Annotated in this window: 53 protein-coding genes (2 of these 53 only partly in view); 32 read left to right on the top strand and 21 right to left on the bottom strand. The window is 67.3% G+C overall.

What is annotated here, in order from left to right:
• On the top strand, positions 1-884 hold the 3' portion of the coding sequence (locus ACX40Y_RS05805) for a helicase HerA-like domain-containing protein (protein WP_459118601.1). The gene continues 769 nt to the left of window position 1, outside the view; only the last 884 of its 1,653 coding nucleotides appear in the window; its start codon lies beyond the left edge, outside the window; its stop codon occupies positions 882-884.
• A 30-nt stretch (positions 885-914) separates the two neighbouring features.
• Here the strand turns inward: ACX40Y_RS05805 and ACX40Y_RS05800 are convergent, their stop codons facing one another.
• From ACX40Y_RS05800 to ACX40Y_RS05785, 4 genes are all read right to left on the bottom strand, one after another.
• Positions 915-2,132: an argininosuccinate synthase gene (locus ACX40Y_RS05800; protein WP_459118600.1), complete on the bottom strand. Its 1,218-nt coding sequence runs from the start codon at positions 2,130-2,132 to the stop codon at positions 915-917.
• Between the two features lie 98 nt (positions 2,133-2,230).
• The gene (locus tag ACX40Y_RS05795; RefSeq protein ID WP_459118599.1) at positions 2,231-3,487 is read right to left on the bottom strand and encodes a class I SAM-dependent methyltransferase; all 1,257 of its coding nucleotides are present in this window, start codon (positions 3,485-3,487) and stop codon (positions 2,231-2,233) included.
• A 145-nt stretch (positions 3,488-3,632) separates the two neighbouring features.
• Positions 3,633-4,364: a molybdopterin-dependent oxidoreductase gene (locus tag ACX40Y_RS05790; protein ID WP_459118598.1), complete on the bottom strand. Its 732-nt coding sequence runs from the start codon at positions 4,362-4,364 to the stop codon at positions 3,633-3,635.
• Complete coding sequence (locus ACX40Y_RS05785) at positions 4,361-5,053, bottom strand: cytochrome b/b6 domain-containing protein (RefSeq protein ID WP_459118597.1); 693 nt, start codon at positions 5,051-5,053, stop codon at positions 4,361-4,363. The genes ACX40Y_RS05790 and ACX40Y_RS05785 overlap by 4 nt, the downstream gene beginning before the upstream one ends.
• 128 nt (positions 5,054-5,181) lie before the next feature.
• Here ACX40Y_RS05785 and ACX40Y_RS05780 point away from each other — a divergent pair, with 128 nt between their 5' ends.
• On the top strand, positions 5,182-5,805 hold the full coding sequence (locus ACX40Y_RS05780; RefSeq protein ID WP_459118596.1) for a flavin reductase family protein: 624 nt from the start codon (positions 5,182-5,184) through the stop codon (positions 5,803-5,805).
• 21 nt (positions 5,806-5,826) lie between these two features.
• Here the strand turns inward: ACX40Y_RS05780 and ACX40Y_RS05775 are convergent, their stop codons facing one another.
• Positions 5,827-6,279 (bottom strand): hypothetical protein, encoded by a 453-nt coding sequence (locus ACX40Y_RS05775; RefSeq protein WP_459118595.1) that lies wholly within the window; start codon positions 6,277-6,279, stop codon positions 5,827-5,829.
• A 76-nt stretch (positions 6,280-6,355) separates the two neighbouring features.
• Between ACX40Y_RS05775 and ACX40Y_RS05770 the strand changes: the two genes are divergently transcribed.
• The 3 genes from ACX40Y_RS05770 to ACX40Y_RS05760 all read left to right on the top strand — a co-directional run bounded on the left by ACX40Y_RS05770 (position 6,356) and on the right by ACX40Y_RS05760 (position 11,715).
• Entirely contained in the window at positions 6,356-8,521 is a 2,166-nt protein-coding gene (locus tag ACX40Y_RS05770) for a primosomal protein N' (protein ID WP_459118594.1), read from the top strand.
• A gap of 61 nt (positions 8,522-8,582) precedes the next feature.
• On the top strand, positions 8,583-10,115 hold the full coding sequence (locus tag ACX40Y_RS05765) for a hypothetical protein (RefSeq protein WP_459118593.1): 1,533 nt from the start codon (positions 8,583-8,585) through the stop codon (positions 10,113-10,115).
• Between the two features lie 79 nt (positions 10,116-10,194).
• Positions 10,195-11,715: a S1C family serine protease gene (locus ACX40Y_RS05760; RefSeq protein WP_459118592.1), complete on the top strand. Its 1,521-nt coding sequence runs from the start codon at positions 10,195-10,197 to the stop codon at positions 11,713-11,715.
• 6 nt (positions 11,716-11,721) lie between these two features.
• On the opposite strand, the gene ada is transcribed toward ACX40Y_RS05760, so the two are convergent.
• Together ada and ACX40Y_RS05750 are read right to left on the bottom strand one after the other, a co-directional pair.
• Positions 11,722-12,765, bottom strand: coding sequence for a bifunctional DNA-binding transcriptional regulator/O6-methylguanine-DNA methyltransferase Ada (ada, locus tag ACX40Y_RS05755; RefSeq protein WP_459118591.1), 1,044 nt, complete (start codon positions 12,763-12,765; stop codon positions 11,722-11,724).
• A gap of 59 nt (positions 12,766-12,824) precedes the next feature.
• The gene (locus ACX40Y_RS05750; protein ID WP_459118590.1) at positions 12,825-13,202 is read right to left on the bottom strand and encodes a PilZ domain-containing protein; all 378 of its coding nucleotides are present in this window, start codon (positions 13,200-13,202) and stop codon (positions 12,825-12,827) included.
• 531 nt (positions 13,203-13,733) lie between these two features.
• Here ACX40Y_RS05750 and ACX40Y_RS05745 point away from each other — a divergent pair.
• From ACX40Y_RS05745 to ACX40Y_RS05705, 9 genes are all read left to right on the top strand, one after another.
• The gene (locus ACX40Y_RS05745; RefSeq protein ID WP_459118589.1) at positions 13,734-15,188 is read left to right on the top strand and encodes a DEAD/DEAH box helicase; all 1,455 of its coding nucleotides are present in this window, start codon (positions 13,734-13,736) and stop codon (positions 15,186-15,188) included.
• 148 nt (positions 15,189-15,336) lie between these two features.
• Positions 15,337-16,050 carry a PEPxxWA-CTERM sorting domain-containing protein gene (locus ACX40Y_RS05740; protein WP_459118588.1) on the top strand — a complete coding sequence of 238 codons (714 nt, stop codon included), beginning with the start codon at positions 15,337-15,339 and terminating at the stop codon, positions 16,048-16,050.
• A gap of 283 nt (positions 16,051-16,333) precedes the next feature.
• Complete coding sequence (locus ACX40Y_RS05735; protein WP_459118587.1) at positions 16,334-16,888, top strand: F0F1 ATP synthase subunit delta; 555 nt, start codon at positions 16,334-16,336, stop codon at positions 16,886-16,888.
• A 12-nt stretch (positions 16,889-16,900) separates the two neighbouring features.
• The gene (gene atpA / locus ACX40Y_RS05730) at positions 16,901-18,430 is read left to right on the top strand and encodes a F0F1 ATP synthase subunit alpha (RefSeq protein ID WP_459118586.1); all 1,530 of its coding nucleotides are present in this window, start codon (positions 16,901-16,903) and stop codon (positions 18,428-18,430) included.
• A 14-nt stretch (positions 18,431-18,444) separates the two neighbouring features.
• Complete coding sequence (locus ACX40Y_RS05725) at positions 18,445-19,320, top strand: F0F1 ATP synthase subunit gamma (RefSeq protein WP_459118585.1); 876 nt, start codon at positions 18,445-18,447, stop codon at positions 19,318-19,320.
• Positions 19,321-19,347: 27 nt separating this feature from the next.
• A complete protein-coding gene (gene atpD / locus ACX40Y_RS05720) occupies positions 19,348-20,820 on the top strand; it encodes a F0F1 ATP synthase subunit beta (protein ID WP_459118584.1) in 1,473 nt (490 codons plus the stop codon).
• A 154-nt stretch (positions 20,821-20,974) separates the two neighbouring features.
• Positions 20,975-21,226 (top strand): ATP synthase F1 subunit epsilon, encoded by a 252-nt coding sequence (locus tag ACX40Y_RS05715; RefSeq protein WP_459118583.1) that lies wholly within the window; start codon positions 20,975-20,977, stop codon positions 21,224-21,226.
• Between the two features lie 196 nt (positions 21,227-21,422).
• Positions 21,423-22,961, top strand: coding sequence for a CpaF family protein (locus ACX40Y_RS05710; protein ID WP_459118582.1), 1,539 nt, complete (start codon positions 21,423-21,425; stop codon positions 22,959-22,961).
• A 185-nt stretch (positions 22,962-23,146) separates the two neighbouring features.
• Entirely contained in the window at positions 23,147-24,286 is a 1,140-nt protein-coding gene (locus ACX40Y_RS05705; protein WP_459118581.1) for an aspartyl protease family protein, read from the top strand.
• Between the two features lie 6 nt (positions 24,287-24,292).
• On the opposite strand, the gene ACX40Y_RS05700 is transcribed toward ACX40Y_RS05705, so the two are convergent.
• Positions 24,293-24,481 carry a hypothetical protein gene (locus ACX40Y_RS05700; RefSeq protein ID WP_459118872.1) on the bottom strand — a complete coding sequence of 63 codons (189 nt, stop codon included), beginning with the start codon at positions 24,479-24,481 and terminating at the stop codon, positions 24,293-24,295.
• Positions 24,482-24,529: 48 nt separating this feature from the next.
• Here ACX40Y_RS05700 and ACX40Y_RS05695 point away from each other — a divergent pair, with 48 nt between their 5' ends.
• Positions 24,530-25,345: a class I SAM-dependent methyltransferase gene (locus tag ACX40Y_RS05695; RefSeq protein WP_459118580.1), complete on the top strand. Its 816-nt coding sequence runs from the start codon at positions 24,530-24,532 to the stop codon at positions 25,343-25,345.
• Positions 25,346-25,409: 64 nt separating this feature from the next.
• On the opposite strand, the gene phaR is transcribed toward ACX40Y_RS05695, so the two are convergent.
• Positions 25,410-25,985, bottom strand: coding sequence for a polyhydroxyalkanoate synthesis repressor PhaR (gene phaR / locus ACX40Y_RS05690; protein WP_459118579.1), 576 nt, complete (start codon positions 25,983-25,985; stop codon positions 25,410-25,412).
• 71 nt (positions 25,986-26,056) lie between these two features.
• On the opposite strand from phaR, the gene ACX40Y_RS05685 reads away from it, so the two are divergent.
• From ACX40Y_RS05685 to ACX40Y_RS05675, 3 genes are read left to right on the top strand one after another with little or no spacing between them, the layout of a single operon-like run.
• Positions 26,057-27,067, top strand: coding sequence for an alpha/beta hydrolase (locus ACX40Y_RS05685; RefSeq protein WP_459118578.1), 1,011 nt, complete (start codon positions 26,057-26,059; stop codon positions 27,065-27,067).
• 27 nt (positions 27,068-27,094) lie between these two features.
• Positions 27,095-28,270, top strand: coding sequence for an acetyl-CoA C-acetyltransferase (locus tag ACX40Y_RS05680; RefSeq protein WP_459118577.1), 1,176 nt, complete (start codon positions 27,095-27,097; stop codon positions 28,268-28,270).
• Positions 28,271-28,296: 26 nt separating this feature from the next.
• Positions 28,297-28,512: a hypothetical protein gene (locus ACX40Y_RS05675; RefSeq protein ID WP_459118576.1), complete on the top strand. Its 216-nt coding sequence runs from the start codon at positions 28,297-28,299 to the stop codon at positions 28,510-28,512.
• Here the strand turns inward: ACX40Y_RS05675 and ACX40Y_RS05670 are convergent.
• The gene (locus ACX40Y_RS05670) at positions 28,509-30,095 is read right to left on the bottom strand and encodes an MFS transporter (protein WP_459118575.1); all 1,587 of its coding nucleotides are present in this window, start codon (positions 30,093-30,095) and stop codon (positions 28,509-28,511) included. The genes ACX40Y_RS05675 and ACX40Y_RS05670 overlap by 4 nt on opposite strands.
• 114 nt (positions 30,096-30,209) lie before the next feature.
• Complete coding sequence (locus tag ACX40Y_RS05665; RefSeq protein ID WP_459118574.1) at positions 30,210-30,563, bottom strand: winged helix-turn-helix transcriptional regulator; 354 nt, start codon at positions 30,561-30,563, stop codon at positions 30,210-30,212.
• A 111-nt stretch (positions 30,564-30,674) separates the two neighbouring features.
• Here ACX40Y_RS05665 and ACX40Y_RS05660 point away from each other — a divergent pair, with 111 nt between their 5' ends.
• Positions 30,675-31,691 carry a zinc-binding alcohol dehydrogenase family protein gene (locus ACX40Y_RS05660; protein WP_459118573.1) on the top strand — a complete coding sequence of 339 codons (1,017 nt, stop codon included), beginning with the start codon at positions 30,675-30,677 and terminating at the stop codon, positions 31,689-31,691.
• A 76-nt stretch (positions 31,692-31,767) separates the two neighbouring features.
• Here the strand turns inward: ACX40Y_RS05660 and ACX40Y_RS05655 are convergent, their stop codons facing one another.
• Entirely contained in the window at positions 31,768-33,261 is a 1,494-nt protein-coding gene (locus tag ACX40Y_RS05655) for an OprO/OprP family phosphate-selective porin (protein WP_459118572.1), read from the bottom strand.
• Positions 33,262-33,588: 327 nt separating this feature from the next.
• A complete protein-coding gene (locus ACX40Y_RS05650) occupies positions 33,589-35,460 on the bottom strand; it encodes an ABC-F family ATP-binding cassette domain-containing protein (RefSeq protein ID WP_459118571.1) in 1,872 nt (623 codons plus the stop codon).
• 132 nt (positions 35,461-35,592) lie between these two features.
• Between ACX40Y_RS05650 and ACX40Y_RS05645 the strand changes: the two genes are divergently transcribed.
• Positions 35,593-36,036, top strand: a complete 444-nt coding sequence (locus tag ACX40Y_RS05645; protein WP_459118570.1) for a hypothetical protein — start codon at positions 35,593-35,595, stop codon at positions 36,034-36,036.
• Positions 36,033-36,332 carry a winged helix-turn-helix domain-containing protein gene (locus tag ACX40Y_RS05640; RefSeq protein WP_459118569.1) on the top strand — a complete coding sequence of 100 codons (300 nt, stop codon included), beginning with the start codon at positions 36,033-36,035 and terminating at the stop codon, positions 36,330-36,332. The genes ACX40Y_RS05645 and ACX40Y_RS05640 overlap by 4 nt, the downstream gene beginning before the upstream one ends.
• A 4-nt stretch (positions 36,333-36,336) precedes the next feature.
• Here ACX40Y_RS05640 and ACX40Y_RS05635 read toward each other — a convergent pair whose 3' ends face one another.
• Positions 36,337-37,005, bottom strand: coding sequence for a YoaK family protein (locus tag ACX40Y_RS05635; RefSeq protein WP_459118568.1), 669 nt, complete (start codon positions 37,003-37,005; stop codon positions 36,337-36,339).
• 79 nt (positions 37,006-37,084) lie between these two features.
• Here ACX40Y_RS05635 and ACX40Y_RS05630 point away from each other — a divergent pair, with 79 nt between their 5' ends.
• Together ACX40Y_RS05630 and ACX40Y_RS05625 are read left to right on the top strand one after the other, a co-directional pair.
• Complete coding sequence (locus ACX40Y_RS05630) at positions 37,085-37,714, top strand: trimeric intracellular cation channel family protein (RefSeq protein WP_459118567.1); 630 nt, start codon at positions 37,085-37,087, stop codon at positions 37,712-37,714.
• A gap of 158 nt (positions 37,715-37,872) precedes the next feature.
• Positions 37,873-38,274 carry an endonuclease domain-containing protein gene (locus ACX40Y_RS05625; protein WP_459118566.1) on the top strand — a complete coding sequence of 134 codons (402 nt, stop codon included), beginning with the start codon at positions 37,873-37,875 and terminating at the stop codon, positions 38,272-38,274.
• A 57-nt stretch (positions 38,275-38,331) separates the two neighbouring features.
• On the opposite strand, the gene ACX40Y_RS05620 is transcribed toward ACX40Y_RS05625, so the two are convergent.
• Positions 38,332-38,895, bottom strand: a complete 564-nt coding sequence (locus ACX40Y_RS05620) for a GNAT family N-acetyltransferase (RefSeq protein WP_459118565.1) — start codon at positions 38,893-38,895, stop codon at positions 38,332-38,334.
• Positions 38,892-40,781: a signal peptide peptidase SppA gene (sppA, locus tag ACX40Y_RS05615; protein WP_459118564.1), complete on the bottom strand. Its 1,890-nt coding sequence runs from the start codon at positions 40,779-40,781 to the stop codon at positions 38,892-38,894. The genes ACX40Y_RS05620 and sppA overlap by 4 nt, the downstream gene beginning before the upstream one ends.
• A 207-nt stretch (positions 40,782-40,988) precedes the next feature.
• Between sppA and groES the strand changes: the two genes are divergently transcribed.
• The 3 genes from groES to pepF all read left to right on the top strand — a co-directional run bounded on the left by groES (position 40,989) and on the right by pepF (position 45,043).
• The gene (gene groES, locus ACX40Y_RS05610; protein WP_315589311.1) at positions 40,989-41,276 is read left to right on the top strand and encodes a co-chaperone GroES; all 288 of its coding nucleotides are present in this window, start codon (positions 40,989-40,991) and stop codon (positions 41,274-41,276) included.
• 73 nt (positions 41,277-41,349) lie between these two features.
• Positions 41,350-42,999 (top strand): chaperonin GroEL, encoded by a 1,650-nt coding sequence (gene groL / locus ACX40Y_RS05605; protein WP_459118563.1) that lies wholly within the window; start codon positions 41,350-41,352, stop codon positions 42,997-42,999.
• 181 nt (positions 43,000-43,180) lie between these two features.
• Complete coding sequence (pepF, locus tag ACX40Y_RS05600) at positions 43,181-45,043, top strand: oligoendopeptidase F (RefSeq protein WP_459118562.1); 1,863 nt, start codon at positions 43,181-43,183, stop codon at positions 45,041-45,043.
• A gap of 45 nt (positions 45,044-45,088) precedes the next feature.
• On the opposite strand, the gene ACX40Y_RS05595 is transcribed toward pepF, so the two are convergent.
• Positions 45,089-46,147 (bottom strand): mannose-1-phosphate guanylyltransferase/mannose-6-phosphate isomerase, encoded by a 1,059-nt coding sequence (locus ACX40Y_RS05595; RefSeq protein ID WP_459118561.1) that lies wholly within the window; start codon positions 46,145-46,147, stop codon positions 45,089-45,091.
• 207 nt (positions 46,148-46,354) lie between these two features.
• Between ACX40Y_RS05595 and prsK the strand changes: the two genes are divergently transcribed.
• Genes prsK through ACX40Y_RS05580 form a run of 3 tightly spaced genes read left to right on the top strand, consistent with a single transcriptional unit; the run spans position 46,355 to position 50,712 of the window.
• Complete coding sequence (prsK, locus tag ACX40Y_RS05590; protein ID WP_459118560.1) at positions 46,355-48,466, top strand: XrtA/PEP-CTERM system histidine kinase PrsK; 2,112 nt, start codon at positions 46,355-46,357, stop codon at positions 48,464-48,466.
• The gene (gene prsR, locus ACX40Y_RS05585) at positions 48,463-49,851 is read left to right on the top strand and encodes a PEP-CTERM-box response regulator transcription factor (protein ID WP_459118559.1); all 1,389 of its coding nucleotides are present in this window, start codon (positions 48,463-48,465) and stop codon (positions 49,849-49,851) included. Before prsK ends, prsR begins: the two co-directional genes overlap by 4 nt.
• Positions 49,852-49,902: 51 nt before the next feature.
• Positions 49,903-50,712, top strand: coding sequence for a DUF815 domain-containing protein (locus ACX40Y_RS05580; RefSeq protein ID WP_459118558.1), 810 nt, complete (start codon positions 49,903-49,905; stop codon positions 50,710-50,712).
• On the opposite strand, the gene ACX40Y_RS05575 is transcribed toward ACX40Y_RS05580, so the two are convergent.
• From ACX40Y_RS05575 to ACX40Y_RS05560, 4 genes are all read right to left on the bottom strand, one after another.
• Positions 50,709-50,972: a hypothetical protein gene (locus ACX40Y_RS05575; RefSeq protein ID WP_459118557.1), complete on the bottom strand. Its 264-nt coding sequence runs from the start codon at positions 50,970-50,972 to the stop codon at positions 50,709-50,711. The genes ACX40Y_RS05580 and ACX40Y_RS05575 overlap by 4 nt on opposite strands.
• Before the next feature lies 1 nt (position 50,973).
• Complete coding sequence (locus ACX40Y_RS05570; RefSeq protein WP_459118556.1) at positions 50,974-51,285, bottom strand: hypothetical protein; 312 nt, start codon at positions 51,283-51,285, stop codon at positions 50,974-50,976.
• Positions 51,286-51,375: 90 nt separating this feature from the next.
• Positions 51,376-51,966, bottom strand: a complete 591-nt coding sequence (locus tag ACX40Y_RS05565; RefSeq protein ID WP_459118555.1) for a hypothetical protein — start codon at positions 51,964-51,966, stop codon at positions 51,376-51,378.
• A 49-nt stretch (positions 51,967-52,015) separates the two neighbouring features.
• Positions 52,016-53,800 (bottom strand): ABC-F family ATP-binding cassette domain-containing protein, encoded by a 1,785-nt coding sequence (locus ACX40Y_RS05560; RefSeq protein WP_459118554.1) that lies wholly within the window; start codon positions 53,798-53,800, stop codon positions 52,016-52,018.
• Between the two features lie 104 nt (positions 53,801-53,904).
• Between ACX40Y_RS05560 and ACX40Y_RS05555 the strand changes: the two genes are divergently transcribed.
• The 3 genes from ACX40Y_RS05555 to ACX40Y_RS05545 form a co-directional block, all read left to right on the top strand.
• Complete coding sequence (locus ACX40Y_RS05555) at positions 53,905-54,219, top strand: PepSY domain-containing protein (protein ID WP_459118553.1); 315 nt, start codon at positions 53,905-53,907, stop codon at positions 54,217-54,219.
• 33 nt (positions 54,220-54,252) lie between these two features.
• On the top strand, positions 54,253-54,918 hold the full coding sequence (locus tag ACX40Y_RS05550; RefSeq protein WP_459118552.1) for a response regulator transcription factor: 666 nt from the start codon (positions 54,253-54,255) through the stop codon (positions 54,916-54,918).
• A 121-nt stretch (positions 54,919-55,039) separates the two neighbouring features.
• Positions 55,040-56,167 carry the 5' portion of a sensor histidine kinase gene (locus ACX40Y_RS05545; protein WP_459118871.1) on the top strand. The gene runs 252 nt beyond the window's last position, so the window shows 1,128 of its 1,380 coding nt (coding positions 1-1,128); it begins with the start codon at positions 55,040-55,042; its stop codon lies beyond the right edge, outside the window.

Here is a 56,167-nt window from a genome sequence, read left to right as displayed (position 1 = left end):
CAGAAATCGGCGATCCTGACCAGCCCAGCCTCGTCTTCTTCTTCGACGAGGCGCATCTGCTGTTCGACGATGCACCCAAGGCGCTGCTCGAAAAGATCGAACAGGTCGTTCGCCTGATCCGCTCGAAGGGCGTCGGCGTCTATTTCGTCACGCAGAACCCGATCGACATTCCCGAGGATGTCGCCGCCCAGCTCGGCAACCGCATCCAGCATGCGCTGCGCGCCTTCACGCCGCGCGACGAAAAGGCGATCCGCGCCGCCGCCGACACGTTCCGCGCCAATCCCGGGCTCGATGTCGCCACCGCGATCACCGAACTGCGCGTTGGCGAGGCGCTGGTCTCGCTGCTTCAGGCCGATGGCGCGCCCGCTCCGGTCGAGCGCACGCTGATCAGGCCGCCCGCCTCGCGCGTCGGCCCGCTCGCGCCCGACGAGCGCAGCATCCTGATCGAAACCGATGCGATCGGCAGCCGCTACGATGTGGTGGTCGATCGCGAATCGGCGGAGGAGCTGCTCGCCGCCAAGCGCGACGAGGCCGAAGCCGCCGCTGCCGAGGCAAAGGCTGCCGACGGAGCGGCAAAGGCCGCCGCCGCGCAGGCCAAGGAAGAAGCCCGCGCCGCCAAGGAGGCCGAGCGCGCCCGCATCGCCGCCGAGCGCGAGGCCGATCGCCAGGCCCGCCGCCAGGCACAGGCTGAGCGCGAAGCCGAACGCGAGGCCGCGAAAAACCCGTGGAACCGCGCGATCAACGCCGCGACCCGCTCGGCCTCATCGGCAGCGGGCCGCGCCGTCGCCAACGAAGTCAGCAAGGCGGTGTTCGGCGGCAAGCGCAGCGGCGGCGCGCTCGGCAGCATCGTGCGAGGCGTGCTCGGCGGCCTGTTCCGCGGCTGACGCTGGCCAGCCGCGGATCGCCGCCCGTCGTTACTGGTCGCGCCGGCCCAGCAGGCGCAGGCGCAGCGCCTGAAGCTTGATGAAGCCGGCAGCGTCGCGCTGGTCATACGCGCCCTGATCGTCCTCGAACGTCACCACCTTTTCGCTGTAGAGCGAATAAGGCGACTTGCGGCCGGTGACGATGACATTGCCCTTGTAGAGCTTGAGACGCACCGTGCCGGTCACCTTCAACTGGCTGTGGTCGACCGCCGCCTGCAGCATCTCGCGCTCGGGCGAGAACCAGAAGCCGTTGTACAGCAGCTCGGCATAGCGCGGCGCCAGCTCGTCCTTCAGATGCGCCGCGCCGCGATCGAGCGTGATCTGCTCGATGCCGCGATGCGCAAGGTGATAGATGGTGCCGCCCGGCGTCTCATACATGCCGCGCGACTTCATGCCGACGAAGCGGTTCTCGACCAGATCGAGCCGGCCGATGCCGTGCTTGCGGCCGAGTTCGTTGAGCGCCGCGAGCAGCGTCGCCGGCGACATCGCCTCGCCGTTCAGCGCCACACCGTCGCCGCGCTCGAAATCGATCGTGATCGTCTCAGGGACGTCGGGCGCGTCCTCGGGGTTCACCGTGCGCGAATAGACGTAATCGGGCACTTCCTCCCACGGATCCTCGAGCACCTTGCCCTCGGACGAGGTGTGGAGAAGGTTCGCGTCGGTCGAAAACGGCGATTCGCCGCGCTTGTCCTTGGCGACGGGGATCTGGTGTGCCTCGGCGAACTCGATCAGCCGGGTGCGGCTGGTCAAATCCCATTCGCGCCACGGCGCGATCACCTTGATGTCCGGGTTCAGCGCATAATAGCCGAGCTCGAAACGGACCTGGTCGTTGCCCTTGCCGGTGGCGCCGTGGCTCACCGCGTCGGCACCCACCATTTTGGCGATCTCGATCTGGCGCTTGGCGATCAGCGGCCGCGCGATCGAGGTGCCGAGCAGGTACAGCCCCTCATAAAGCGCGTTGGCGCGCATCATCGGGAAGACGAAATCGCGGACGAACTCCTCGCGCAGATCGTCGATGAAGATGTGCTCGGGCTTCACGCCGGCCATCTCGGCCTTCTTGCGCGCCGGCTCCAGCTCCTCGCCCTGGCCCAGATCGGCGGTGAACGTCACCACCTCGCACTGATAGGTCTGCTGCAGCCATTTCAGGATCACGCTCGTGTCGAGGCCGCCCGAATAGGCAAGGACGACGCGATTGATCTTTTCCGACATGGGGCAGCGACTCCGGCTTGGATGGATAGGGGAACCGCGGCGCCTCTAGGGTTCCCTGATCCTTCGTGCAACATCCGGCGTGTCGCCGCCGCTGCCGCTCACACCGAATGCAGCCTCGTCGGGGGCGTCGCGTCGGCCCGCAGCGCCGCTTCCGCCTCGTTCATATAGTCGCGCGTGATCGGCAACGCCTCGCGCGAGCGGGCGAACTGGAGCTGATAATTGACCAGCCCGCCGTTCATGAAGCTGACGCACGATCCGGCGAGATAATAGGTCCACATGCGGAAGAAGCGTTCGTCATACAGCTCGACGATCGCGTCATGCGCGGCGACCGTGCGGTCATACCAGGCCTTCAGCGTATGGCCGTAATGCAGCCGCAGCACCTCGACATCGGTGAGGAAGTAACGCAGCCCCTCATAGCCCTTGGCGATCTCGGACAGCGCCGGGATGTAACCACCCGGGAAGATATATTTGAGCGTGAAGGCATCGGTGAAGCCCGGCCCGCCTGCGCGCCCGATCGTGTGGATCAGCATCACGCCGTCGGGCGTGGTCAGTTCGCGGCACTTGGCGAAGAAGGTGCGATATTGCGGCGTGCCGACATGCTCGAACATGCCGACCGAAACGATCCGGTCGAACTGCCCGGTCAGCGCGCGATAATCGATCAGCTGGAACCGCACCTTGTCCGCCACGCCTGCCGCCTCGGCCCGCGCCTGCGCGATCTTGAGCTGTTCTTCGGACAGGGTAACGCCCAGCACCTCGGCGCCGGTATGCTGATGGATATAGAGCGCCATGCCGCCCCAACCACAACCGATGTCGAGCACTTTCATCCCCGGCTCGATCGCCAGCTTGGCAACGATGTGCGCCTTCTTGTCGCTCTGCGCCTGTTCGAGCGAATTGTCGGGATCGGTGTAATAGGCGCAGCTATATTGCCGGTCGGCATCGAGGAACAGGTCGTACAGGCGCGCCGACAGGTCGTAATGGTGCGCGACATTCTGCTTCGACTTGCGCGCCATGTTGTAACGGCCGATCAGGTGGGCGACTTTGCCGGTGGCCTTGCTCAGCGCCGACGGCGTCAGCACCCGGTCGCTCTGTTCCCAGCGGTTATTCGCGGTGACCAGCATCAGCAGGTCGAGGATGTCGCCCTCGTCGAAATCCAGGCTGCCGTCCATATAGGTCTCGGCCGCGCCCAGCGCGGGATCGCGCACGATCCGGCCTGCCGCGCCCTTGGCCAGCCGGATGCTCACCGGCTTCAGATCGGGATCAGGCGTGCCAAACCGCCGGGTCGATCCGTCGGCATGGGTTACCGTGAGTTGTCCTTGCTTGATCGCGCGTTCGAAAAATCGGTCGATTACTGCCATTGACGTCGCGTACCTTGATTGTGTTTCCGATATTCGCGTTCCGCGTTTCGGCCTATCGCGGGTGCCGCATCCACAGCGTTACGGCATCAAAACGACCGTCGGTGCAGCGGGTTCATGGCCGGGCCGTTTTTTTTCGCACCTGCCATTAGATGCCCGCATACCATTGATAACCGTTGGAATCCTCCCAATAGCCGCCCTTGCCGCCGCCGACGCCGGCCAGCGAGGCCACGGCCTCGATCCGCATCAGATATTTGGCGTGCTTGTAGCCCAGCTGCCGCTCGACGCGCAGCCGCAGCGGCGCACCGTGGCCGACGCTCAGATACTGGTCGTTCATTGCCCAGGCGAGGATCGTCTGCGGGTGCAGCGCATCGATCATGTCGATCGACTCGTAATAATGCCCCGCGCCGTAGCGATCGGCGCAGTGGAACACGATGTAGCGCGCCTGCGAGCTGATCCCGGCGGCGTTCAGCACCGTCGCCAGCTGCGGCCCCTGCCACTTGCCGATCGCGCTCCAGCCTTCGACGCAGTCGTGTCGGGTGATCTGCGCGCGCTGCGGCATCGCCTGCAGCTGGGCGAGGCTGAGCGTCATCGGCTGGCGCACCATGCCATCCACCCGCAGCCGCCAGTCGGCAAAGCGGTTCGCGGCCATCGCACCATATTCGGGGGTGTTCGGATTATGTGTGCCGTTGACGCGAAAGCGCGGGCTGCGCTGCTCCGGCCGGAACTCGCGGGCCAGCGCGGCGCGGCCGATCGATCGCTGGAGGAACTGGTGCGCCTCCTCCGCGCTCAGCAACACCGGGCTGTTGGTCCAGCGGTCGCAGCCGGCTAGCAGGCCGGCGCCCCCGGCGACGATCAGGTTGCGGCGGGTCAGGATCATCGCTCGTCCTCCTGGGGCACGCGCCACCAGCCGGTGATCATCGAACGGATCTCGCCGATCGGCCCGGCCAGCATCACCAGCGTCAGATGGACGAGCAGGAACAGGACGATCGCCGCCATCGCGATGAAATGCACCGAACGCGCCGATTGCCGCCCACCGAACATGCCGGTCAGCCAGGGCCAGCTGGCATCCATGCCCGGCGACAGCGCCAGCCCGGACAGGATCACCAGCGGGATCAGCACGAAGATCACGCCGACATAGGCCAGCTTCTGAAAGATGTTGTACGCGCGCGGATTGGCCGGATCGTGAAAGCGCAGCGCAAGATGCGCCTTGGCGTCGTCCCACAGATGCGCAGGGTGCAGTTCGGCGGCACGGATGCGCAGGTCATGCACGATGTGCCGGTTGATCAGGCTGACGATCAGATAGGCGAGCAGGCCGAAGCCCAGCACCAGCGCGAAGAACAGGTGCCAGTGCCGCGCGCCCGACAGGCTGTAATAGGAAGGCAGTGTCGCCCAGCCGGGAAAGCGCGGCAGTTCGAGCCAGGCATGATCGAAATTGGCGCCATATTCGCCCCAATAGAGGCGCGGATGCGCGTTGAAGATCATCAGCCCGCTGCCGATCATAACCAGCACCGTCACCGCGTTCAGCCAGTGCCACAACCGGGTGCTCAGCCGGTGTCGGAATATCATGCCGCCGGGCGCCCGTCGTCGATCGTTCGCCATCGCCCCTTCCCTTCGTCGCTCGCCCGATAGTAGGGCATTCGCAGTCGCGGCGAAAATGGTTTCACCGCCGTCGCGCTTTTTCCGCCGGAGCCGCCATGACTGCCGATTTTCATTTCTATGCGCCGGCCGAAGGGCATGGCCTGCCGCACGATCCGCTCAACGCGATCGTCGCACCCCGCCCGATCGGCTGGATCAGCACGCGCTCGGCAAGCGGCGTCCGCAATCTCGCGCCCTACAGCTTCTTCAACTTGTTCAACTATCGCCCACCGATCATCGGCTTCGCGTCGATCGGCTGGAAGGACAGCGTCGCCAACATCGCCGAAACGGGCGAATTCGTGTGGAACCTTGCGACGCGCGCCCAGGCCGAGGCGATGAACGCGACGGCGGCGATGGTGGGTGCTGAAATCGACGAATTCACGCTCGCCGGGCTCGAAACGCTGCCGTCGCGTACCGTCGCGCCCGATCGCGTCGCCGGCAGCCCGGCGCAGTTCGAATGCCGGCTGACGCAGCTGATCCGCCTGGAGAATCGCGGGGGCGAGGCGATCGACACCTGGCTGGTGCTCGGCGAGGCGACCGGCATCCATATCGATCGCGCGATGCTCGATGCCGACGGCGTCTACCAGACCGCGCGTGCCCGCCCGATCCTGCGCGGCGGCGGCCCGGCCGACTATTTCGAAATCGGCGACGACGCGCTGTTCCGCCTGCACCGCCCGGGCTGACCCGGCGGCGGCGCCCGCCTCTCAGGCCACCGCGATCAGCATCAGCTTGGCCTTGGCCTGTGCGAGGCGGGTCACGAAGACGCGGTAGCGTCCCGGCTCGAGCCTGAAGCGAACGACCTTGCGGATCGTCGAGCAATCGGGGCCGTGGCCATGCGCCACCGACGATAGCGGCTCGCCGCGCGCCGTCCCCGGCAGCACGTCGATCCAGCCGCGCTGGTCGAGCGCGATGCCATAGGTGCCGGCGCGTTCGATCTCGAATTCGATCGTCGCCGCGCGCCCGGGCTTGGCGCCGGCCGGAATGCCCTTCAGGCTTGCGCCGTCGACCGTGTCGAGCGCGACGGCCCTGCCGATCGTCAGCGCGTCGCCGGGCGAGGACCAGCCGGCCATCGCCGCCGGCAGGCTCGCATCGGTCGCCTTGCAGGCCGTGGTCTGGGCGGGATCGGTCTGGGCGAGCAACAGAGCAAGGATCAGCATCGTCGGATCTCCTCGGGGTAGCGCCGTCGATACGGGATTCCAGTTTGCCGCGAAATGCCCATATGAGGGGCCGACAATGGCCCGCGCCCGCATTCTCGTCCTCCATCCGGTCCTGGGACCGCTCGACTATCGCGTGCCGCCTGGCATGACGGTGGCACCGGGCTCGATCGTCGTCGTACCGATCGGCCCGCGCCAGTTCGCCGGCGTGGTGTGGGAGCCGGAACAGCTGCCGACCGAGGAGATCGGCGACAACCGCCTCCGCTCGATCCTCGCCGTCGCCGATGTGCCGCCGATCCCTGCGCCGGTGCGCCGGCTGGTCGAATGGACCGCCGACTATTATCTGGCACCACCCTCGGCCGTGCTGGCGATGAGCCTGCGCACCTCGGCCGCGTTCGGCGCCGCGCCCACCGTCACCGAATATCGCGCGACCGGCACCGCCCCCGATCGCCTGACCCCGCAGCGCGCCCAGGCGCTCGAGCGGATCGGCAGCCGGCAGGGCATGGTGCGCGAACTCGCCGCGATCGGCGAGGTATCCGACTCGGTGATCCGCGGCCTGGTCAAGGCCGGCGCGTTCGAGCCCGTCATCGTCGATACCGATGCGCCCTATCCGCCGCCCGATCCCGACTTCGCCCCACCGCGGCTCAGCGACAGGCAAGCCGACGTCGCCGCCGAACTGCGCGGCGCGGTGGAGGCGGCGGCGTTCAAGCCGTTCCTGCTCGACGGCGTGACCGGATCGGGCAAGACAGAGGTCTATTTCGAGGCGGTCGCCGCCGCGCTGCGTGCCGGCCGGCAGACGCTGGTGCTGCTCCCCGAAATCGCGCTGACCGAACCCTTTCTCACCCGCTTCACCCGCCGCTTCGGCTGCGAGCCGGTCGCCTGGCATTCGGGCCTGCGCAGTTCGGAGCGCCGCCGCGCCTGGCGGGCGATCGCGAATGGCGAGGCGATGGTGACGGTCGGCGCCCGCTCCTCGCTGTTCCTCCCCTATCCCGATCTCGGCCTGATCGTCGTCGACGAGGCGCACGAAACCAGCTTCAAGCAGGAAGACGGCGTGCATTATCACGCCCGCGACGTCGCGGTGATGCGCGGCATGTTCGAGCGTTGCCCGGTGGTGCTCGCCTCCGCCACGCCGGCGATCGAGACGCGCCACCAAGTCGAACTCGGCCGCTATGCCGAACTCAAGCTGCCGGGCCGCTACGGCGCCGCCCAGCTGCCGCGGATCGAGGCGATCGACCTCACCCGCGAGCCGCCCGAGCGCGGGCGGTGGCTGTCGCCCCGGCTGGTCAAAGCGATCGAGGAGACGCTGGCGCGCGGCGAACAGTCGCTCCTGTTCCTCAACCGACGCGGCTATGCGCCGCTCACCCTGTGCCGGCACTGCGGCCACCGCTTCCAATGCCCCAACTGCACCGCCTGGATGGTCGAGCACCGGCTGCTCCACCGGCTGTCGTGCCACCATTGCGGCCATACCATGCAAACGCCCAGCATGTGCCCCGAATGCAAGTCGGACGACACGCTGGTCGCCTGCGGCCCCGGCGTGGAGCGCATCGCCGACGAGGTCGCCGCGCTGTGGCCCGAGGCAAGGACGGCCATCGTTACCTCGGACACGCTCTGGTCGCCCGCCAAAGCCGCCGAGTTCGTCTCGCGGATGGAACATGGCGCGATCGACGTGGTGGTCGGCACGCAGCTCGTCACCAAAGGCTATCATTTTCCCAACCTCACGCTGGTCGGGGTGGTCGATGCCGATCTCGGCCTCGACGGCGGCGATCTCCGCGCGTCGGAGCGGACCTTCCAGCAGATCATGCAGGTCGCCGGCCGCGCCGGGCGCGGCGAAAAGCCCGGCACCGTCTATATCCAGACGCACGCGCCCGAGGCGCGGGTGATGCAGGCGCTCGTCACCGGCGATGCCGACGCCTTCTACGCCGCCGAAACCGCCGCGCGCCGCGACGCGGAGGCGCCGCCCTTCGGCCGCTATGCCGCGATCATCATCTCGTCGGAGGACAAGGCGGCGGCCGAGGAAGCCGGCCGGATCATCGCCCGCGCCGCCCCCGAACTGGCGGAGATGCACGTCTATGGCCCCGCCCCCGCGCCCCTGGCAATGCTGCGCGGCCGCCACCGCTTCCGCCTGCTCGTCCACGCCCGGCGCAGCTTCGACGTCCAGCACGTGATCCGCGACTGGCTCGGCGCCCTCAACTGGAGCCCCCGCGTCCGCGTCGCCGTCGACGTCGACCCTTACAGCTTCGTGTGAGCCGCCGATTGCAAAGCGACCAAAGCCTCCGTTAAGCTCCTCCGATCACAGGGGGAAACAAATGATCCGGAGCCTGATTGCCGCGCTTGCCGTACTTGCGCCTGCCGTCGCACACGCAGACTGGTACGAAGCCTCGTCGAAGCACTTTGTCGTCTATGCCGATCAGGATCCGGACAAGCTCAAGGCGTACACCGCAGAGCTGGAGCGTTTCGACCAGTCACTGCGCTTCCTTACCGGCACACCGGACAAGCCGCTGAGCCCGATGATGCGGGTGCATGTCTATGTGGCGGCGAACGTCGGCGATGTTCAGGAACTGGCATACAACTCGCGAGTAGCCGGATTTTTCATCCCAAGGGCCAGCGGCCCTAACGCCTTCGTGCCCGATGGCGACGGCGGCGGCGCGCTCGACGCTCGCACCGTCTTGCAGCACGAATATTGCCACGCCTTCATGTTTTCCACCTGGCCCAGCGTGGTGTTCCCCAAATGGTTCGTCGAAGGTTTCGCCGAGTTCTTCGGCACAGCCTTCTACCGTCAAGGCGAACTGATCATCGGCAAGTCGCCGGATTATCGTGCCTATGGTATCGATCGAACCGCCAATGTTCCCGCCCGGCGGCTTCTGTCGCTTGATCCGCGCGACAAGGATCTGGACACTCAGACGCTATATGGGCGCGGGTGGCTGCTCACCCATTATGCCTTTCTCGGTGGTCATGCCGATGAACTGGGGAACTACATCGCCGCGATCAACGCGGGCAAGCCGATCGAAGAAGCCAACCAGGCGTTCGGACCGATCAACCAGTTGGACGGCAAGCTCAACGGCTGGGCCAAGCGAGGGTCACTCCCGACGATCCGACTTGAAAAGGACAAGGTGCCCGTCGGCGAGGTGACGGTGCGCAAGCTAAGTCCCGGCGAAGCCGCAACGATGAGACCGCGTATGTATTCGCAGGCGGGCGTCGATGCGAAGCGCGCTGTCAAGGTGCTGGCGATGGCGCGCGCAGCCGCTGCGTCCTATCCGAACGATGCTGCTGCGCAGAACGAGCTTGCGGAGGCGGAGTTCGACGCACGCAACTTCGCGGAGTCGGAGGCCGCAGCCGATCGCGCCCTGGCCGCGGACCCGACATCCATTCACGCCATGCTCTACAAGGGCATGGCGATGAGCGAGCGCGCAAAAGCAGCAAAAATCGATGATCCGGCAAAATGGGCGGAGATAAGGAGCTGGTTCGTCAAGGCAAACCGCGCTGATACGGAATATCCCCAACCCCTTATCCTTTACTACGACAGTTTCATCGATGCGGGGCAGAAACCGAGCAAGACGGCCGAGGATGGGCTGCTCAAAGCTTATATGCTCGCGCCGTTCGACAATACGCTGCGGGGCCGCGCCGGGATGGTGTTGCTGCGCCGTAACATGATTGGACCGGCTAAGATCGCATTCGAGAAAATCGCCTATGGTCCACATGTCGGCGATGACAACCCCGCCCGGGCCATTCTGGAAGCGCTCGACAAGGGCGGGGCCGAAGCCGCGATCAAGGTCTATGAGGATGCCGAGGCCAAGGCCAAGCAGCGCGAAGCCGAGGAGGCCAAGAAGCGCGGCGCCTGATCCCTGCGCCCGCACCGGCTTGAACCGCCGCCGCTTTTGCCCGAAAGCGGCGGCGATGCTTGCAAGCGGGGTGGAATGAATGCGGCGGTTGCTGATGCTGGTGGCGCTGATGGTCGCCTGGAGTGCGCCGGCGCGTGCCGACGACATTTCGGCGGCGGGGCGCGGCGTGGTGCGGATCGTCACGATCGCGGTCGCCGATGACGAAGTCGTCGGCTTCGGCCATGGCAGCGGCTTTGCGGTGGCGCCGAACCGGATCGTCACCAACGCCCATGTCGTCGAACTCGCCTCGCGCTATCCCGACAATGTCGTGATCGGCGTCGTCCCGTCCGAAGGCAGCAAGTCTTTCCAGGGCAAGCTGATCGCGATCGACACGCGGCGCGACCTCGCGCTGATCGAATTCAGCGGCGCCAGCCTGCCACCGCTCGCGCTGTTTTCGGGCGACGTCACGGACGGGACGACGCTGATCGCGCTCGGCTATCCCGGCAATGTCGATGTCGCCACCGCGCGCTCCGCCGCCGACTTCATCCGTCCGCAATCGCCGGTGCGGTCGCAGGGCACGTTCGGTGGCATCCGTGATCTGGAGGGGGCATCGGTGCTGCTCCACACTGCCAGCATCGCGCGCGGCAATTCGGGCGGGCCGCTGCTCGATGCGTGCGGGCGCGTGCTCGGCGTCAATTCGGCGATCACCCGCGCCGACGAAGGCGACGCGACCTTCGCCTTCGCGATCGCCGACAGCGAACTCGTGGCATTCCTCCAGGCGGCGAACCAGCCCTATCAGTCGGTCGCCGCGCCCTGCATCAGCGTCGAGCAGCGCATGGCGCTCGACAAGAGCGCCGAGGAAAAGGCACGCCTCGACGCCGAGGCACAGGCGCAGATGGCGGCGAGCGCGGCCGAAGCCGCCCGGCGCACCGCGATCGAAAAGGCTCGTGCGGCGAACGAATCGACGCGCGAAACCTTCATGGCCGGCGCGGCGGTGCTGCTCGTCTTCGGCGCGCTCGCGCTCGGCGCCGGCGGCATGCTGATCCTGCGCGATCGCCAGCGCGCGGGCGTCTGGACGGCGGTGGGTGGCGGTGCGCTGCTGCTCGGCGCGGTGGCGCTGTTCGTGCTCCGTCCGAGCTTCGACGAGACCAAGCTGGTGCTGGACGAGACGGCCGGCAATGCCAGCGCGGCAGCCGAGCTTCCGCCCGAGCAGGCGGCGGGCAAACTGATGTGCACGTTCGAGCCCGATCGCAGCCGCGTCATCGTTTCGTCCACCGAGCCGGTCGAACTCGATGTCGGCGACGATGGCTGCATCAACGGCCGCACCCAATATGCCGAATCGGGCAAGCGCTGGCAGCGCGTGCTAGTGCCCGAGAACGAACAGACGGTGTCGGTGCTCGATTTCGATCCGGCGACCGCCACCTATGCCGCCACCCGCTACCTGCTTTCGGCCGACGAGATGGCGCGCATCCGCGAGATTCGCGCGTCCGTGCCGATCAAGGCCTGCACCGGCGATCAGGCCGCGCGCGCAAGCCTCGCCAGTCTGCAACAGTCGATCCGCGCCAGCCTGCCACAGGTCTATAACGAAAAGCTCGTCTATCACTGCGCGCCGGCGAACTGAGCCGGATCACTTCCGCTCGATGATCCCCTCGCGGCGGCGCAGCACGCGCTTGCGGTCGATGCCATAGGCATAGCCGCCCATGCTGCCGTCGCCGCGCTGGGCACGGTGGCACGGGATGACGATCGAAACCGGATTGGCGCCGCACGCCGTGCCCGCCGCGCGGGTCGCCCCCGGATTTCCCGCCGCCGCAGCGAGCTGGGCATAGCTGCGTGTCTCGCCATGCGGAATGGCGCGCAGTGCGGCCCACACTGCCTCCTGAAACGCGGTGCCGCGCACGTCGAGCGGCAGATCGGTATCGCGGCCCGGCTGCTCCACCTCGCCGACCACCGTCGCGGCTAGTTCGGCGAACGTCGTGCCGCCTTCGACGAGTTCGGCGGCCGGAAAGCGCCGCTGCAGCATCGCCGCATCCTCATCGAATGCCACGCGACACAGCCCGATTTCGGTCGCCGCGATCAGCAGCGGGCCCAGGCTGGTTGCCGCAACCGTCCAGTGGATCGTCACGCCCGCCCCGCCGGCCCGCCACGCGCTGGGCGTCATCCCCAGCCGGTCGTTGGCCGTTTCGTAGAAGCGGCTCGGCGCCGAATAGCCGGCCTCATAGATGGCCGCGGTGACGCTCGTCTCCTCGCCCAGCGCGGTCACCGCGCGGCGCGCCCGCAATCCGCGCGCATAGGCGGCCGGAGTGACGCCGGTCGCCCGCTTGAACAGCCGGTTGAAATGATGCGGGGCATAGCCGACGCGGGCGGCGAGCACATCGAGCGCGATCGGCGCATCGGCCGCCTCTATCGCGGCCACCGCCGCCGCCACTGCCGCCCGGTCCCGCCCGATCTCGTCGGGCTTGCAGCGCAGGCACGCCCGGAAACCTGCCGCCCGCGCCGCGCTCGCATCGGCGTAGAAGCGGACATGCTCGCGGCGGGGCCGGCGTGCGGGACAGCTCGGCTTGCAATAGATGTTCGTGCTCGTCACGGCGACCACGAACCGGCCGTCGGCCGCGCGGTCACGCGCTTCGAATGCGTTCCAGCAACTATCGTCGGAGAGCGGGTGCGTCGTCATGCCGCGATCATAGACGCGGCCGACCCCGCCCGCATCCCGCCGCTTGCGCGCAAAGGCGATTAATCGTCGTTGCCCGCCGGGCGCATTTGGCGCAGCCGCGCCTCCAGGTCGGCGACGATCTCGTCCTGGCTGCGAAAGGCATGGCGCAGATCGCGCTCGCCCAGGGGAATCAGGAACTCGCAGCCGTGGCGCTCGCCGTCGCTCCACACCACCTTCGCCTCGCGCGCGCCCGCGCCGGACAGCCCAATCCACAGCAGCGTGCCGCTCGGCAGCGCAACATCGGCCCGGAACATGAACCCGGTTGCGGAGAAATTCTCGACCACCGCCTCGAACGGCTTGCCGTCCAGGCCGCGCACCGTGGTGCCGCGATCGACAAGGAAGCGCACGGCGCCGCGCGCATCCATGCTCCCCCATACCTCCAGCCTCGCCACCAGCACGTCGCAATCCTCGCCTTGGACGCCGTGCTTAACCGCGGCCGGGTTAACGCTTCGCCCCTGGGCGCGGTCGCCATGCGCATTTTTCGTCGCATGCCCGTCGCGCGCGATTTGCCGGGCGGACGCGGCGGTTGCATCAGCACCCTACTGCTCGCGCGGCCGGCCATCGCCCCGGCCCGGTCATGCGCGGCAGCGGCCGGGGCGTATCGCCGGCCGGTGCGGCCCTGCGTCAATGGGGGGACAGGCTGCGCAAATCGGCGGGAACGGCTGCCTGCGGCCCTTGTGTGCCGCCGTTCCCGCCGGCGTTGCCACCGCCACGGCTTGACCTTCGCACTGCAACACGCCATGTAAGAGGCCGACGAGGCTTTTTTGCAGCGTGATCGGCGTCGCCCGCTCCTTCCGGGAGCCTGCAACGTCCGGCTCGGCCTCGATCGATGAACGGCTTCCCATATCACGCGGGGCGTCACTTGTTTGACCCCGCCTTCGCTCGTGCGCCTCGTCGCGCGGGTGCCGGCCGCATAGTGAAAGTTTCCAATGCAATTCAAAGAACTCGGCCTTTCCGAGAAGGTCCTCGCTGCGCTCGCCGCCAAGGGCTATACCGACGCGACCCCGATCCAGGCGCAGTCGATCCCGGCACTGCTCGAAGGGCGCGACCTGCTCGGCATCGCCCAGACCGGCACCGGCAAGACTGCGGCGTTCATGCTGCCGTCGATCGACCGCCTCGTCGCCAGCGGCAAGCGGGCGCAGCCGCGCGGCTGTCGCATGCTCGTCCTCGCGCCGACGCGTGAGCTCGCCGCGCAGATCGCCGAAAATGCCCGCCACTATGCCAGCGGCACCGGCCTGCGCATCGCCACCGTGTTCGGCGGCACCTCGGTCCACAAGAACAAGACCGATCTGGCGCGCGGCGTCGACATCCTTGTCGCCACGCCAGGCCGCCTCGTCGACCTGCTCGACCAGTGCTACATGATCCTGCTCGGCATCGAGATCCTGGTGCTCGACGAAGCCGACCAGATGCTCGACCTCGGCTTCATCCATGCGCTGCGCCGCATCGTGAAGGAGCTGCCGGCCAAGCGCCAGTCGCTGTTCTTCTCGGCGACCATGCCCAAGTCGATCCGCGAGCTGGCCAGCCAGTTCATCCACAACCCGGTGGAAGTGAAGGTGACTCCGGTCGCCACCACGGCGGAGCGCGTCGAGCAGTTCGTCACCTATGTGAACCAGACCGAGAAGCAGGCGCTGCTGACGATGCAGCTGCGCAACCTCGAGATCGATCGCGCGCTGATCTTCACCCGCACCAAGCATGGCGCCGACCGCGTCGTGCGGCTGCTCGCCGGCAACGGCATCGCCGCCAACGCGATCCACGGCAACAAGAGCCAGCCGCAGCGCGAGCGGGCGCTGGGCGAGTTCCGCTCGGGCAAGGTCAAGCTGATGGTGGCGACCGACATCGCCGCGCGCGGCATCGACGTGTCGGGGGTGAGCCATGTGTTCAACTTCGAGCTGCCCAACGTGCCGGAGCAATATGTCCACCGCATCGGCCGCACCGCGCGCGCCGGCGCTGATGGCGTCGCGATCAGCTTCTGCGCCGATGACGAGCGGCCCTATCTGAAGGACATCGAAAAGCTGACCCGCCAGAAGCTGACGGTGCAGCCGCTGCCCGAAAACTTCATGGCCGAGGCGGACAAGATCAAGTCGACCCGCGCCCCGGTGCCGGTGTCGCGCGCCGAACAGGCGGGCCGCAACGGCCGGGCGATGCAGCATGCGCACGGCCGACGCGGCGACGGTGCGCCCCGTCCCGCGCGCAGCGGTCGCCCCGAGCATCGCGACGAGCCGCGCCGCGCCGAAGGTGCCCGTGGCGAACAGCCCCGGCGCAACGAAGGCGCACGCCCCGATGCGCCGCGCGGCGGCCCCGGCGGCCCCGGCGGCAAGCGCAAATGGCATGCCCGCCCCGCCTCGGGCAATCGCGGCCAGGGTCAGGGCCGCACGGCGCGCTGAATTGTTCGCTGCCCGTTCGAAATCGGCCCTGTCCCGATTTCGAACGGGTGCGACACTTCTCGATCATTAACCTTCCGAAACTTTCTCGATTTCTCTGTCAGGCGCCGATACGGGGTTAGCCACGATTTAACGGTGGGGAAATTGAACGATGCGTAAGGCCCTTTTTGCAGTCGCGCTTGCCGCTGCCGCGATGCTGCCCCAGGCAGCTTCGGCGCAGGTCGTGATCACCGACTGGAGCGCCGATCCCGGCTTCTTGACCGCCAGCAAGATGGTCTACAAGCCGACCAACGATGTCGACCACAATGTCAGCGTCGGCCGCTTCCACATGACCGGCACCGAAAATGGTTCGGTCATCGACTTCTTCAGCTACTGCGCCGATGCCTTCCACAACCTGTCGAAGGGGTCGTTCGAATGGGCCGATCTCTCGGCGCTGACGAGCAACACGACCCGTCAGGAGCAGCTGGTCACGCTGCTCACCAATTCGGAACTGCTGCTCGGCGCGGAAAGCAATGCGCAGGTCCGCAAGACGATCTCGGCCGCGACGCAGCTCGCCGTCTGGGAGATCCTCAGCGAGCGCAAGACCTGGTCGTACGACACCAAGAAGGGTGATTTCTACACCACCGGCGGGGACACCAACGCCGCGCGCACGCTCGCCAACAGCTATCTCGCCCAGATCGCCAATGGCAGCTGGACCGCGGTGGCCGGCTACAAGGTCCGCGTGCTGTTCTCCGCCAACAACCAGAGCCAGGTCGTCGTCACCGCGGTGCCGGAACCGGCCACCTGGCTGATGCTGATCGGCGGCTTCGCGCTGGTCGGCGGCACGCTGCGCCGCCGCCGCGCGGCGACGGTGCGGTTCGCCTGAGCGCGGCCGGCCCCTATCTGTTTCCGGGGGGAAGTCGAGGCGGGACGGCGAAAGCCGTTCCGCCTTTCTTCTGCACGGGCGAATCCCTCCGGCTCGAGAAAAACCAAGTCACGGACCCGGCACCGGATAGACGGCGCAAACTGGTTTCGTGACGATTCCGGGACTCGGGTTGCATCCCCGCGACGGCGATGCTAGCAGCCCGCCAACCCATCGGGGACGCCTTGCGCGTCGCCCGTTTTTTGCATGGGGCCAACTCAGACCCCTCCAAGAGGAACCGAATCGCGTGGAGAATTCCGGCGGGATACAGGCAAGCCTAAGCGGACGATACGCTACCGCTCTGTTCGAACTGGCGCGCGACGCCAAGGCGATCGAAGCCGTTGAAGCGAGCCTCGCTTCGGTGCGCGCCGCGCTCGACGAATCGCCCGAGTTCAAGGCGCTGACCACCAGCCCGCTGATCGACCGCAAGCAGGCCGGCAACGCCGTTGCCGCTGCGGCATCCGCGATGGCGCTCGATGCGACGACGACCAAGTTCCTCGGCGTCCTCGCCGAGAACCGCCGTCTGGCGCAGCTGCCGGCGATCATCCGCACCTTCCGCGCGCTGGCGACCAGCCACCGCGGCGAGACGACCGCGGAAGTCACCTCGGCACACCCGCTCGATGCCGAACAGGTCGACGCGCTCAAGCAGCAGCTCCGCACCCGTATCGGCCGCGAGGTCTCGGTCGACCTGTCGGTGGACCCCTCGCTGCTCGGCGGCCTGGTCGTGAAGATCGGCAGCCAGATGATCGATTCGTCGATCAAGACCCGACTGAACTCCCTCGCGCACGCGATGAAAGGCTGAAGGCTCAAGAAGATGGATATCCGCGCCGCAGAAATCTCGAAGGTCATCAAGGACCAGATCGCCAATTTCGGCACCGAAGCGCAGGTTTCGGAAATCGGCCAGGTGCTGTCCGTCGGCGACGGCATCGCGCGCATCCACGGTCTGGACAATGTCCAGGCCGGTGAGATGGTCGAATTCGCCAATGGCGTGCAGGGCATGGCGCTCAACCTCGAGGCCGACAATGTCGGCGTCGTGATCTTCGGCTCGGACGCCGAGATCAAGGAAGGCGACACCGTCAAGCGCACCGGCACGATCGTGGACGTCCCCGTCGGCAAGGGCCTGCTCGGCCGCGTCGTCGACGGCCTGGGCAACCCGATCGATGGCAAGGGCCCGATCGAATATACCGAGCGTCGCCGCGTCGAAGTGAAGGCGCCGGGCATCATCCCGCGCAAGTCGGTGCACGAGCCGGTGCAGACCGGCCTCAAGGCGATCGACGCCCTGGTGCCGATCGGCCGCGGCCAGCGCGAGCTGATCATCGGCGACCGCCAGACCGGCAAGACCGCCGTCGCGATCGACACCTTCATCAACCAGAAGGGCCCGAACAGCTCGGGCGACGAAGGCAAGAAGCTCTACTGCATCTATGTCGCCGTCGGCCAGAAGCGCTCGACCGTCGCGCAGATCGTCCGCCAGCTCGAAGAGAATGGCGCGATGGAGTATTCGATCGTCGTCGCCGCCACCGCCTCGGAGCCGGCGCCGCTGCAGTTCCTCGCGCCCTATACCGGCTGCGCGATGGGCGAATTCTTCCGCGACAACGGCATGCACGCCGTGATCGTGTATGACGATCTTTCGAAGCAGGCCGTCGCCTATCGTCAGATGTCGCTGCTGCTCCGCCGTCCGCCGGGCCGCGAAGCCTATCCGGGCGACGTCTTCTATCTCCACAGCCGCCTGCTCGAGCGCGCCGCGAAGATGAACGACGCCAACGGCGCCGGCTCGCTCACCGCGCTGCCGATCATCGAAACCCAGGCGGGCGACGTGTCGGCCTATATCCCGACCAACGTGATCTCGATCACCGACGGCCAGATCTTCCTCGAGACGAACCTGTTCTACCAGGGCATCCGTCCGGCGATTAACGTGGGTCTGTCGGTGTCGCGCGTGGGTTCGTCGGCGCAGACCAAGGCGATGAAGAAGGTGTCGGGCTCGATCAAGCTCGAGCTCGCCCAGTATCGCGAAATGGCCGCCTTCGCGCAGTTCGGTTCGGACCTCGACGCCTCGACCCAGAAGCTGCTGAACCGCGGTGCGCGCCTGACCGAGCTGCTCAAGCAGCCGCAGTTCAGCCCGCTGCCGTTCGAAGAGCAGACCATCTCGATCTTCGCCGGCACCAACGGCTATCTCGACAATGTCGCGGTGAAGGACGTGGTCCGCTTCGAAGCCGCGATGCTCGCGCACTTCCGTTCGCAGCACGCCAATGTGCTGGAGGAAATCCGCACCACCAAGGCGTTCGAGAACGACACGCGGGACAAGGTGAAGGCCGTGCTCGACGCCTTCGCCAAGACCTTCGCCTAAAGGACCGCTGCCGGATGGCCAGCCTCAAGGAACTCAAGGGCCGGATCGCCTCGGTCAAGTCGACCCAGAAGATCACCAAGGCCAAGCAGATGGTCGCGGCGGCGAAGCTGCGGAAGGCGCAAGCCGCCGCAGAAGCCGCGCGCCCCTATGCCCAGCGCCTCGAGGGCGTGGTCGCCAGCCTGGCGAGCAAGGTCGGGGGCAGCGACAGCGCCCCCCGGCTGCTCGCCGGCACCGGCAAGGCGGAAACGCACCTGCTGCTCGTCGCCAATGGCGACAAGGGCCTGTCGGGCGCGTTCAACGCCAATATCGTCAAGGCGGCGATCCTCAAGGCGCGCGCGCTGATCGCCGAGGGCAAGACGGTGAAGTTCTACCTCGTCGGCCGCAAGGGCCGCGCGGTGATCGCCCGCACCTTCCCCGGCATGATCGTCGGCCAGTTCGACACCACGGCCGTGCGCACCCCGGGCTTCGACGAGGCCCGCGCGATCGCCAAGGACGTGACCGACCGTTTCTTCGCGGGCGAGTTCGACGTGGCGACCCTGTTCTACTCGCACTTTCGCTCGGCGCTGGCCCAGGTGCCGACCGAGCAGCAGCTGATCCCGGTCTCGGTGCCGGCGAGCAGCGAGGCGGGTTCGGGCGCCGCGGTCGAATATGAGCCTGATGAGGAAACGATCCTCGCCGATCTGCTGCCGCGCAACCTGACGGTGCAGATCTTCAAGGCGCTGCTGGAGAATCAGGCCAGCGAGCAGGGCGCGTCGATGACCGCGATGGACAACGCCACCCGCAACGCCGGCGACCTGATCAACCGCCTGACCATCGAATATAACCGTTCCCGCCAGGCCGCGATCACGACCGAACTGGTGGAAATCATTTCGGGCGCGGAAGCGCTCTAAAAGCTGCACGAAGCAAGGAAAGCAACAATGGCAACCGCCGCTGTAGACACCCGCCCGGCCACGGGCACCAACAATGTCGGCCGCATCAGCCAGGTGATCGGCGCGGTCGTCGACGTGACGTTCGACAACGCCCTGCCGGCGATCCTTTCGGCGCTGGAGACCCAGAACAACGGCCAGCGCCTCGTTCTCGAAGTCGCGCAGCACCTGGGCGAGAACACCGTCCGCACGATCGCGATGGACTCGACCGAGGGCCTGACCCGCGGCCAGACCGTCACCGACACCGGCAACCAGATCCAGGTGCCCGTCGGCCCGGCAACGCTCGGCCGCATCCTCAACGTCGTCGGCGAGCCGATCGACGAGCGTGGCCCGGTCGCGACCGACCTCAAGGCGCCGATCCACGCCAAGGCTCCCGAGTTCATCGAGCAGTCGACCGACAGCGCGATTCTCGTCACCGGCATCAAGGTGATCGATCTGCTCGCGCCCTACGCGAAGGGCGGCAAGATCGGCCTGTTCGGCGGCGCCGGCGTGGGCAAGACCGTGCTCATCCAGGAGCTGATCAACAACATCGCGAAGGGCCATGGCGGCACCTCGGTGTTCGCGGGCGTGGGCGAGCGTACCCGTGAGGGCAACGATCTCTATCACGAGTTCCTCGACGCCGGCGTTATCGCCAAGGACGCGGACGGCAACGCCATCACCGAGGGTTCGAAGGTGGCGCTGGTCTATGGCCAGATGAACGAGCCGCCGGGCGCCCGCGCCCGCGTCGCGCTGTCGGGCCTGACGATCGCCGAATATTTCCGCGACGTCGAAGGCCAGGACGTGCTGTTCTTCGTCGACAACATCTTCCGCTTCACCCAGGCGGGCGCGGAAGTGTCGGCGCTGCTCGGCCGTATTCCGTCGGCGGTGGGCTATCAGCCGACCCTGTCGACCGACATGGGCGCGCTGCAGGAGCGCATCACCTCGACGACCAAGGGCTCGATCACCTCGGTGCAGGCCGTGTACGTGCCCGCCGACGACTTGACCGACCCGGCGCCGGCAACCTCGTTCGCCCACCTCGACGCGACGACCGTGCTCAACCGCGCGATCTCCGAGCTGGGCATCTACCCGGCCGTGGACCCGCTCGACTCGACCAGCCGCGTGCTCGAACCGCGCATCGTCGGCCAGGAGCATTACGAGACGGCGCGTGCGGTGCAGGCCATCCTGCAGAAGTACAAGTCGCTGCAGGACATCATCGCGATCCTGGGCATGGACGAGCTTTCCGAAGAGGATAAGCTGACCGTCGCCCGCGCCCGCAAGATCCAGCGCTTCCTTTCGCAGCCGTTCCACGTCGCCGAAGTGTTCACCGGCATCCCCGGCGCCTTCGTGCAGCTGGAAGACACGGTGCGCTCGTTCAAGGCGGTGGTCGACGGTGAGTATGACCACCTGCCGGAAGCGGCCTTCTACATGGTCGGCGGCATCGACGATGCGATCGCCAAGGCCAAGAAGCTCGCCGACGAGGCGTAAGCCACTACTACTGGCCCCTCCCCTTCAGGGGAGGGGTTGGGGGTGGGGCGCGAGCAACGCGAGCGTCCTATAGCCCCAGCGAATACCGATGCAGGGGGCAGTGTCCCCCACCCCAACCCCTCCCCCCGAAGGAGAGGGGCTTAGGATAGAGAAGATGCTGCACTTCGAACTCGTCACCCCGGAACGTCTCGTTCGTTCGGAAGAGGTCCATATGGTTGTCGTCCCCGGCAGCGAGGGCGATTTCGGCGTGCTCGAAGGCCATGCGCCGGTCATGTCGACGATCCGCGACGGCAATATCGAGGTCTACAAGGCCGGGGCGACCACGCCCGAGCTGATCCGCGTCGAAGGCGGTTTTGCCGAGGTCAATGAGCGCGGCCTCACTGTGCTGGCCGAACGCGCGCAATAATGGACGCCGGCACGCGCCGGCCCCCGTCTTCGCCGATTGCCGAAAGCCCCGCAAAAGCGGGGCTTTTTGCGTCATGGCCGTGCCTCGCGGCGCTACCCGCTTTGGGAGCCTTCGTACCGCCCGGCTGACCGATTAGCCAATTCTCAAGCCTTCCCGCGCTAGTCCTGCCGCTCCGCTTGGGGTGGAAGAGTTTTCGATGAGTGCATTTGGACGACGCAACGGATTGGGTGGCGGCGCTGGCGGACGGCCCGCCTTCGGCGTCGCCCGGCCGATGCACGGGCCCGGCGGCGCGCCGGCCGGCGGCGAGCAGTTCCCGCCGCTCAACAGCGTGCCGCTGCCCGGCCAGAGCGCCATCGATCCGATGGCCGAGCGCGATCCCACGGCCCCCAGCGCCGCCAGCAGCGAAGCGATGCAGCGCCTCGCCGATCGCCAGGCCCAGTCGGGCGATGCCGGCAATTCGCGCGGCGAGGGGTTCGAGGCGTCGATCCACCGGATCAAGGAACAGGTGCTGCCGCGCCTCCTCGAACGCGTCGATCCCGAGGCCGCGGCGACGCTGACCAAGGACGAGCTGGCTGAGGAATTCCGCCCGATCATCGGCGAGGTGCTCGCCGAACTGAAGCTCACGCTCAACCGCCGCGAACAGTTCGCGCTCGAAAAGGTGCTGGTCGACGAACTGCTCGGCCTCGGCCCGCTCGAGGAGCTGCTTGCCGATCCGGCGGTCAGCGACATCATGGTCAACGGCCCCGAACAGACCTATATCGAACGCAGGGGCAAGCTCGAGCTCGCCAATATCCAGTTCCGCGACGAGGAGCATCTGTTCCAGATCGCTCAGCGCATCTGCAACTCGGTCGGCCGCCGCGTCGATCAGACCACCCCGCTCGCCGACGCGCGCCTCAAGGACGGCAGTCGCGTCAACGTGATCGTGCCGCCGCTGTCGCTTCGCGGCACCGCCATCTCGATCCGCAAATTCTCCGCCAAGCCGATCACGCTCGACATGATGGCGAAGGGCGGATCGATGTCCGAAAAGATGGCGACCGCGCTCAAGATCGCGGGCGCCAGCCGCTTCAACATCGTCATTTCGGGCGGCACCGGCTCGGGCAAGACGACGATGCTCAACGCGCTGTCGAAAATGATCGATCCGGGCGAGCGCGTGCTGACGATCGAGGACGCCGCCGAACTCCGCCTGCAACAGCCGCACTGGCTGCCGCTCGAAACCCGCCCGCCGAACCTTGAGGGCCAGGGTGAGATCACCATCCGCGATCTCGTCAAGAACGCGCTGCGTATGCGCCCGGATCGCATCATCCTCGGTGAAATTCGCGGCGCCGAATGTTTCGACATGCTCGCGGCGATGAACACCGGCCATGACGGTTCGATGTGTACGCTCCACTCGAACAGCCCGCGCGAGGCGCTGGCGCGAATGGAAAACATGGTGATGATGTCGGACATCAAAGTGCCGAAGGAAGCGATCAGCCGCCAGATCGCCGATTCGGTCGATCTCATCATCCAGGTGAAGCGCCTGCGCGACGGCAGCCGCCGCGTCACCAACGTCACCGAAGTGATCGGCATGGAAGGCCCGGTGATCGTCACCCAGGAACTGTTCAAGTTCGAATATCTGGACGAGAGCGCCGACGGCAAGATCATCGGCGAATATCGCTCGATGGGCCTGCGCCCCTACACGCTCGACAAGGCCAAGCAATATGGCTTCGATCAGGCGTTGCTCGAGGCGTGCCTCTGATCGCGCGTGCGGGAGCGCCGGTGCCGTTGAGGTGACAGGGCTCGCGTCGCAAACATCCTGCCGCTGGCCGCCAATCCGCGCTAGAGCATTTTCAAGTTGACCGTGCACGGTCAACGACTCGGAAAATGCGGCAACGAACAATCAGAGCGTTTTCGCCCATGGTGAAAACGCTCTAGTCTGCCCCCGTGCCGCTCACTGCCCTGATCCTCGCCGCCGCCCTGCAATCCGGGGTCACGCTCGCGCCCGATGCCGAGGCACGCTGGGTGCCGTTCGATCTGACCGCCAGCAACCAGATCCGATTCAGCGCCACGATCGGTGGCACGACGGTCGACGCCATCCTCGACACCGGCCTCACCCACACCGTCGTCACCGATGCCCTCGCCCGTCGTGCCGGCTTTGTGCGCCGCGGACGCGAGCGGGCGATCGCGATCGGCGGCACGGTCGATGTCGAATGGGCTCGGCCCGTCTCGATCGCGATCGGCGCGCTGTCCCGCCGCAATCCGCGCATCGCAATCGCCGATCTGCCCGGCGCCGATCGCTTCGGCGCGGAGCTGTTCGTCGGCAACGATCTGCTCGGCTGCTGCGCGATCGAGATCGATTATGCCGCGCGCCGCTTTCGCATCCTCGCCAGCGGCCGCCTGCCCTTCACCGGGATCACCGTGCCGCTCGCCGTCAACGGCGACACCGGCGTGCCGACTGTCGCGGCAAGGCTCGGCGCGGCCAGCGTGCAGCCGATGCTGGTCGACACCGGCGACGGATCGGCGGTGACGGTCGCCCGCCCCACCTGGGTCCAGGCCGGTGAGCGCGGCGCCGTGCTCACCACAACGCTGGGCTGGGGCATGGGCGGCGGCGTCGTCACCGATACCGCCATCGTGACCGACTTTTCGGTGGGCGCCGCCGCCCCCCGCGAGAGCGAGGTCCGCATCGAGGATGCGGGCAGCTATTCGCTGGCCACCGGCCTCGCCGGCCGGATCGGCAATGGCTGGCTGATGCGCTACCATCTGCTGATCGATCCCCGCGCCGGCCGCCTGGTGCTGGCGCCCGGCGCCGATGTCGATGCGCCGGTGCCGCGGTCGACCAGCGGGCTGCTGCTCGCCTGGCGGCCCGGCCGGTTCGAGGTGCTGCACGTCATGCGCGGCTCGCCGGCGGACGCGGGAGGCTGGCGCAGGGGCGACGCGATCTGTGCGGAGGCGGGCGTGCCGGTGCCGGTCGACGGCGTGCCGGGGCAGCTCGCGACCTGGACGGCGGGCACGCCCGGCCGGCGCGTCGAACTCACGCTGTGCGACGGCACCCGGCGGACATTGACGCTGCGCCGCTTCTACTGATCGCGCTCAGCGCGCGTTGAGCGCGACGCTGGCGAGCACCAGCGCCGCGAACAGCGCAATCATCTGCATCGTCATCCACGGCATCAGCCCGATTCGGTCGAGATCGTGTCGGCCGCGTCGGCGCCGTTCACCCAACGCGCTTGCCACCGCAACGATCAGCGCGATGACGGCGCCGGCCCAATATTGTAGTTGCATCGTCACAACACTTCTCCATGCTCGCGCCGATACAGGGAGAGAATGTCCATGCGCCATAGTCTCATCGCCATCGCCGTCGCGACCACTGCGATCGCCGTCGCCAGCGTCGCCGCGAACGTCCCCGCCGCCGAACACCAGACGATCGAGGCGGCGGTCGCCGCCAAGAGCCGAACGCCGGCCAATGTCGCGCGCGATCGCTATCGTCATCCAGTCGCCACGCTCGACTTTTTCGGGGTGAAGCCCGATTCGACGGTGGTCGAGATCTGGCCGGGCGGTGGCTGGTACACCGAAATTCTGGCACCGCTCACCAACGGCCACGGCACGCTCTATGCCGCCGTGCCCTGGCCCAATGGCAGCCGCGGCATCGACGCGCTCAAGGCGAAGGATGCCGCCACATACGGTGCGGTCAAGCTCGCCGCCTTCCCCGCTGCCGATGGCCAGCCGCGCGTGCCCGATGGCAGCGCCGATGTCGTCCTCACCTTCCGCAACGTCCACAACTGGCGGATGGGCTATCAGCGCGACGGCCAGGATTATGCGCTCGAAGCGTTCAAGCAGATGTATGCAATGCTCAAAAAGGGTGGCACGCTCGGCGTCGTCGATCATCGCCTGCCCGAATCGGCGAGCGACGAGCGCGAGACCAAGAGCGGCTATGTGAAGGTCTCCACCGTCCGCCGCCTCGCCGAGCAAGCGGGCTTCCAATATGTCGGCGCGTCGGAGGTCAACGCCAACAAAGCCGATACCGCCGATTGGGCAAATGGCGTCTGGACGCTGCCGCCCACCTATGCGCTCAAGGATCAGGACCGGGCGAAATATGCCGCGATCGGCGAAAGCGACCGCATGACGCTCAAGTTCCGCAAGCCCTGACGGGTCGGGGGCTGCAAGGCCCCCTTCTCTGGCCGTCTCTGCGAACGTGCGTCGCCGGCGACGCTTACTTCGCCAGCTTCTCGATCTTTTCCTGCAGCCGCGCGAGTTCGGCCTTCAGCGCCGAGACATCGTCGCCGCTCGTCTCGGTCGGGGCCGGCGCCGCGCCCGGCATCGGCTGGCCCGGATTGGCCGCGCCGCCCGGCTGGAACGCGCTCGCCGCGGCTTCGAACATCGCAATGTTGCGCTTGGCGATCTCGGCAAAGGGCGAATTGGCGAACGCGCCCTCGACCGCCGATTTGAACTGTTCCTGGTTGCGGCGGAAACTGTCCATCGACGCTTCGAGATAGCCCGGCACCATCGCCTGCATCGAATCGCCATAGAGCGCGATCAGCTGGCGCAGGAAGTTCACCGGCAGCATCGTCTGGCCGCGCGATTCCTCCTCCATGATGATCTGGGTCAGCACATTGTGCGTGATATCCTCGTCGGTCTTGGCATCGACGACCTTGAAGTCGCGGCCTTCGCGCGTCATCGCTGCGAGATGCTCGAGCGTGATGTAGGACGAGGTTTCCGTATTGTAGAGGCGCCGGTTGGCGTATTTCTTGATGATGACCGGCCCGCTTCCTGGTGCAGCTTTCTTCATGGGAACCCCCGCGCGTGACGAAATCGCACCTAACTACAGTTTCTTCCGCGTCGCAACACGCACCGCGCCCATTGCCGCTATTTCTTGCGTTGCTGCGCAGCGAGACTGCGGCATCGCCAGCGCGGCGTGCGGCGGCACTGGCCGGTCTTGCCGCCTATCAATCCGCGCCCCGTCCGGCGCCGCGCGCCGACAAGCCGGTGATCGCGCGCGCCGGCCGGGCGGTACTGCGCGATTATGGCAGGCACGGCCTGCCGGTCGTGTTTGTGCCCTCGCTGATCAATCCGCCGGTGGTGCTCGATCTGGCGCGCGGCAATTCGATGCTGCGCTGGCTCGCGCGCCAGGGCGTCCGGCCGATGCTGGTCGATTGGGGCACGCCCACGCCAGGCGAGCGCGATCTCGACATCACCGGCCATGTCGAATCGCTGCTCTTGCCGCTGCTGCGCCAGCTTCGCCGCCCGCCGGCACTGGTCGGCTATTGCCTGGGCGGGACGATGGCGATCGCCGCTGCCCAGGCGGTCGAGACCGCCGGCCTCGCCACCATCGCCACGCCCTGGCATTTCGCCGGCTATGGTGCTGCGGTCGAGACGATCGGCAGCCTGTGGGAACAGGCCTGGCCCACCTGCGAACGCCTCGGCCTCGTGCCGATGGAGGTGCTCCAGTCGGGTTTCTGGCAGCTCGATCCGCGCCGCACGATCCTCAAATATGAACGCTTCGGCCGCCTGCCGCGCCGCTCGGCCGAGACGCGCGCCTTCGTCGTGCTCGAGGATTGGGCCAATGGCGGCTCGCCGCTGACCTTCGCCGCCGGGCGCCAGCTGTTCGACGATTTCCTCGCCGCCGATCTGCCCGGCCGCGGCCGCTGGCAGGTGGCGGGGCAGACGATCGACCCGGCGACGCTCACCGTCCCACTGCTGTCGCTGGTATCGAGCAGCGACCGGATCGTCCCCGCCGCCACCGCGATCCGCACCGGCGATGTCCGCAGCCTCGCGCCCGGCCATGTCGGCATGATTGTCGGCGGCCGCGCGCGATCGTCGGTGTGGCAGCCGCTCGCAGACTGGCTAACCGCGCTTCCACGCACTAAGTAGCCGCCAAACACATCCCAGGAGACCAGCATGACCGACGTCGTGATTACCGCCGCCAAGCGTACCCCGGTGGGCAGCTTCCTCGGCGCCTTTGCCGCCACCCCCGCGCATGAGCTGGGCCGGATCGCGATCGAGGCTGCGCTGGCCGAGGCCGGCGTCAAGGGCGAGGAAGTCTCCGAAGTCATCCTCGGCCAGGTGCTCACCTCCGCGCAGGGCCAGAACCCCGCCCGCCAGGCATCGATGAACGCCGGCGTGCCGAAGGAAGTGCCGGCATGGAGCGTGCAGCAGGTCTGCGGCTCGGGCCTGCGCGCCGTCGCGCTCGGTTTCCAGGCGATCCGCAACGGCGATGCGGCGATCATCGTCGCCGGCGGCCAGGAATCGATGTCGATGAGCACCCACGCCCAGTCGCTGCGCCCCGGCACCAAGATGGGCGATGTCAGCCTTGTCGACACGATGATCAAGGACGGCCTGACCGACGTGTTCAACGGCTATCACATGGGCATCACCGCCGAGAATCTCGCCGAGCAATATCAGGTGACGCGCGCCGATCAGGACGAATTCGCCGTGCGCTCGCAGAACCTCGCCGAGAAGGCGCGCGCCGACGGCCGCTTCAAGGACGAGATCGCGCCTGTGACGATCAAGACGCGCAAGGGCGAGACGATCGTCGCCGATGACGAATATATCCGCGCCGGCGCCACGGTGGACGGCGTGTCGGGCCTCAAGCCCGCCTTCAAGAAGGACGGCACCGTCACCGCCGCCAATGCCTCGGGCCTCAACGACGGCGCCGCCGCGCTGGTGCTGATGAGCCGCGACGAAGCCGAAAAGCGCGGCGCACCGATCCTGGCGACGATCAAGAGCTGGGCAAGCGTCGGCGTCGACCCTTCGATCATGGGCATCGGCCCGGTCCCGGCCAGCCGCAAGGCGCTCGAAAAGGCCGGCTGGAGCATCGCCGATCTCGACCTGATCGAGGCGAATGAGGCGTTCGCCGCGCAGGCGCTGTCGGTCGGCAAGGAACTCGGCTGGGATGCCGACAAGGTCAACGTCAATGGCGGCGCGATCGCGATCGGCCATCCGATCGGCGCATCGGGCGCGCGCATCCTGACGACGCTGGTGCACGAAATGCAGAAGCGCGACGCGAAGAAGGGCCTCGCCACGCTGTGCATCGGCGGCGGCATGGGCATCGCGATGTGCGTCGAACGCGACTGATCCCAACCTCACGGCCGATCGACCCGGTGGGCGAGCCTTCGCCTGCCGGGCGTCCGCAACCGGCGGTCCGCGCCGCCGCCTCGATTCGCATCGGCAGCCGCGTCGAATTGTCGGCCGAGGCATCGTCCAGCCCCGCCGGCCTGCTCGCGATCACCGTGCTGGTTTCCTCGATCCTGTTGTCGAGCGCGGCGATCGTCGCCGTCGCCACCCGCCACCGCGCGCGCCGCTCCGGCCCCGCCTAACCGTGCTGTCCGCGCAGCTTCACCGTCTCGCGCAGGCCCAGCATCGTCACTAGCAGCGCCATCGCCACCACCGCGATCGTGTACCACAGGCCGGCAAAGGGGTCGCCGGTCCGCGCCACGATATACTGGCTGATGAACGGCAGGAATCCACCGAAATAGCCGGTCCCGACATGATAGGGGATCGACATCGACGAATAGCGGATGCGGCTGGGGAACATCTCGCTCAGCAACGCCGCTACCGGGCCATAGGTGGCCCCCGCCAGCGCCATTAGCACCGTCATCGCCAGCAGGATCATCGCGATGCCGATCGGCGTCGGTACCACCCGGTCGAAGCGGTATCCGGCCTCCACAAGCGCGCCGTCGACCGCGTCGAGCGTCGCCACCGGCACCACCTGCCCGCCCACCGTCACGTAAAGCGACGGCGCCTCATCGGTCGAATAGGCCACACCCAGCTTCGACAGGTGATCGAGCAGGCGCGCGCAGTCGTCCACCTGTTTCGATGCGAACGGATCGAACGCGCAATGCGGGCCGGAAACCACCACCGGCGCACGGAACGCCGCCTTGGCCAGCTGCGGATTGGCGGCGCTTCCGATCACCCAGAAACAGGGGAACAGCAGCAACAGCGTCAGCGCATAGCCGATCACGATCGGCGGCTTGCGCCCCACCCGGTCCGAAATCGATCCGAACAGCACGAAAAAGCCGGTGCCGAGCAGCGCCCCGGCGGCGGTGATCAGCTGCGCCGCGGTCTGGTCGATCCGCATCGGGCCGGACAGGAACGACAGCACCGAAAACATCGCCGTGTACCAGATCACGGTCAGCCCGGCGGCGATGCCGAACAGCGCGACGAACAGCCGGCGTTTGTTGCCCGGATAGGTGAAGCTCTCGACGAACGGATTGCGCGCGGTCTCGCCAGCCGCCTTCATCGCCTTGAACACCGGGCTTTCGGAGAGTTTCAGCCGCATCCATAGCGACACAGCCAGCAGCAGGATTGAAAACAGGAACGGCAGCCGCCAGGCCCAGCTGTCCCATGCCGCGGCAAAGGCGAACTTGAACAGCAGCACCACCGCCAGGCTCAGGATGAAGCCGCCGACCACGCTCGCCTGGATGAAGCTGGTATGATAGCCGGCACGCCCGCCCGGCGAATGTTCGGCGACATAGATCGCCGCGCCGCCATATTCGCCGCCCAGTGCCAGCCCCTGCGCCACGCGCATCACCAGGATCAGGATCGGCGCCGTCACCCCGATCGCGGCATAACCGGGGATCAGGCCGATCCCCGCAGTCGCCCCGCCCATCAGCGTGATCGTGACGAGGAAGGTGTATTTCCGGCCCATCCGGTCGCCCAGATAGCCGAACAGCACCGCCCCCAGCGGCCGAAACCCGAAGCCGACCGCAAAGGTCGCCCAGGAAAGCAGGGTCGCCAGCGTCTCGTTGCCAGAGGGAAAGAAGGTGCGGCCCAGAATCCCGGTCGCGGTCAGCGTGCCCCAGATAAAGAAATCATACCATTCGAACATCGTGCCCAGCGACGATGCGCCGATCACCAGCCGCATCTCCCTGGCACTGGGCTCACGCACTGCGTCCGTCATCCATGACCTCCCCTCGTCGCGCGCGTTCTACAACATTTGCGAACGTCGTCGAGCAGGCGCGCTCGGATCGTTCGCCGGGGCGCGGGGGAAGCCGATCTCCGCCGACCGGGCCGGTCAGGCCGCCGCCGCACCCGACGAGACGACATTCGTCTCGCCCCAGGCTTTCAGTGCCAGCAGGACGGGTTCGAGGCTGCGTCCGCGTTCGGATAGGCTGTATTCCACTCGGGGGGGGACCTCGGGATACACCGTTCGGACGATGAAGCCGTCCGCCTCCATCTCGCGAAGCTGATTGGTCAGCATCCGCTGGGTAACGCTCGGCACGCGGCGGCGCAGTTCGTTGAAGCGCAGCGTCCCCTGAAGCAGGTGCCACAGCACCACGCCCTTCCATTTGCCGCCGATCAGAACGAGCGTGGCTTCGACGGGACAGCCTGGGTTGCAATCGAAACGATCATGACGGGGTCGGCCCAAAGAGGGTATCCTTTTCGACACTATGTGCGATTTATGTGCGTTCTTGCGGAAAATACGCCGAACGAACACCTGTTTCCAGACAAGAAGCAACGCACCGGACAGGAGCTTTTGATGCACGCCGTTGGCTACAAGATTCCGCGCCCGATCACGGACGAACGATCGCTGGTCGATATCGAGCTGCCGAAACCCATCGCAGCGGGACGCGACCTGCTGGTCGAGATCAAGGCCATTTCGGTCAATCCCGCCGACACCAAGGTCCGGGCGAACGTCCGGCCGGAGGCGGAGGAGTGGAAGGTGCTTGGCTGGGACGCAGCCGGCATCGTCGTCGAAACGGGGCCGGAGACGACCCGCTTCAGGCCGGGCGACGAGGTCTTCTATGCGGGCTCGATCACCCGACCCGGCACCTATGCCGACTTCCATCTCGTCGATGAGCGGATCGTCGGCGCCAAGCCCGCGGCCCTGAACTGGGCAGAGGCGGCCGCGCTGCCGCTCACCGCGATCACCGCATGGGAAGCGCTGTTCGATCGACTGGACGTCAACGACCGCCCGGTGCCGGGTGCGGCGCCTGCCCTTCTCATCATCGGCGGTGCCGGTGGCGTCGGCTCGATCGCGATCCAACTCGCCCGCCGGCTGACCGACTTGACCGTCATCGCCTCGGCATCCCGCGCGGAGACGGCGTCATGGGCGGCCAATCTGGGCGCCCACCACATCGTCGATCATTCGAAACCGCTCGCGCCGCAGGTCGCGGCGCTGGGACTGGGTGCCCCTGCCTTTGTCTTTTCCACCACCCACACGACCGATCACCTTGTCGATATCGTGGAACTGATCGGCCCGCAGGGGCGGTTCGCGTTAATTGACGATCCCGCCGCGCTCGATATCGTGCCGTTCAAGCGCAAGAGCGTTTCGGTCCATTGGGAGTTCATGTTCACCCGCTCGATGTTTGGCACGGCCGACATCGCCGAGCAGGGGCGGCTGCTCGACGAGGTCTCGCGTCTCGTCGACGCCGGCACGATCCGCACGACGCTCACCGAAGTCTTCGGCGCGATCAATGCCGCCAACCTCCGCCGCGCCCATGCGCTGATCGAAAGCGGCCGCGCACGCGGCAAGATCGTGCTCGACCGGACATGAATTCGCACACCATCGCCCCGCGCACGAAAAAGGGGCGAGTGTCACCCCGCCCCTCTTCGTCTTCGCTCGTGCGGGATCAGAAGGTGACGCCGAACCCGGCGCTCACCGTCTCGCCGCTGTCCTTGCCCTGATAGGCGCCGGCGCGGTTGTCGGTGTTCCAGTGGATCACGTTGAACTGCATGCGGACGATGCTGTCGAGATACCAGTTCATGCCGATCGTCGCCGCCGAGCCCTTGCCGGCGGTCGGCACGCCCGAGAAATCGAGATTCTCGTAGCGGGCCAGCACCTCGATCGCACCCGGGCCGCCCTCGAACACCGGCCGGCGCACGAGTGGCTGGGCAAAGGTGCCGAGACGCGGGTTATAGGGCGGCAGGTCGCCGGTGAGGAAATAGCCGGTCGAAAGGCTCCATGCCTTGGTCTCAAGGTCCGGGCGGTCGGCGTTGAGCCGCGCATTGCGGCGGCCCGCCTCGGCCATCACCCAGAACGGCCCGGTATAGCCGCCGACTTCGACGCCATAGCCGGTGGTGCCGGTGCCGCCCGTGATCGTGCCGGTCGACACGCGCAGCGCGCCGTTGAAACGGCCGCCGATCACGGTGTTGCGCGTCAGCGAACCCGGCCCGACCGCCAGCTTCTCGTCAAAGCCCCAGACGCCCAGATGGACGACCGAGCGATCGGTCTTGAGCGGGTTCCAATGGACGCGGCTCATCACCGTGCGGCTGTCGCCGACCGACTGGGTGGCATCGACGGTGTCGCCGCTCAGCGTGATCGACGCATGGCCAGTCTTCCAGAACAGCCGCGACATCAGCGCAATGCCATAGAAGCCGCGCTGCGGCACAATCGCGGTGCCGACCACGTTGCGCTCCAGGAACGGCGGCGCGTCGGAGCCGCTCGATGCCTCAAAGCCGCGATCGTTGAACATGTCGCCGAAGCGCACGTCGTAATCGACCTTGCCCACCGTGTCGCGCCAGCCGACGAACATCGTGCCGACGTCCGACGTGTTGTCGGCAAAGTCGTTCTCGAACTGATAGAAGAAGTGCGGCCCGATGCCGCCTTCGATGCCGATGCGCAGCGCGCGGGCACCGGTCGTCGTGATGTTGCGGCCGTCATAGTCCGAACCGAACGTCGTGCTGACATGGTTGATGATGCGGCCGCGCATCTTGAACATGTATTTGCCGTCCGCCGAACGGAAGATCGGCAGGCCGCCGCGCCATTCGGTGGTGACGCCGGCCAGGTTGAGCGCGGAGTCGCGCGCCTGCTGCACGGTCTGGTCGACCAGGTTGGGCGGCATGATCTGCGGCGCGAAGCCCTCGACCAGGCTTTCCTCGCCCGCGATCGGGCGGCGCTGCTGTTGTGGACGCGGCGCGGCGGTGGTGGTCTGCGCAGGCGCGGTCGTCGCGGCCTGGCCGCCTTCGATCTTGTCGAGCCGGGCGCGCAACGCCGCCAGCTCGGCAGCCTGCGCCTTGATCAGCGCGATCAGTTCGGCCTGATCGCCTTCGCTCGACTGGGCGAAAGCGGGCGCAGCAAGGATCAGCGCGGACGACGCCGCGCCGGCGAGAAGCAGTTTCTTCATGGAAAGCCCTATCCGAGACGATGTCCGCGCCTCGAACGGGCCACGAACATCATGCCATTGTTACCGGCCGGACGTCACCGTGATCGGCAACGGCAGGACGTGCTTTCACTGCCTCCCTGAAATCTTTTCTGTTCTGTCTTCGCTCGTCGTTCGGCCGATCGGGAGCCGCCCTTGAACTTGGTTAGTCCCGATCAACCATGGAAAGCAGTGGAAACAATCAGTAATATAGCGAAATTTAGCAGGGATCGGTGCGCATCCGCAATCATACCTAGACGGTACGGGCGAGGTAACCCGCTGCACCGCCATCGAAAAGCGCACGCCTATCGCTCAGCCGCCGACGCTCTCAAGCGCCTCGCTCGCTTCCATCCAGGCCAGTTCCGCCGCCTCGATCTTCGCGGCGAGATCGGCGCGGCGCTTCATCAGGTCGGTCATGGTCAGCTTGGCGAGCGCGGGCTCGGCACTGGAGGGATCGAACATCGCCCGGTCGATCGCCGAGAGCTGGCCCTGCAGCTTGGCGACCTCCGCCTCGGCCGCCTTGGCCGCCTTGCGCAGCGCATTGCCCTTTTCCCGCGCCTCGGCGGCGGCGCGGCGCGCGTCCTTGCGGTTTTCCTTCGATACACCGCCCTTGCCCTCGGCCGGCGTCTTGGCGAGCACGAAGGCGATATAGTCGTCGAGGCTGCCGTCGAACTCGCGAGCGGTGCCCTGGTCGACCAGCACCAGCCGATCCGCGGTCATTTCCAGCATGTGGCGATCGTGGCTGACCACGACGACGGTGCCGGTATAGCCGTTGAGTGCCTGGATCAGCGCCTCGCGCGCGTCGACGTCGAGATGGTTGGTCGGCTCGTCGAGGATCAGCAGGTGCGGGGCGTCGCGGGTAATCAGCGCCAGCGCCAGCCGCGCCCGCTCGCCGCCCGACAGTTTGCCCACCTTGGTGGTCGCCTTGTCGCCCGAAAAGCCGAACCGGCCGAGCTGCGCGCGCACCGCCGCCGGGCTCGCGCCGGCCATGTTGCGCGTCATGTGCTCGAGCGGCGTGTCGTCGCGGTCGAGCTCCTCCACCTGATATTGGGTGAAATACCCCACCTTCATCTTGCCGCTGGCATTGATCGCGCCGTCCATCGGCGTCAGCTGCGCGGCGAGCAGCCGGGCGAGCGTGGTCTTGCCGTTGCCGTTGCGGCCGAGCAGCGCGATGCGATCATCGGGATCGATGCGCAGGTTGAGCCGCTGGAGGATCTGCGTCTCGCCATAGCCGACGCTCGCCATGTCGAGCGTGATCAGCGGCGGGCGCAGCTCGTCCGGGTTGGGGAAGTCGAAGCTGAGCGAGGGATCGTCGACCAGCTCAGCGATCGGCTGCATCCGCGCCAGCGCCTTCTGCCGGCTCTGCGCCTGCTTGGCGGTGGAGGCACGCGCCGAGTTGCGGGCGATATAGTCCTGCAGCTTCTCGCGCTCGGCCTGCTGCTTGGCGCGGGCGGCCGCAATCTGCGCCTGACGCTCGGCGCGCTGGCGCTCGAAGGCGTCGTAACCGCCGGGATAGAGCGTCAGCTTGCCGCGCTCCAGGTGCAGGATGTGATCGACGACATTGTTGAGGAAGTCGCGCTCGTGGCTGACCAGCAGGATCGTCGCAGGGTAGGACTTCAGGAAGTCCTCCAGCCACAGCACCGCTTCGAGATCAAGGTGGTTCGAAGGCTCGTCGAGCAGCAGCAGGTCAGGCTGGGAGAAGAGCAGGCTGGCCAGCGCCACGCGCATCCGCCAGCCGCCCGAGAAGCTTTCCAGTTCCCGGTGCTGCATTTCCTCGTCAAAGCCGAGCCCGACCAGGATGCGCGCGGCACGCGATGGCGCGGCATGCGCGTCGATCGCGATCAGCCGCTCATGAATCTCGCCCAGACGGTCGGGGTCGTGGCTCGTCTCGCTCTCTTCGAGCAGCGCCGCGCGTTCGGTGTCGGCGGCCAGCACGGTCTCGAACGGCGTCGCCGATCCGCCCGGCGCTTCCTGCGCGATATAGCCGAGCTTCGCGCCGCGCGGCATGTCCACGCGCCCGCCGTCGGGGTCGAGCTGGCTGGCGATCACCTTGACCAGCGTCGATTTGCCCGCGCCGTTGCGCCCGATCAGGCCGATGCGCCCGCGCGGCGGCAGCTTGGCCGTGGCATTGTCGATGATCGTGCGCCCGCCAAGGCGAACCGTGATGTCTGTCAGGTTGAGCATGATTGCCGCCGCCTAGCCGATCGCGCCCGGCCGGGCCAGCGGCGCGGCCTACTTTCCAGATCGGAAAATTATCACTTGCCGGCCCGGAAAGTGAAGCCTATCACTTTCCACATTGGAAAGAGAGGTTCGATCATGCCCACCGATACCGAGGCCCGCGATGCGCTCGCCGCGATGAACGCCACCCGCGCCCAGCTCGCCCGCGCCGCGCACTGCCCGCCGGCCCGCCATGCGGCCTTCGCGCTGCTGATGGCGGCGGTCGTGCTGTCGCCCGTCGCGATGCCGTATCAGCTCGTCGCGCTGGCGCCGGTGCTGGTCGGCATCGTGCTGGTGGTCCGGTGGGATCGCCGGCGGCTGGGCATGTTCGTCAACGGCTATCGGCGCGGCCGCACGCGCCGGGTGATCGCCGCGATCCTGCCCGGCTTCCTGCTGCTCTATGGTGCCAGCGTCTATGCGGTCGCCGCGCACGGGCTGCTCTGGCCGTCGGTCGCGCTCGCGGTCCTCGCCTTCGCGCTCGGCTATTTCGGCAGCCTGATGTGGCAGCGGGTGTTCGTGCGCGAACTGGGGCTCGCCGCGTGAAGCCGCCGCACTTCGATCCGGTGATCCACCCGCCGGCGCGGCTGCAACTCATGGCCGCGCTCGCCAATGTCCAGGAGGCCGAATTCGCGACGCTGCGCGATTTGGTCCAGATCAGCGATTCGGTGCTTTCAAAACATCTCGCGGTGCTGGCCGAGGCCGATTATGTCCGGCTGCGCAAGGCGGCGGCGAACGGTCGCCAGCGGACCTGGTGTTCGCTCACCCGGCGGGGCCGGGCGGCGTTCGACAGCCATGTCGCCGCGCTGCACGCGCTCGCCGGGATCGCCGCCCCCGGCTGAGCGCTCAGCCGGCCGCCGCCACCGGCCGCCGCGGCCCGCGCGTCACCACCGCGACCAGCAGCGTCAGCGCGGCGGCGGCGATCGGGGCGAGCCACAGCGCGGTCCAGCCCCAGCGCGCCTGCGCCTGGGCCCCGAACACCACGCCCGCGGCAAAGCCGAGCCACAGCACCAGATAGCGCATCCAGCCGAACCGATCGGCATCGCCCATCAGCGCATTGGCCAGCCCCTGCCCCATCCGCACCAGCGATCCGGTCATATAGGTCAGGCCGATCGCAACTTCGCCCTCGCGGGTGAACACGCCATTCTCCGCCCCCATCGCCGCCGCCAGCAGCAGCAGCACGATCGGCCCGGGCACGAACGTGCCGACCAGCGCGGCCAGCGCCAGCAGAGTCGTCACCACAAACATCACCGCCGCCTGCGGCCGCGGCCCGAACGCGCGGACGACGATGCTCGACAGGATGACGCCGGCGACGAAGCTCAGGATCAGCGATCCCGCCATCGCCGCGTCACCGGGTATCGCGGCGCCCAGCCCGACGCCCAGTCGCGTCGTGTTGCCGCTCATGAACGAGGCGAAGAAACCGCCAAGGCTGGTAAAGGCGAGCGCATCGACGAAGCCGGCGAGCGCCGCAAGCAGGATCGCGATGGCGACCAGCGGAGACTCGGTACGTTGCATGGCGCCTTACTGCCCGATCCAGGCGCCGTTCGCCAAGGGGGTGTTTGACTTGGGGCCCGCGCCCGCGTCAAACGGAGCCATGTCCCAGTCGGTCGCAGTGCAGATCGGTCCGATCCTTCCCTGGCTCGACCTGTTCGGAATCGCGGTGTTCGCCGCCACCGGCGCGCTTGCCGCGACCCGCCATGCGCAGACGATCGTCACCGCCACCTTCTTCGCGCTGATCACCGGGGTCGGCGGCGGCACGGTGCGCGATCTGCTGATCGGCGCGCCGGTCTTCTGGGTCCATGATGCCAGCGTCGCCACGCTGTGCCTGGCAATGGCGGCGATCGTCTGGGTAACGCCGCAGCGCTGGTGGAACGATCAGACCTTCGCCTGGCTCGACGCGCTGGGCCTCGCCGCCTATGCCGCGTTCGGCGCCGCCAAGGCGCTCGGCTATGGCATCCCGCCGGTGCCCGCCGCAGTGATGGGGGTGGTGACGGCGTGCGTCGGCGGCATCATCCGCGACGTGCTCGCGAACGAACCGTCGATCCTGATGCGCCCCGAACTCTACGTCACCGCCGCCGCGCTCGCCTCATCGATCTATGTCGCGCTCAGCCTCGCCGGCCTGCCCCCCTTCGCCGCCGGGCTGGGCGGTGCCGCCGCAGGGTTCGCACTGCGAGCCGCAGCGATCGTGTGGAAACTCGGCCTCCCCACCTATCGCGGGCGGTAGGGGCGCTGCGATCGGGAGGTGCGGGTGCGAGTGGCATCGAAACGTCTGAAGGTAGTGTGAGGCGGACATTGCGTGGATGTGCGGAGGATGCTTTCTTCAATCCTCCCCCGGAGGGGGGGAGGGGACCAGCCGCAGGCTGGTGGAGGGGTAGTCGCCACATGCTCCACGCCTCAAAGAAAACCCAGGATTTTGCCCAGCATCTGCGTCGGCGGATGACCTTGCCCGAAGTCCTTCTGTGGCAGGCACTTCGAGCCCGCCCTGATGGCTTGCGCTTTCGCCGTCAGCATCCGGCGGGCATCTATGTCCTCGATTTCTTCTGTCCCGCGCGCAACCTTGCCGTGGAGGTTGATGGCGAAGCCCATGCTCGGGGCGACCGGCCAGAGCGAGACGCGATCCGCGATCGCTGGCTTTGCTCGCAGGGCGTTCGGGTTCTCAGAATTCCCGCGCAGATCATCCTGTCCGATCTGGAAGCCACGATCCGTCAGATCGTCGATGTCGCCCGCGACGACTACCCCTCCACCGGCTTCGCCGGTCCCCCTCCCCCTCCGGGGGAGGAATGAGAAAGACCGCTTTTGGGGCGGTTTTACGTCAATCCGCTTTTGACACCCGCCGCACAATCACCCCCGCACCACGCCGACCTCGCGAAACGCCCGCGGCGCCACCGGCGGCCGCGCGGGTTCGTTCAGTTCGCATTGCCAGATGCCGACATCGATCCACTGGCCATGCTTGTACCCCGCCTCGCGGAACACGCCGGTGCGGCGAAAGCCCACTGCCTCGTGCAGCGCGATCGAGCTGTCGTTGGGCAGCGTGATCATCCCGAATGCATGGACGAAGCCCTGCGCGCGCAGCGTATCGACCAGCGCCTCATAGAGCAGCCGCCCCGCCCCGCGCCGCTGCGCGGTATCGGCCATGTAGATCGAGCTTTCGACGACATAGCGATAGGCCGGCCGGTCGCGGAACCGGCCCGCATAGGCATAGCCGATCACGCCGCCATCCGCGCCGTCGCCGTTGGTCGCGACCAGCCACGGATAGAGTCCATCGCCCGCCGCCATCCGCGCCGCCATCGTCGCCGCGTCGGGCGGTTCGATCTCGAACGATGCGGTGCCGGTCAGCACGTTCGGCGCATAGATCGCGGCGATCGCCGCTGCGTCGTCGGGGGTGGCCGCGCGGATGTCGATCATCGCGCCGCCCCGATCGCCAGCTTGAGCAAGTCGGCATCGCCCGGCCGGCCGCTCGCCGCGCCCATCGCCCGGCATTCGAGGCACATCGCCTGCACCGATCCGCCCTGCGCCATCCGCCGAGCATCGCCCAGCGCCTGCGCCAGCAGTCCGCGCTGCTCGGCCGCGATCCGCGCATAGGCGTCCTCGCCGGCGGGCGCGTCGGCCCAGTCGTCGTTCGGTTCCTCGTCGCCGATCAGGTTGTTGGCAAAGGCCACCCATGCATTGGGTTCCTTCTCCAGATACACCGGATGCACCTTCGCCGGATCGAGCTTCGCCCGCTTCGCCGCCTCGGCGATCGCCGCGTCGATGCCGCCGAACCGGTCGACGAGGCCGAGTTGATGCGCGACGCCGCCGATCCACACCCGGCCCTGGCCGATCTCATCGACACGCTGCGGCGTCATCTTCCGCGATTTGGCGACCAGCCCGACGAAGCGGCCATAGCCCGCCTCGATCGTCGATTGCAGGATGGAGTCGAACGTCGCGTTGGTACCGCTCTCGATGCTCGGCTGGCCGCTCAGCGGCGTGGTCTGTACCCCATCGGTGGTCACGCCGATCTTTGCCAGCGTGTTCTCGAACGTCGGAATGATGCCGAAAATGCCGATCGATCCGGTGATCGTGTTGGGCTCGGCAAAGATCACGTCGCCCGCAGTCGACACCCAATAGCCGCCGCTCGCCGCCAGGCTGCCCATCGAAACCACCACCGGCAGCCCCTGCGCCTTGGCCTGGAGGATCGCCTGGCGAATCTGTTCGGATGCCATTGCCGATCCGCCCGGCGAGTCGACGCGCACCACCAGCGCCTTGAGCTTCTTGTCCTTCAGCCCGTCGAGCAGCAGCCGGCTCACCGTGTCGCCGCCCGCGATGCCCGGCCCGGCCTGGCCGTCGACGATCTCACCAGCGATCGTGATCACGCCGATCGCGTCGCCCGCGCTCGCCGGCGGCTTCGCCTTCAGCCAGTCGGCCATGCGGATCATGTTGAAATTGCCCGCGCGTGCGCCCGACGGCGCCCCGACGATCGAGGCGACATGCTTGCCGAAGGCGAGCCGGTCGCCCAGCTTGTCGACCAGCCCGTAGCGCAGATTGGCCTGGGCGATGTCGCCGTTCGCGGCGGTGATCGCAACATCCGGCTTGGCGGCGAATTCGGCGATCCGCGCCTTGGGCCGAGCCTTGGCGATCGCGCTCTGCCACTGCTCGAAAATGCCGCCATAGAGCGCGCTGTTCGCCTCGCGCGCCTCGGGCGACATGTCGGCGCGGATATAGGGCTCGACCGCCGATTTGAACTTGCCGACCTTATAGACATGGACGTTGACGCCCAGCTTCTCGGTCAGCCCCTTGTAATAGAGCTGGCGCCCGCCCGGCCCCATGAACATCGATCCGCCCATCGGGTGCACCCAGATCTCGTTCGCGTTCGCGGCGATCTCATAGGCATCGTCGGTATAGGCCGTGGCATAGGCGAGCACCGGCTTGCCCGCCGCGCGGACGCGGCTGACGGCCTGGGCCACCTCGCTCACCGCGGCCGGATAGCCGCCCATGAAGCGGTCCATGTCGAGCACCACCGCCTTGACGCGCGAATCGCCGCGGGCGGCATTGAGCGCCCGCACCACGTCGCGCAGGCGGACCTGCCCCAAAGCACGCTGGCCGCTCAGGCTCGACCAGGGATCGGCCTCTTCGGGCTGCTCGGCCAGCGTGCCGTCGAGCGCGATCACCAGCGCGCCGTCGCGGATCGTCGCCGGCGTCGGCCGGTGCGACAGCGCGGCGAACAGCGCGGAAAAGAACAGCAGCATCGCGACCAGAACCAGAAAGTCCTTGATCCCGACCAGAATTTTCCACGCACCACGAACCAGCTTCACCGGCGGCTCCTCAACAGTCACTGCCCCACCCTGCTACCGGATGGCACCATCGGAGTAAACGCCCCGTATTATGCCGCCAATACGGCACAAAAACTGTGCCGCCCCCCGTTGACGAAGGCCGTGGCCGGTCACATATCTCCCGCTGTTAGCACTCAGGGGCACTGAGTGCTAAACACCGAAATCAACCCTTTAAGAGGATCAGCCGCAATGAACTTCCGTCCGTTGCACGATCGCGTGCTCGTCCGCCGCGTCGAGGCCGAAGAAAAGACCGCCGGCGGGATCATCATCCCGGACACCGCCAAGGAAAAGCCGCAGGAAGGCGAAGTGGTCGCCGCCGGTGCCGGCGCCAAGAGCGAAGACGGCAAGGTGACCCCGCTGGACGTCAAGGCGGGCGACCGCATCCTGTTCGGCAAGTGGTCGGGCACCGAGGTCAAGGTCAACGGTGAAGACCTCCTCATCATGAAGGAATCGGACATCCTCGGGATCGTCGGTTAACGCCGACAAATGGCGCGAAAGCGCCGCCGAGTGTCAACTTCGTCAACTTATCTGAACGGAAAGGTCAGCCAACATGGCAGCCAAGGACGTAAAATTCAGCCGCGACGCCCGTGAGCGCATCCTGCGCGGCGTCGACATCCTCGCCGACGCGGTGAAGGTCACGCTGGGGCCGAAGGGCCGCAACGTCGTGATCGACAAGTCGTTCGGTGCGCCCCGCATCACCAAGGACGGCGTCAGCGTCGCCAAGGAAATCGAACTCAAGGACAAGTTCGAGAACATGGGCGCGCAGATGGTCCGCGAAGTCGCTTCGAAGACCAACGACGTCGCCGGTGACGGCACCACCACCGCGACCGTGCTCGCCCAGGCGATCGTTCGCGAAGGCATGAAGTCGGTCGCCGCCGGCATGAACCCGATGGACCTGAAGCGCGGCATCGATCTCGCCGTGACCAAGGTCGTCGAGGACGTGAAGGCCCGCTCGAAGCCCGTCTCGGGTTCGTCGGAAGTCGCGCAGGTCGGCATCATCTCGGCGAATGGCGATCGTGAAGTCGGCGAGAAGATCGCCGAGGCGATGGAAAAGGTCGGCAAGGAAGGCGTCATCACCGTCGAGGAGGCCAAGGGCCTCGACTTCGAGCTGGACGTCGTCGAAGGCATGCAGTTCGACCGCGGCTACCTCTCGCCCTACTTCATCACCAACCCGGAAAAGATGACGGTCGAACTCAACGATCCGTACATCCTGATCCACGAGAAGAAGCTCTCGAACCTGCAGGCGATGCTCCCGATCCTGGAAGCCGTCGTCCAGTCGGGCCGTCCGCTGCTCATCATCGCAGAGGACATCGAGGGTGAGGCGCTCGCCACGCTCGTCGTCAACAAGCTGCGCGGCGGCCTGAAGGTCGCAGCGGTCAAGGCACCGGGCTTCGGCGATCGTCGCAAGGCGATGCTGGAAGACATCGCGATCCTCACCAAGGGCGAAGTCATCTCGGAAGATCTCGGCATCAAGCTCGAGAGCGTCACGCTCGGCATGCTCGGCACCGCCAAGCGCGTCACGATCGACAAGGACAACACCACCATCGTCGACGGTGCGGGTGAAGCCGATGCGATCAAGGGCCGCACCGATGCGATCCGGCAGCAGATCGAAGTCACCACCAGCGACTATGACCGTGAGAAGCTCCAGGAGCGTCTCGCCAAGCTCGCCGGCGGCGTGGCCGTGATCAAGGTCGGCGGTGCGTCGGAAGTCGAGGTGAAGGAGCGCAAGGACCGCGTCGACGATGCGCTGCACGCAACCCGCGCAGCCGTTGAAGAAGGCATCGTCCCCGGCGGCGGCACGGCGCTGCTGTACGCCACCAAGGCGCTCGAAGGCCTGACCGGTGCCAACGAGGACCAGACCCGCGGCATCGACATCATCCGCAAGTCGCTCACTGCGCTGGTTCGCCAGATCGCGCAGAATGCCGGCCATGACGGCGCCGTCGTCTCGGGCAAGCTGCTCGACCAGAACGACACCTCGTTCGGCTTCAACGCCTCGACCGACGTGTACGAGAACCTGGTTTCGGCCGGCGTGATCGATCCGACCAAGGTCGTCCGCACCGCGCTCCAGAACGCGGCGTCGGTCGCCGGCCTGCTCATCACGACGGAAGCCGCCGTGTCCGAGCTGCCGGAAGACAAGCCCGCCATGCCGATGGGCGGTGGCGCCGGCGGCATGGGCGGCATGGGCGGCATGGACTTCTAAGTCCGCGACCGTCCGGCTGTCTTGCCGAACAAACCATCGGGGCCGGGGGAGCAATCTCCCGGCCCTTTTGGCGTCTCGGCCGTCTCGGCCAGCGACAAGGGGCTTCCCTCCAGCGTGTTATCCCGGCAAAACGGTGCATCAGCCATCGGCGCCTTCAACCGGCGCCAAGCCAGAAGAAGCGATGCCCGAACTCACCCGCCGCGAAACGCTCGCCAGCGCAGCGCTGGCCGGCCTTGCCACCGCCATGCCCGCCTGGGCGCAGGAGAAGAACAGCGTGACGACTGCCGAATGGGACCTGACCGAACTCTATCCCAGCGACGCCGCCTGGGACGAAGCCCGCAAGGCGGCGCTCGCCGCATTGCCGGGCCTCGCCGCCTATAAGGGCCGGCTCGGCGAAAGCGCCGACACGCTGGCCAAGGCACTGGTCGCTCAGTCCGATCTCGGCCGCACCGTCGCCCGCATCTACACCTATGTCAGCCTCAAGGCCGATGAGGATGTCCGCGTCGCCGCCTATCAGGAGAAGCAGGCACAGGCGATCGACCTCTACACCGCCTATGGCGAGGCGACGGCCTGGACCGCGCCCGAATTGCTGACCGTGGGCGAAGCGAAGATCAACGGCTTCATCGCCGCGAACCCGGTGCTCAAAACGCGCTTCGACCATTATCTCGCCAATGTGCTCCGCCAGGCGCCGCACACGCTGTCGCCCGAGAGCGAGGCGATCCTCGCCAGCGCCGGCGCGCCGCTGTCGGCACCGGGCGACATCGCCGGGCAGCTGCGCTCGTCCGACATTCCCTGGCCAACGATCACGCTGTCGACCGGCAAGCAGGTGCGGCTCGACAGCCAGGGCTATTCGGCCAATCGCGACGCGCCGAACCGCGCCGACCGCAAGGCGGTGTTCGACGCCTTCTGGGGCGAGCACGCCAAGTTCCAGAGCAGCTTCGGCGCCACCTATTCGGCGCAGGTCAAGACCGACATCTTCTATGCCAAGGCGCGCCGTTACCCGTCGTCGCTCGCCGCCGCGCTGTCGGGCAACGACATTCCCGAAAGCGTCTATCGCACGCTGGTGGCGGAGGCGAATGCCGGGCTGCCGCAGCTCCATCGCTATTTCGAGCTGCGCCGGCGTATGCTCGGCCTGCCCGACATCCATTATTACGACATCTACCCGCCCCTGGTCTCGCTCGATCGCCGCTTCACGCTCGATCAGATGCGCACGCTGACGCTCGAAGCGGTCAAGCCGCTCGGCAGCGACTATCAGGCGCAGATCGCCCGCGCGACCGCCGCCAAATGGATGGACCCCTGGCCGCGCGCCGGCAAGCGGCCCGGCGCGTACATGAACCCCGGCGCGTTCGACGTGCACCCCTATCTGCTCCTCAACCTCGAGGAGAAATATGACGGGCTGAGCACCTATGCCCATGAATGGGGCCATGCGCTGCATTCGCTGCTCGCCAACGCCGCCCAGCCCTATGACAAGGCCGATTATCCGATCTTCCTCGCCGAGATCGCCTCGACACTGAACGAACAGTTGCTCGTCCATGCGATGCTCGAACGGGCGAAGACGAAGGAGGAAAAGCTCTTCTATCTCGGCCAGCAGATGGAGAATTTCCGCGGCACCTTCTTCCGTCAGACGATGTTCGCCGAATTCGAGCTCAAGGCGCACGACGCCGCCGAAGCGGGCGAGGGCCTGTCGGGCGAGAAGTTCACCGCGATCTACGGCGATCTGCTGCGCCGCTATCACGGCCCGAAAATGGGCCTCGCGCCGGACTACGCCAACGAATGGGCGTATATCCCGCATTTCTACAACAGCTTCTATGTCTACCAATATGCGACGTGCATCGCCGCCGCGGCCTATTTCGCCCAGTCGATCCTCAAGGGCGGCGCCAAGGAGCGCGACAATTATCTGTCGGTGCTCAAGGCCGGCGGATCGGACTATCCGGTCGACATCCTCAAGCGCGCCGGCCTCGATATGACGAGCCCCGCCCCCTATCGGGCGCTGGTCGCGGCGTTCAAGGACACGCTCGACCAGGCCGAGGCGCTGCTCGCCTGAACCACCGGCGGCGCGGGCGACATTGGATCGCCCGCGCCGCGCGGCTCAGCCCTTCATCGCATCGATCAGCTTCTTCACTTCCTGGCTGCGGCCGCGCGGCAGCACCAGCACATCGGCGCCCGAGACGACAACGATCAGGTCCTGCACGCCCACCAGCGCCACGCGCTTGCCGGGCTCGCTCTGCACCAGGCAGTTCTTCGCCTCGATCGCCACCACGTCGCCGCGCACAACATTGCCGCCCTCGTCGGGATCGCTGATCGCATGCAGCGCATCCCAGCTGCCGATGTCGCTCCAGCCCATCGAGACGGGCACCACGGCCACGCGCGGCGCCTTCTCCATCACCGCATAGTCGATCGAATCGGCGGGGCAGGCGGCGAAGGCCACCGGATCGGGGAAAATCCGCGCGCCCTCGTGGCGGGCCCGCTCCATCGCCTGCTGCGCCGCGACCAGCATCTCCGGCGCGAACACGCTCAGCGCGCCCAGATACATGTCGGCGCGGAACAGGAAGATGCCGCCATTCCACGCATGGTCGCCCGAGGCCAGCATCGCCTCCGCCCGGTCGAGCGGCGGCTTTTCGACGAACCGGTCGACGCGGTGGACGCCGGGGGCCAGTTCCTCCTCGCCGATCTTGATCCAGCCATAGCCCGTCGCCGGCGAATCGGGGGTGATGCCGAACGTCACCAGCCAGCCGTCATTGACCAGCGGCAGCGCCGCGTCGATCGCGGCATGGAATGCCGCGACGTCGCCGATCACATGGTCCGACGGCATCACCAGGATCGGCTCGCTGCCCCCGCCGGCGGCAAGCGCCGCCAGCGCGATCGCCGGCGCGGTGTTGCGCCCGATCGGTTCGAGCAGCAGCGCCTTCACCGGCTGCGAAACGAGCGCCAGCTGTTCCTCGATCAGATCGGCGTGGAAGGCATTGGCGACGACGATCGGCGCGGCGAACCGCTCGCCCGAGGCGCGACGCACCGTAAGCTGGAGCATCGTCTCCTCGGCAGTCAGCGACAGAAGCTGCTTCGGCCGTTCGGGCCGCGACATCGGCCAGAGCCGCGTGCCCGAACCGCCCGAAAGGATGACGGGCGTGATCGGTTTTGTGTCCGACATTCAGAAAGGCTCCCTGGGTTCTTGACGAAACTAGCCAATGGTCGCGGCGGATGGAAACAACGAACGCGGCACGAGGTTGCTTCGGCGCGCATTAATTGTTCGGCAGCACGATTCGGCAGGCATGTCGGTTTCGTTTACACTTGGTCGCTAAGGTCGAACAGCGATGATCCGGCTGTCGAACCACTATGTGCCCGGTATGACACCGGCGTGGCAATCCGCCGGCGCGCGCTGGCGCCCGTCGTGATGGCCGCGGCGTTGAGCCTGTGGCTGCATTCGCTGGCCGCCTTGCTGTTCGGAATACTGTCGTTCTGGGCATTCCGGCCGCAGCTCGCGGCGGCGCCGCGCTACCTCCTTGCTGTCGCGCTGGCGCTCACCGGCCTGTCCGCGCTCGCCACCTCGGGGATCGGCGCGAGCGAGATCGTCACGCTTGCCACGGGCACGCTGCGGACGCTCGCTTGGCTCGGCTTCATGCTGCTGCTCCACCGTCATGCCGGGGAGGCGCGCTGGCCGCTCGCGCTGGGAGCCGTTTATGGCGTGATCGCGCTGGTGGCGGTGGCCGCGCTCGTCCTGCACGTCGTCGCCAATGTCCAGGGCATCCAGCCCCCGGCGGAGCCGGCGGCAACGGCGCTGCTGCTGCGGATGCTCGTCGCGGTGGCCGCGCTGGTGATGGTGCACGCGCTGCACACGACGCTCGGCCCCGGTGCCGGCGGCGGGCTGCGCTGGATGGTCGTCGCGCTCGGTGCGCTGTGGTTCACCGATTTCGCCACGCTCAGCCTGCGCTATCTCGGCACGATCGGCGGCACGTCGCTGCTCGCGGCGCGCGGCGCGATGCTGGTCGCGATTGCGGTGGCGATGGGGATCGGCCTGCAACGAAAAGGCGACTGGAACCTGCGCCTGTCGCGCATGGTCGCCTATCAGTCGCTGTCGCTCGTCGCGATCGGCGCCTATTTCCTGCTTCTCGCCGTCGCCACCAGCATCCTCGCGACGATCGGCGGTGCCAGTGCCCGCATCCTCCAGACCGCCTTCGTGTTCGGCTCGACCGCCGCGATCCTCACGCTGGTGTCGAACAGCTGGCTGCGCGGCTGGATCAAGGTCAAGCTCGCCAAGCACCTGTTCCGCCATCGCTATGACTATCGCGCCGAATGGATGCGCTTCACCGAAACGCTGGGCGATCCCGGCAGCGGCGCCGCGCCGCTCGACGAACGCATCGTCAAGGCGCTGGCCGATCTCACCGACTCGCCGTCGGGGCTGCTGCTGCTGTCGGAGGCGGACGGGCTGCTGCCGGGTGCGTGCTGGCACTGGAGTCCGCAGATGCTGCCGATGGCTCCCGCGCGCGCACTGGCGGCGCACCTCGCCGCAACCGGCCGGATCATCGATCTGGACGCAACGCGCGAGGCCGGCCCGGATTCGATCGACTGGCCGGCCTTGCCGCGCTGGATGCTGGACGAGGAGGCCGCCTGGGTGGTGGTGCCGCTGCCCCATCTCGGCCGGCTGGTCGGGGCGATCCTGCTCGCGCGTCCCCCCGTCGCCCGCCGGCTCGACTGGGAGGATTTCGATCTGCTCAAGCTCGCCGGCCGCCAGGTCGCGAGCTATCTGGCCGAAGCCCGCGCCCAGACCGCGCTCGCCGAGGCGCAGCGGTTCGACGAATTCAATCGCCGCTTCGCCTTCATCCTTCACGATATCAAGAATCTGGTCAGCCAACTGACGCTCACCGCGCGCAATGCCGAACGCCATGCCGACAATCCGGCGTTCCGCGCCGACATGATCGCAACGCTTCAGGAGTCCGCCGGCCGCATGAACGCGCTGCTCGCCCGGCTCAGCCAGCATCATCGCGGCCGCGCCGATGCGCCGACGCCGGTCGATATCCTGCCGGTGGTGGCGCGCGTGGCGGCGCGGCGACGGGGCCAGGCGATCGTCGCCGCCGATGCCGTGGACGCCACCGCCCTCGCCGACCCGGCGTCGCTCGAACAGCTGCTTGCCCAGCTCGTCCAGAACGCCGTCGACGCGAGCCCGCCGGGCGTGCCGGTCACGCTGTCGGTGCATGGCGACGGCGCCCATGTCGCGATCGACGTGATCGATCGCGGCTGCGGCATGTCGCCCGCCTTCATCCGCACGCAGCTGTTCAAGCCGTTCGTCTCGACCAAGCCCGGCGGCTTCGGCGTCGGCGCATTCGAGGCGCTGCAACTCGCCCAGGCGATGGGCGCGCGGATCGACGTCGCCTCGCGCGAAGGCGAAGGCTCGCGGTTCCGCGTGCTGCTCGCCGCCGCAACCGCCGCCGAGCCGGCCACTCCACCCCAGTCGAACGAGCGTGCCGCATGACCGATCTGTCCCCCCTGCCCGCCCAGGGCGCAACGCCCCTGCCCAAATTGCTGATCGTCGAGGACGATGCCGGCCTTCAGCGGCAGCTGCGCTGGGCCTATGAAGGCTATCAGATCTTCGTCGCGGCCAACCGTGACGAGGCGATGGCGCTGCTCCGCGCCGAGGAACCCCCGGTCGTGACGCTCGACCTCGGCCTGCCGCCCGATCCCGACGGCACCAGCGAAGGGTTCGCGCTGCTCGAGGCGATCCTGCGGCTCGCCCCGGCGACCAAGGTGATCGTCGCATCGGGGCATGGCGAACGCGAATCGATGCGCCGCGCGATCGAGATCGGCGCCTGGGATTTCTATCAGAAGCCGATCGACATCGACGCGCTTGGGCTGATCGTCGGCCGCGCCTTCCACGTCCATGCCCTGGAAGCGGAGAATCGCCGCCTCGCCGCGCGCGTCGATGCCACGCCGGTGCTCGGTGGGATGATTACCGCCGCGCCCGAGATGCTCAAGGTCACACGCACCATCGAACGGGTCGCCGGCGCCGATGTGTCGGTGATGCTGCTCGGCGCGAGCGGCACCGGCAAGGAACTGCTCGCCCGCGGGCTGCACGATGCCAGCGCCCGCGCGCGCGGCGCCTTCATCGCGATCAACTGCGCCGCGATTCCCGAAACCCTGCTCGAATCCGAACTGTTCGGGCACGAGAAAGGCGCCTTCACCGGTGCGGTCAAGACCACCGAGGGCAAGATCGAACAGGCCCAGGGCGGCACGCTGTTCCTCGACGAGGTGGGAGACATTCCGCTGCCGCTCCAGGTCAAGCTGCTGCGCTTCCTTCAGGAACGGGTGATCGAGCGGGTCGGCGGCCGCAAGCCGATCGCCGTCGACACCCGCATCGTCTGCGCGACGCATCAGGATGTCGAGGCGATGGTGGGCGAGGGCCGTTTCCGCGAGGATCTGTATTACCGCCTCGCCGAGATCGTCGTCCGCATTCCCGCGCTCGCCGAGCGCACCGGCGATGCGGTGCTGCTCGCGCGGCATTTCCTCGCCCGGCACGCCGCCGCGATGCACAGCGACGCCCGGGGCTTCACCCCCGACGCGCTCGCCGCGATCGATGCGTGGCGCTGGCCCGGCAATGTCCGCGAGCTCGAAAACCGGGTGAAGCGCGCCGCGATCATGGCCGAGGGCAAGCTGGTCACGGCCGCCGATCTCGACCTTGCCGAATCGGGCGCGGGCGACGAGCTGATCAACCTGCGCGCCGCGCGCGAAGTCGCCGATCGCCGCGCGATCCGCCAGGCGTTGGCGCGCGCCGATGGCAATATGTCCGCAACGGCGCGGCTGCTGGGGATCAGCCGTCCGACGCTGTACGACCTGATCCGCGCCTATGATCTCCAGCCCTAACCGCCGGGGATGGCGCTTTGCACGGACGCGGTTTGCCGCCATAGCGCGCGCATGACCGATCCGATGATCCGCATCGCCGAGGCGCTGGAACGTCTGTCGCCGCCGCCCGCGCCGCCGGCCGACCTGTCGGCGCATCCCGCCTATGTCTGGCGAGGTAAGGATCTGGCCCCGGCCCGCGCTTTTTCGCCGATGCCGCTGGCGCTTCTCCAGGGCGTCGACAAGCAACGGGCCGCGCTGGTCGCCAATCTGGAGCGGCTGTCCGCCGGCCATGCCGCGCAGGACGTGCTGCTGTGGGGCGCGCGCGGCACCGGCAAATCGGCGCTGGTGAAGGGCGCGGTCGCGGCGGTGCAGGCGGCGGGCGGCCGGCTGGCGCTGGTCGAGGCGGCGACCACCCATCTGGAGACGCTGCCCGATCTGTTCGCGCTGCTGGCGACAACCGACCGGCCGTTCGCGATCTTCATCGACGATCTCGGCTTCGATGCCGCAGCGGATGCCCGCGCGCTCCGATCGCTGCTTGAAGGCGGGGCCGAGGCGCGGCCGGGCAATTGCCGGCTGCTGGTCACCTCCAACCGCCGCCACCTGCTGCCGCGCGACATCGAGGCGCAGTCGAGCGCGATCAATCCGCGCGATTCGATCGACGACGATCTGGCGCTGGCCGACCGGTTCGGCCTCTCGCTCGGCTTCCATGTCGTCGATCAGGACACCTATGTCGCGATCGTCCGCGGCTATGCCGAGGCGCACGGGCTGGCATTCGAACCCGCCGACGCGATCCAGTGGGCAACCCGGCGCGGCAGCCGCTCGGGCCGGGTCGCCTGGCAATATGTGGTCGAACTGGCGGGGCGGCAGGGCAAGCGGCTCTAGGCCGCCGGCACCATCCCCGCCATGCTCAGCAACGTCCAGAGCAGCACCGCCAGTTTCAGCCCGCCCCCGGCCAGCGCCGCCAGGAAGATGTCGGGTCGCTGCGCCAGCGCCATCGCATAATAGGTACGCGCATCCGCCTCGTCGCCGCGCCGCTCCTTCCGCCAACCGCGCGTGACGAGCCAGGCGATGCAGAAAACGGCATAGGCCATGCCGCCATCGGCGAGCAGATTCAGCACGTCGCGAATCGGCGTGCCCTGCATCTTATTCGATCGAGATGCGCAGCGTCTTTCCCAGCGCGAGCGCGACCTTGGCGAGCGTGGCGACGGTTGCCCCCTGTTTGTTATGGCCGTTGATGAGACGCGAGATGATCGCCGGATCGATTCCGGTTTCGCGGTGGAAATCGTGCGAGCTGCCGGGATAATCGGCCATCGCGGCAGCGATCGCATCCGAAACCTCTTGCCGCGCCAGCATCTGCGCGGCGGCATTCAGATCGTCGGGGTCGAGATGCGGCGCATGCTCCAATGTCACGACATCGGAATCGGCAGGGGCGAGGTAGAAGGTGGCTTCGGACATCGAATCGGCTCTCGCTATGGGCTCGGGCAGTGTTGATAGGCCAGAAACCCTTGAGAAGTTGTTGACGAATTAGTCAACGGCGCGCGCATGTCAATCGTTCCCTGCGAGCCATTCGGCATAATCGGGACTGAACCCCGCCCAATCGGTGAAATCCAGGCTTTCGGCCGCCAACCATGCAACGCCGCTCGACACGTCGGCTTCGCGGTCGATCCAGATGATTTCGATCCGGTTGAGCGGATCGAAATAGATCGCCAGCGCCGCCATGTCGCCGAACTGGCGTGCCTGGAGTGGGCCGTCGTAGAGGACGGTGAGGTAACTATCGGGGTCTGCGCGGCCGCCGGGCGGCGCTTTGCCCATTGCCTCCAACGGCACCGCGCTACCCAGGCGCAGCCCGTGCAGCACGCTGGCAGGCGGCACCGGCCAGCCGCGCGGCCAGCCCAGCGCGGCGAGCGGCCCGAACAGGTCTTCGCGCAACGTATCGATGCGGCCGTCGTGCAGCATCGGCTTGCCCGTCCGCTGCGCCGTGCGCTGATGGGCGACGAACCGGGCGGCGCCCCGTTCGAACACCTGCCGCATCAGCATGATCCGCCCCGCGAGCCGGGTGCTCGCGACCGTCATCCGCGCTTGATACCCGGCGCTCTGGGCCTTGATCGCATCGCTCCGCACGACGACTTGCAGCATGGCGTCCCCCGCCACAAGCCTAGGCGAAGATCAGCGCAAGTAAAGCCCTCTAGCCGAGCCCTTCCACCATTTCCGCCAGCTCCAGCCAGCGCATCTCGGCCGCATCCTTTTCCTCGCGCAGCCTGGTGATGCCTTCGCTCAGCTTGGCGAACTTCGCCGGATCCTTGGCGTAGAGCGCCGGATCGGCTAGCGCAGCCTCATCCCGCGCGATCGTCTGGTCGATCTCCTCGATCCGCTTGGGCAGCAGATCATAGTCGCGCTGGTCCTTGTAGCTGAGCTTGGTGCGCGCCTTGGGCGTCTCGGGCGCAGGCGCAGCGGCGGCGGGCTTGCTTGCCTTCTTCGCCTCGATTTTCGGCCGCCGCTTGGTCTCCCAATCGGCATAGCCGCCGACCACCACGTCCACCATGCCGCTGCCGTCGAGCCCCAACGTCACCGTGACGGTGCGATCGAGAAAGTCGCGGTCGTGGCTGACGATCAGCACCGTGCCGGCATAGTCGGCGATCACTTCCTGCAGCAGGTCGAGCGTTTCGAGGTCGAGATCGTTGGTCGGCTCGTCGAGCACCAGCAGGTTCGACGGCCGGGCGAACTCGCGCGCGAGCAGCAGGCGCGAGCGCTCGCCGCCCGACAGCGTGCCGATCTTCGCCTCGGCGATGCTCGGATCGAACAGGAATTCCTTGAGATAGCCGTGCACATGCTTGCGCGCACCCAGCACCTCGATCCAGTCGCCGCCGTCGGCCAGCACGTCGCGGACGCGCTTGTCGGGCGCCATCAGGCTGCGCTGCTGGTCGATGATGATCGCATCGAGCGTCTGGGATAGCTTGACCGTGCCTTCGTCCGGCTCGAGCTCGCCGGTCAGCATCTTGAGCAGGGTGGACTTGCCCGCGCCGTTCGACCCCACCAGGCCGATGCGGTCGCCCTTGGTGACGCGGAAGCTGAAGTCCTTGATGATCGTGCGGCCGCCGAAACGCTTGGTGACGTGCTTGGCATCGATCACCACCTTGGTCTGGTTGCCGTCCGATGCGGTGGCGAGCGCGGCGGTGCCCTGCGGCCCCATCATGCCGGCGCGTTCGGCACGCATTTCCTTGAGCTTGGCAAGCCGGCCCTGGTTGCGGCGGCGGCGGCCGGTGACGCCGCGCTGGAGCCAATGCTCCTCAATTTTCAGCTTGGCATCGAGGCGCTGGGCGTTGCGCTCCTCCTCGGCATAGACCTGTTCGGTCCAGGCCTCGAACCCGCCAAAGCCGATTTCGGCACGGCGGATGGAACCACGATCGAGCCACAGCGTCTGGCGCGTCAGCCGGGTGAGGAAGGTGCGATCATGGCTGATCACGACGAACGCGCCCTTGTAGCGGGTCAACCAGTCTTCCAGCCATTCGATCGCGCCGAGATCGAGATGGTTGGTCGGTTCGTCGAGCAGCAGCACGTCCGGGTCCTGCGCCAGCGCGCGGGCGATCGCGGCGCGGCGCCGCTCGCCACCGCTCGCGGTGGCGGCTTCGCGGCTGAGGTCGATGCCGAGCTGGTCGGCGATCGCCTCGGCCTCATGCTGCGCCGGCGCGTCGCTGCCCGAGAGGACATAGTCCATCAGCGTGGTGCAGCCGGCCATGCGCGGTTCCTGTTCGAGCAGGATCACGCGGGTGCCGGGGACGATGGTGCGGCGCCCCTCGTCGCTGTCGATCGCGCCGGCGATCAGCTTGAGCAAGGTCGTCTTGCCCGCGCCGTTGCGACCGATCAGCGCGAGCCGATCGCGTTCGCCGATATGCAGGTCGAGATTGCGGAACAGCCAGCCGGACCCCTGAACGAGGCCCAGCCCTTCATAGGAAAGCACCGGAGCAGCCATGCGCCCGCACCTAGGGGCGCCGCCGCCCGCCCGCAAGCGGCGCGCTTCCCCGATCCACGTTCAGGGGCTATTCAATGCCCGAACCCTATGCGATGCCTATGTTGATGCTGGTCAAACCCGTCCTGCGCGCGTGCTTGGCGACGCTTGCGTTCGCCTGTACGGCCGCGACGCTGCCGCACAGCGTCAATCAGGATCGCAGCCAGGGTGCGGCGAGCGAGCGTCGGCAACGCGGCCAGAACCTGCCTTCGCGTGAGATCGAGCGGCGGGTGATTCCCCGCATGCCCGGCGCTCAATATCTGGGATTCGACTATGATCCCGGTACGGACGTTTACACGCTCAAGTTCCTGCGCAATGGCTCGGTCATCTGGGTGATGGTCGATGGCCATAGCGGCCAGGTGCTGCGCCGGACCGGCGATTGAGCACGGATTTCGAGGATAGGACGGGAATAAAGAATGCGACTTTTGATCGTCGAGGATGAACCCACGCTCGGTGTCCAGCTGCGAACCGCGCTCGAAGGCGCCGGCTATGCGGTCGATCTCGCCACCGATGGCGAGGAAGGGCATTTCCTCGGTTCGACCGAGGAATATGACGCGATCATCCTCGATCTCGGCCTTCCCGAAATCGACGGCCTCACCGTGCTCGATCGCTGGCGCAAGGAGGGCAAGACCACGCCAGTGCTCGTGCTCACCGCGCGCGACAGCTGGTCGGACAAGGTGGCGGGGCTCGATGCCGGCGCCGACGATTATGTCGCCAAGCCCTTCCAGACCGAGGAGCTGATCGCCCGCCTGCGCGCGCTGATTCGCCGCGCGAGCGGCAACGCCTCGGCCGAACTGACTGCCGGCGACATCCGGCTCGACACGCGCTCGGGCAAGGTGACGAAGGCTGGCGAGCCGGTGAAACTCACCGCGCAGGAGTACAAGCTGCTCAGCTATCTGCTCCACCACAAGGGCAAGGTGGTCAGCCGCACCGAGCTGATCGAACATATCTACGATCAGGATTTCGATCGCGATTCGAACACGATCGAGGTGTTCGTCACGCGCATCCGCAAGAAGCTGGGTGCCGACGTCATCACCACCATCCGGGGCCTCGGCTATAGCCTCGAGGAGCCTCAGGGCTGAGGCCGGCTTGGACGGATTGACGCCTTTGCACGAAAGCGAGCCCGACGCCGCAGGCGACCCGCCCGCCGGCGGCGATTCGGGCGGGGCGACGGCCGCCGCCGATCCGGTCGCCCGGCCGCGCCTGCCGGTTCGCATCACCGGCTCGGTCAGCCGCCGCATGCTGCTGGTGGCGACGGCGTGGATCCTGCTGCTGCTCGTCGGCGGCGGCTATGCGCTCGATCGCGTGCTCACCGGCGCGATCACCCGCAATTTCGACGATCAGCTCGATTATCTCGTCACCTCGATGATCGTCTCGGCCGAACTCGGCCCCGACGGCGAAGTCGTGCTCAACCGCGAACTCGCCGATCAGCGCTTCCTCGAGCCCAACTCGGGCGCCTATTGGCAGATCAGCGGCGAAGGCTATGAGCCCTTCCCCTCGCGCTCGCTCTGGGACCGCAAGCTCAAGGTCGACAAGGTCCATGACGACCGCCAGATCCATATCTATGACAGCGACGAATTCGTCGACAAACGCCCCGGCGCCAATCGCGACGATCCCGGCAACCAGCGGCTGCGCATCGCCGAACGCGACCTGAAACTGCCGGGCTCGCCGGTGCGCTGGCGCTTCCAGGTGGCGGAAAGCCGCGACACGCTCGATGCCCAAATCGCCGCCGTCCGCCGCACGCTGGTGCGCAGCTTCGCGCTGCTCGGGCTCGGGCTGATCGTGATGGTGGTGCTTCAGACCTGGTACGGGCTGTTGCCGCTGCGCAAGGTGCGCAAGGAAATCGCCGCGGTCCGCGCCGGCCATACCAAGCGGATCGAAGGCGCGATGCCGGCCGAGGTCGGCCCGCTGGTCGACGAACTCAACGCGCTGGTCGATCACAATGATCGCCAGGCGGAGGAGGCGCGGCGCCACGCCGGCAACCTCGCCCATGCGCTCAAGACGCCGCTCAGCGTCATCATGAACGCCGCCGCCGCCGGCCAGGCCGATCTGCCCGATACGGTAATTCGCGAGGCGCGGACGATGCGGCGCCAGATCGACCATCATCTCGCCCGCGCCCGCGCCGTCGGCCGTCGCGGCAGCGCACACAGCCGCGCGCCGGTCTGGCCGTCGATCGAGGCGGTCGAGCGCGCCGTCGCCCGGCTCTATCCCAATGTCCGCATCGATATCGACGGCGCGCGCGATGCCGTTGCGCATATCGAGCGGCAGGATCTCGACGAAATCCTCGGCAACCTCGTCGAAAATGCCGCGAAATATGGCGGCGGCAGCGTG

It is taken from the genome of Sphingomonas sp. RS6 (assembly GCF_054489705.1).
The sequence above is the reverse complement of the archived record's forward strand: the minus strand, read 5'-3'. Positions and strand labels throughout refer to the sequence as shown.

Coding starts and splice junctions, on each gene's coding strand:
- ACX40Y_RS05800 (WP_459118600.1), bottom strand. CDS start 2,132: ATGTCGGAAAAGATCAATCGCGTCGTCCTTGCCTATTCGGGCGGCCTC.
- ACX40Y_RS05795 (WP_459118599.1), bottom strand. CDS start 3,487: ATGGCAGTAATCGACCGATTTTTCGAACGCGCGATCAAGCAAGGACAA.
- ACX40Y_RS05790 (WP_459118598.1), bottom strand. CDS start 4,364: ATGATCCTGACCCGCCGCAACCTGATCGTCGCCGGGGGCGCCGGCCTG.
- ACX40Y_RS05785 (WP_459118597.1), bottom strand. CDS start 5,053: ATGATATTCCGACACCGGCTGAGCACCCGGTTGTGGCACTGGCTGAAC.
- ACX40Y_RS05780 (WP_459118596.1), top strand. CDS start 5,182: ATGACTGCCGATTTTCATTTCTATGCGCCGGCCGAAGGGCATGGCCTG.
- ACX40Y_RS05775 (WP_459118595.1), bottom strand. CDS start 6,279: ATGCTGATCCTTGCTCTGTTGCTCGCCCAGACCGATCCCGCCCAGACC.
- ACX40Y_RS05770 (WP_459118594.1), top strand. CDS start 6,356: ATGGCCCGCGCCCGCATTCTCGTCCTCCATCCGGTCCTGGGACCGCTC.
- ACX40Y_RS05765 (WP_459118593.1), top strand. CDS start 8,583: ATGATCCGGAGCCTGATTGCCGCGCTTGCCGTACTTGCGCCTGCCGTC.
- ACX40Y_RS05760 (WP_459118592.1), top strand. CDS start 10,195: ATGCGGCGGTTGCTGATGCTGGTGGCGCTGATGGTCGCCTGGAGTGCG.
- ada (WP_459118591.1), bottom strand. CDS start 12,765: ATGACGACGCACCCGCTCTCCGACGATAGTTGCTGGAACGCATTCGAA.
- ACX40Y_RS05745 (WP_459118589.1), top strand. CDS start 13,734: ATGCAATTCAAAGAACTCGGCCTTTCCGAGAAGGTCCTCGCTGCGCTC.
- ACX40Y_RS05740 (WP_459118588.1), top strand. CDS start 15,337: ATGCGTAAGGCCCTTTTTGCAGTCGCGCTTGCCGCTGCCGCGATGCTG.
- atpA (WP_459118586.1), top strand. CDS start 16,901: ATGGATATCCGCGCCGCAGAAATCTCGAAGGTCATCAAGGACCAGATC.
- ACX40Y_RS05725 (WP_459118585.1), top strand. CDS start 18,445: ATGGCCAGCCTCAAGGAACTCAAGGGCCGGATCGCCTCGGTCAAGTCG.
- atpD (WP_459118584.1), top strand. CDS start 19,348: ATGGCAACCGCCGCTGTAGACACCCGCCCGGCCACGGGCACCAACAAT.
- ACX40Y_RS05715 (WP_459118583.1), top strand. CDS start 20,975: ATGCTGCACTTCGAACTCGTCACCCCGGAACGTCTCGTTCGTTCGGAA.
- ACX40Y_RS05710 (WP_459118582.1), top strand. CDS start 21,423: ATGAGTGCATTTGGACGACGCAACGGATTGGGTGGCGGCGCTGGCGGA.
- ACX40Y_RS05700 (WP_459118872.1), bottom strand. CDS start 24,481: ATGCAACTACAATATTGGGCCGGCGCCGTCATCGCGCTGATCGTTGCG.
- ACX40Y_RS05695 (WP_459118580.1), top strand. CDS start 24,530: ATGCGCCATAGTCTCATCGCCATCGCCGTCGCGACCACTGCGATCGCC.
- phaR (WP_459118579.1), bottom strand. CDS start 25,985: ATGAAGAAAGCTGCACCAGGAAGCGGGCCGGTCATCATCAAGAAATAC.
- ACX40Y_RS05680 (WP_459118577.1), top strand. CDS start 27,095: ATGACCGACGTCGTGATTACCGCCGCCAAGCGTACCCCGGTGGGCAGC.
- ACX40Y_RS05670 (WP_459118575.1), bottom strand. CDS start 30,095: ATGACGGACGCAGTGCGTGAGCCCAGTGCCAGGGAGATGCGGCTGGTG.
- ACX40Y_RS05660 (WP_459118573.1), top strand. CDS start 30,675: ATGCACGCCGTTGGCTACAAGATTCCGCGCCCGATCACGGACGAACGA.
- ACX40Y_RS05655 (WP_459118572.1), bottom strand. CDS start 33,261: ATGAAGAAACTGCTTCTCGCCGGCGCGGCGTCGTCCGCGCTGATCCTT.
- ACX40Y_RS05650 (WP_459118571.1), bottom strand. CDS start 35,460: ATGCTCAACCTGACAGACATCACGGTTCGCCTTGGCGGGCGCACGATC.
- ACX40Y_RS05645 (WP_459118570.1), top strand. CDS start 35,593: ATGCCCACCGATACCGAGGCCCGCGATGCGCTCGCCGCGATGAACGCC.
- ACX40Y_RS05635 (WP_459118568.1), bottom strand. CDS start 37,005: ATGCAACGTACCGAGTCTCCGCTGGTCGCCATCGCGATCCTGCTTGCG.
- ACX40Y_RS05630 (WP_459118567.1), top strand. CDS start 37,085: ATGTCCCAGTCGGTCGCAGTGCAGATCGGTCCGATCCTTCCCTGGCTC.
- ACX40Y_RS05625 (WP_459118566.1), top strand. CDS start 37,873: ATGCTCCACGCCTCAAAGAAAACCCAGGATTTTGCCCAGCATCTGCGT.
- ACX40Y_RS05620 (WP_459118565.1), bottom strand. CDS start 38,895: ATGATCGACATCCGCGCGGCCACCCCCGACGACGCAGCGGCGATCGCC.
- groES (WP_315589311.1), top strand. CDS start 40,989: ATGAACTTCCGTCCGTTGCACGATCGCGTGCTCGTCCGCCGCGTCGAG.
- groL (WP_459118563.1), top strand. CDS start 41,350: ATGGCAGCCAAGGACGTAAAATTCAGCCGCGACGCCCGTGAGCGCATC.
- pepF (WP_459118562.1), top strand. CDS start 43,181: ATGCCCGAACTCACCCGCCGCGAAACGCTCGCCAGCGCAGCGCTGGCC.
- ACX40Y_RS05595 (WP_459118561.1), bottom strand. CDS start 46,147: ATGTCGGACACAAAACCGATCACGCCCGTCATCCTTTCGGGCGGTTCG.
- prsR (WP_459118559.1), top strand. CDS start 48,463: ATGACCGATCTGTCCCCCCTGCCCGCCCAGGGCGCAACGCCCCTGCCC.
- ACX40Y_RS05580 (WP_459118558.1), top strand. CDS start 49,903: ATGACCGATCCGATGATCCGCATCGCCGAGGCGCTGGAACGTCTGTCG.
- ACX40Y_RS05575 (WP_459118557.1), bottom strand. CDS start 50,972: ATGCAGGGCACGCCGATTCGCGACGTGCTGAATCTGCTCGCCGATGGC.
- ACX40Y_RS05570 (WP_459118556.1), bottom strand. CDS start 51,285: ATGTCCGAAGCCACCTTCTACCTCGCCCCTGCCGATTCCGATGTCGTG.
- ACX40Y_RS05565 (WP_459118555.1), bottom strand. CDS start 51,966: ATGCTGCAAGTCGTCGTGCGGAGCGATGCGATCAAGGCCCAGAGCGCC.
- ACX40Y_RS05560 (WP_459118554.1), bottom strand. CDS start 53,800: ATGGCTGCTCCGGTGCTTTCCTATGAAGGGCTGGGCCTCGTTCAGGGG.
- ACX40Y_RS05555 (WP_459118553.1), top strand. CDS start 53,905: ATGCTGGTCAAACCCGTCCTGCGCGCGTGCTTGGCGACGCTTGCGTTC.
- ACX40Y_RS05550 (WP_459118552.1), top strand. CDS start 54,253: ATGCGACTTTTGATCGTCGAGGATGAACCCACGCTCGGTGTCCAGCTG.